Raw genomic sequence first — 56,218 nt, 5'->3', positions numbered from 1 at the left:
GCCAGCGATAACCGCGATATTGAGCGCTGAAAGCAGCGCGAATTTCGTGCCGTAATTGTGGACGTAATCCTCGATCAGCACCTGTAGGCCCAGCCGGGCATGCCAGAACAGGCTGACGACAAGCAGGATCATCGCTGTCGCCGAAATCGGCTGCGCCAGCCAGGAACTGACCGATGTATGGCTGTAATCTTCCATCAGGATGAAGCTGATGATCAGCCAGCTCATCAGGACAAGGTTGCTGATCGCCGTGAAGCGGTGGACGAGCCAGTGATGCGCGCCGTCATGCGATGGCCCCAGACCGCGGACGCGGCCGATCGAAGTACCGTTACCCATGCTCGCTCTCCTCAGCCCAGTATCACGAAGGCCCAGAGGGCGATGGTAAGAAAGATCGCGATGACCGGCGAGGCGATCGACCAGAACCGGTTGGTGTCGAGTTCGTATCCCGCACCGATATCCAGCACGAAGTGACGAAGCCCGCTCATCATATGCGTGAAGAACGCCCAGGACAGACCGAACAGCACGATCCAGCCGAACGGTGAGGTCATCGCATTGACGAACGTCTCATACGCGTCCGGCCCGCTCGCAATCGCGCCAAGCCACCAGACCAACACAAACAACCCGACCAGCGCCAAGCCGTCTCCGGTTGCGCGGTGCAGGATCGATACCAGCATGTGGGGTCCCCACCGCCATATCTGGAGGTGCGGCGAAAGCGGTCTTTGGTTCATGGCTATCCCGTTCGAACTGTATTTGCCCTACCCACTTAGCGGTCTTGCCAGATGAGGCAAGCGGTGAGCGCTCGACTCCTCTTGCAAAGTTTCGGATAGAGCGTTGCATGAGTTTCATTCTAGTCACCGGATCAAGCCGCGGGATCGGCGCAGCGGCCAAGGCCGAACTGGCCGCACGCGGTATCGAAGTCATCGGCCATCAGACGCGTGAGGGCGATGGCGGCAACATTGCGGCCGACTTTACCGATCCGGGCGCTGCGCAAACGTTGTGGGACGAAGCGCTGGACCGCTCGGACGGCGATATCGCTGCAGTCGTGAACAATGCGGGCCTGTTCGACGCAAACCCTGTCGAACGATCGGACATCGAATGGCTGGATGCCTGGGAGGACACGCTTCGCATCAATCTGACTGCCGCTGCGCAATTGAGCCGGTTTGCAGTGCGGCACTGGCAATCGCGCGATCCGGGACCCGATGGCGTGCGCGGTAGGCTGGTCCATGTTGCAAGCCGCGCGGCCTATCGCGGGGACAGCCCTGCGCATTGGCACTACGCCGCTGCAAAAGGCGGCATGATCGCCATGCACAAAACCATAGCGCGGGCCTATGCAGCTGGCGGCATATTGAGCTTCGCAATCACGCCGGGGTTTACCGACACATCCATGGCAGGCGATTACCTCGACAGCAGGGGCGGCGCAGGCCTTCTCGCCGACATACCGCTGGGCCGGGTCGCAACGCCGGAGGAAATCGGACGGATCATCACTTTTTGCGCATTGGACGCGCCGCCCAGCATGACCGGCGCCGTCATCGACGCCAATGGAGCCAGCTTTGTCCGGTAATTCGGGATGGAAGCTGACGGCTTTCGCTTCCAAGGCAGACGTGCAGGCGGCTCTGCTGGCGCATGACGACATCGAAGACTGGGATTTCGATCTGGTCGTTTCCGGACGCGAAGTGGCTGAGGATCGTCCGCTTGAGTGGGTTCTGGAAGGCTGGTTTCCAACCAAGCCCGGCACTGCGCAGAGGAAAGCGCTGAAGAGCCTGTTTGCGGGCAAGCCTCCCAAGATCGCGATAGACGAGTTACCGGATGAAGACTGGCTCACTCTCAGCCAGCAAGGCGCACCGCCGATCAGGGCGGGCCTGTTCCATGTTCACACGCCCGACTTTCCCCCTGACGATGGTGCGATCAACTTTGCGATCCCTGCCAGTCAGGCGTTCGGCACCGGCCAGCACGAAACGACCGCTGGTTGTCTTGACATGCTTGGCGCAATGAAGGCCAGCGGCGCGCATCACCGCGCTATTGCGGATATCGGGACGGGCACGGGCTTGCTCGGTTTTGCCGCGATGGCACTATGGCCCCGCGCCGAAGCGACAGCCTCGGACATCGATCCGGTGTGCGCAGGCGTGGTCGAGGACAATGCACAGCTCAACTCGGTCGCGCTGGGATCGGGACGCGGCGAGATGACGATGGTGATCGCAGAGGGAATGGACGATCCGCTGCTTCAGGCCCGCGGCCCCTACGACCTTTTGATCGCCAATATCCTTGCCGGGCCGCTGGTGGAACTGGCTCCGGATTTTGCAGCAGTAGTCGCACCAAAAGGCAACGTCCTGCTCGCCGGCCTCCTTGCAGGTGAACAGGAGCGCGCGGTCCGCCGAGCTTACCGTATGGCGGGCTTCAGGCTTGCTGCCCGCCTTCAGCGCGGAGACTGGGCGATACTCTGGTTCAGACGGCGACATGTCCGGTAGATCCCAGGCGCTGAAATGCGTTGCCTGGGCGGGAGCCGCGCTCTTGATTGCAGCGCCCCTGCTCTTTTTTTTGTCCGCGTGGATCGGCTCATCCATCCCGCGCAATTCCGGCTGGAGAGAGGCAGACCAGGGCATTGAAATCTTCATCGGCGAGAACGGCATTCACACCGAAATCGCAATGCCGGTGGTCACCGAGATCATCGACTGGCGCGGGCAATTTCCGATCGGCGATATCGCCGCGCCCGCGCGCGCCTATACCCATGTCGCGGTCAGTTGGGGTGAGCGCGCTTTCTTCCTGCAAACACCGACCTGGGCGGATTTGGACCTCGGTGTGGCCGCGACAGCGCTGGTTGGCGGCGAAGGCGTCCTCCACGTTGCCTGGTATGTCCGTCCAGCTCCCTCAGACGATTTTCGGCCCGTGCGCATCAGCCGCGAACAGTACGCCGCGCTCACACGCGAAATCACCGCGCAGCTCGTTCCTGAGGAAGGCCGCGCCGTCTACAGTGGATATAGCCAGCATGACGTATTCTACGATGCGCGCGGGACCTACCATCTCGGCAACACCTGCAACCAATGGACCAGCGAAAGGTTGGCATCCGCGGGGATCGCAACGGGTTGGTGGACGCCCTTGCCTGGCGGGGTGATGAAATGGGTGCCGCCAATCGGCGAGCACTAAGTGAGCGCAAGCTCAATCCGGCGACGTTCCAGAAACAACCGTTCGGCTCGCGGAGGGCCCAAGGCCAGCGCTTCGTCGAGCGCTCTTGCTGCCGCCGCTCGGTCGCCGATGCGTGCGAGCAGATGGGCGTGCGCGACATGTAGAGGACGCGCATGGCGAAGCCGCTCGACAGGCAGCGTTGCCAAGGTTTCGAGTGCGGGCTGCGGGCCCTCTACCTCGGCAAGGGCCAGCGCGCGATTGAGCGCAACCATCGGTCCCGGCCGCATCTCCATCAGCACATCGTACAGCGACAGGATCGCCCGCCAGTCCGTCTCGCCGCCGAAAGCCCGCCGCGCATGGGTCAGCTGGATCGCCGCCATCACCTGATAGGGGCCGCTTCGCTCGACGCAGGCGGCGCGGTCCATCCATGCTCGCGCCTGCTCGATCGCTTCGAAGTCCCAGCGTGAAGTGTCCTGCTTCGACAACGGGATCATCGCTCCTATGTCGTCGAGCCGCGCGGTCTCGCGCGAACGGGCGAGCATGACAAGAGAGGCAAGCGCCAGCGCTTCGGGTTCCTCCGGAAGGAGTTCGGCGATCATCGCGGCCAAGCGGCCGATTTCTGCGGACAGTTCCGGATCGATTTCGCCAGCAGCATCCTGGTAGGCGGCGGTATAGGCAAGCTCGATCGTGAGCAGCACCGCTTCGAGGCGCTCACCCCAGTGCCGCCGATCGGGCAATTCAAATGCGATTCCGGCCTCACGCACCTTGGTCTTGGCGCGGGTGATGCGCTGAAACATGGCCGGCTCGCTGGTCAGAAACACGTGCGCGATAGCGCTCACCGGCAAGCCGCAAACGACCTTCAGCGCGAGCGCTGTGCGCGCCTCGATCGCGATGGAGGGGTGGCAGCAGATGAAGATCAACCGCAACCGCTCATCGGGGATCGCTTCGGGGAGTTCGACGACATCGCTCATGTCCTGCCCTCCTTCATCAATCAGGGCCGCAGCTTCGCTCGCGCGGGCGCGCGCTGTCTCCTTGCGGATCGTGTCGATGGCCTTGCGCCGCGCAACGGTCATCAGCCATCCTTCGAGGCGATCCGGAGGCGTATCGAGCGCGAGGCAGACCTCCATTGCCTCGCCGAACGCATCCTCTGCCGCATCGAGATCGCGGAGCCGCGCGGCGAGGGCTGCAACCAGCCGTGGCCGCGCGGCCATGCATCGGCGCGCAAGGTCGGTGCCTTCGGTCACCCCTCCATCGGCCAGACCGGACGGACTTCCACCGCGCCCTTACCCGGGACCGGAATCTGCTTCGCCCATTCGAGCGCGTCATCGAGGCTTTCGACGTCGATGATGTAGAAGCCGCCGAGTTCCTCGTGCGTTTCGGCAAACGGGCCGTCGTGGAGCGCGTGACTGCCATTGTTCCACTTGATCGTGGTCGCAGTGCTGCCGGGCTTCAGGCGTTCGCCGCTGAAGGCGATGCCCCTTTCGCCCCATTTCTGCGCCAGCGCCATATGGCCCGCGAGCGTGGTCTCCATCCGCTTCGCGCCATCATCGCCTTCATAGATGCTCTCGTCCTCGTTGATCAGCAGCATATATTGCATGTCTCGTCTCCTTGGCTCTCCGCGCCAGAATGGCGAGGCTCCGACACTGAGACGAAGGAGGCAAGCCGGATTCGACAGCATGTCGCGAAAAATCTCGGAACGTGCGCTCCGCCCGCCCTTTAATGAGGCAAAGCCCCGCAATCGAAGGATACCCCCATGGCCAAGACCCTCCTCATCACCGGCGCATCTTCCGGCATCGGCGCCGCAACGGCGAAAGCCGCAGCGGAAGCAGGTTGGAACGTAGTCCTCTGCGCGCGCTCTGACGATAAGTTGAAAGCGCTTTCCGGCGAAATCGGCGAGGCTGCACTCGCGATCACCTGCGATGTAACCAAGCGCGATGAAATCGCCGATGCGCTCCAAGAAGCTGCCGAGCATTTCGGCGGGATCGATGCCGTCTATGCGAATGCCGGTACGGGCGTTGAAAAAGCCGGGATCGAAAATGGCGATCCCGATGAATGGCACGATATGATCCATGTGAACATATTGGCGGTGCTCTACGCCGCGCATGAGGCCATCCCGCATCTCAAGAAAACAAAGGGCCACTTCATTGTTACCGGATCGAAAGCCGGGCGGGACACGTTCAAGGGATCGGTCTATTCGGCGACCAAATGGTTCGTTCACGGCTTCGGCGAAAACCTGGCCGAGGAAATGCGCGAATGGGGCGGCCGCGCGACGATCATCGCGCCCGGTATGGTCGATACCGCTTTCTTCGACGAGCCAAAGCCCAGCAAGATCCAGCCCGAGGATGTCGCGAACGCGGTCGTATTCGCGCTTGGCCAGCCGAAGACTGCCGCCGTGCGCGAAATCTACATCATGCCGAACGACTAGGTTGCGCTGTCCCTCTGGGCGGGGGGCTTCACCGCGTGGAACGCTGCAACCGCGCGGGTTACGGCCTGCATCATCTCCATGCGCGCCGGGATCGGCTCGCGCGTTCTCCCGATAAGGACTGCGACGCCGTATTCCGATCCGTCGGGAGCAATAAGCAGGCCGACATCGTTGTATCCCGATTGTTCGCCATCGAAGACCTGGCCGGTTCCGGTCTTGTGCTCGATCCGCCATCCTGGGGGTAAACCGCCCTTCAGCCGCCGCGGCCCGCTACGCGTGCGTGAGAGGATTTCGCGCATGTACCAGGTGGAGTCAGCCGACATCAGCTCACCGCGCGCGAGCTGCGCCATGGCATGGGCAATTCCGAGCGCGCTTGCTCCATCGATCGGTTCGGCGAGGTATCCCTCGAATGCCTCGCGCCGGAGATTTGGCGCAACGCCATCGCGAGCGCGGTAGAACCGGTCTCCGTAGGAATAGGATTGATCCCACCGCAACCCTGCAATGGCGCTCTGTTTGGTACGCTCATCCGCACCGAACTGGATCATTCCCAGGCCTGCGCCATCGAGCCAGTTCTGGACTGCTTCGGCCCCGCCGATGCGCCTCAGCACACGATCGTTCGCGGTGTTGTCGCTGCTCGCAAGCGCGCGTTCGATCAGGTCGCCGTAATCGCTTGAGAAGCTGCCGCGCGACCGCACTACGTTTCTGATCGGTTGGTAGAACAGAGTCAGATCCGCGCGGCGGATCGACACGCTCTCCGACAGATCGAGATCGCCCGCATCGACCTGCGCCAGAGCCGCCATCGCCACCCAAAGCTTGCTCACGCTTTGTTGCGGCATCAGCCGGTCGCCGTTGAAATCGTAGGCGTTTCTGGCTTCGACATCGATCACGGCGATGCCGATCTCGCCCGAGATGGAGCTGCCGATCTCGGCGAGCTGCTGTTCGAATGCAAGTTCTGCGGGCGTCGGGACCCGGTCCGCCGGCGGCTCACCGATCGGAACCTTAACAGTCTGGGGCGCCGGCCCCGGACTCGCCGCGGCGAAGACGAGTGCAACGGCCAAAATCGGTATGAAGATCAACAAGAAACGCGAGAAAACGGCCATGCACCATCAATCCGTCGCAGCGTAAAGGTTTCCGAATATTCCTGAGACCCAGGCACTTTCTCGTGAACCGCCTATCCGGCCTTGCAAAGCGTGGCTTCGAGAAGGTTCAGCGCGTTGCGAGTAAACGCGTCCATGTTCGCGATACGATCATCGCTGTCGGTCTCGATCGTCGCCAGTTCTTCCGCGCCCGGACCGGCGACCGCTGCGACGCTGCGCCCCGATGCGACACCCATCGGATGTTTGCTCGACCCGGCAGACCCGCTCTCCGCTATACCCCACTGCGCGCCCATCCGATCGCGAATCGCGCGGGCCTGAAGCATGGCATATTCATCGGTTGCCGAGCGCATCCCCTCATAGGCATCGCGCGGCAGGTCGAACAGCACGTCGCGCGCCTTGAAAGAATATACGATCCCGCCACCGACATAGAATTGAAGCGCCCCCGGCACTGTCAGCAGACACGCGGCAATCAGGCCCCCCGTCGCGCCGTCCGCCACCGCGATCTTTTCACGTCGTGTTCGCAATATCTCGGCAATCCGCACCGCCTGCGGATGAAGTTCGCGCAGCAGGTCCATCACCCGGCCTCGGCCACGATTTTCGCCCAGCCTGCCTCGTCGATCGTTTCGATCCCCAGTTCCTGCGCTTTCTTGAGCTTCGACCCCGCACCCGGTCCTGCGACAAGCAGATCGGTTTTCGCGCTGACCGAGCCGGAGGCTTTGGCGCCGAGGCGTTCGGCCTGCGCCTTTGCTTCATCGCGGCTCATGGTTTCCAATTTGCCCGTGAAGACGACCGTCTTGCCCGCAACGGGCGAGTCCCGCGTTTCGACCTCGTAGCGCGGAGGGTCGATCTGGCCGAGAAGATCCTTCCACACCGCGACATTATGGGGTTCGTGGAAGAAATCGCCCAGAGCCTCCACCACGCTTGGGCCAATTCCGTCGATACTGGTGAGTTCGGCGGCGGCGTCTTCATCGCCGGCGCGCGCCCTTTCGGCAATGGAGCGAATGGCCGAAAGCTCGTGTACATTCTTCATCAGGTCGCGCGCGGTCACCTCGCCCACATGCCGGATGCCCAGACCAAACAGCAGCCGCGCGGCGTCAGGCCGCCGCTTGTTCTCCACAGCCGCCAACAGGTTGTCCACAGACTTGTCCTGCCATCCCTCGAGCGCGAGAACCTCGTCCCGGCGATCCTTCAAGCGATAGATATCGGCAGGGCTTTCAAGCCACCCCAGCGCGAAGAATTGTGCAATCGTTTTCGATCCGAAACCGTCGATATCGAGCGCCTTGCGGCTGACAAAATGTTCAAGTCTTTGAGTGCGTTGTGCCGGACATATGAGACCGCCTGTGCAGCGCACATCGACCTCGCCTTCCTCGGCCACGGCTTCGCTGCCGCATTCGGGACACTTGTCGGGAAACGCGAACGGATCGCGCTGCGCCTCCCGCGTCAGGTTATCCACAACCTGCGGGATTACGTCGCCCGCCCGCTGGATCACCACCCTGTCACCGGGCCTCACGCCCAGACGCTCGATCTCGTCGCGGTTGTGCAGCGTGACATTGGTTACAGTGACACCGCCCACCAGAACCGGCGCGAGCCTGCCCACGGGGGTAAGTTTACCGGTCCGGCCAACCTGGATATCGATCGCCTCCAGCGTGGTCTCGGCGCGTTCTGCGGGGAATTTGTGTGCGAGCGCCCAGCGCGGAGCCTTTGCAACGAAGCCGAGCCGCCGCTGGTAATCGAGCCGGTCGACCTTGTACACGACGCCGTCGATCTCATAATCCAGGTCAGGGCGCCGACGGCCGATTTCCTCGTAATGCGCAATCATCGCATCGACACTGTCGCTGACTGTTAGGAAGGGCGAGACCGGAAAGCCGCAGCGCTCAATCATGCGCATCATGTCGTGCTGGCTTTCGCAGGGAACCTCGGAGGCCGCGCCCCAGCCATAGGCCCAGAACTTGAGCGGACGTTTCGCCGTCACGCTCGCATCCTTCTGGCGCAGCGAGCCGGCCGCGGCGTTGCGCGGGTTGGCGAAGAGTTTACCGCCCGCCTCTTCTTGCGCGGCGTTCAGAGCCGTGAAATCCGCCTTCGACATGTAAACCTCGCCGCGCACTTCGAACACTTCGGGTACGCCCTCGGGCAGCTCCTGCGGAATATCAGCGATATGCGCGACATTGGGCGTGACGTCCTCACCGACCTGCCCGTCGCCGCGCGTTGCCGCGCGAACAAGCTTACCGTTTTCGTAGCGAAGCGAGCAGGACAGGCCGTCGATCTTGTCCTCGGCGGTGATCGCAACCGGCTCGCACTCATCGAGCGACAGGAACCGCCGAATCCGCGCAGCCCACTCCTCGACTTCCTCGCGGTTGAAGGCGTTGTCGAGGCTCATCATGCGAACCTCATGCGTCACCTTGCCGAGAGGAGAGGCGGCGATTTCGTGCCCGACCTTCTTCGACGGAGAGTCCTCGCGGATCAGATGCGGGAACAGCGCCTCAAGCTCGGCATTGCGCCGCACGAGCGCGTCGTATTCCTGGTCGGAAATCTCGGGATCGTCTTCGGCGTGATAGAGCCGGTCATGCTTCGCGATCGCCTTGGCCAGGCGCATAAGTTCATTCGCGGCTTCGGCTTCGGTGAGATTGTTCATGAGATCCACATGATGCCAAGTTCCGCCATCGTCCAACCCTCTGGCGTTAGCCGAAGTCGGTAGCCGTATCCCTCCGCACCCAGATTGCCATAGGTCGCCCCACCTTCGGCGTGGCATGCCTTGCCCCCGCAGGCGACATTGGCGTGGACGAAGATGGCTGCTTCACCCGTTTCGGTAAGAACCACTCCGGGCCCTTCCCAGTGGCATTCGCCTTCCGCGTAAATATCGGGAAACCGCCCTGATAGGGCTTCGACCAGGTCGGAATGCGCCTGTGTCATGCAGATCGGCCGCTGTTCGAATTGCTCCTGAGAGCGGAATTTTTGGACTACATGAATGAACAGCGCTTCCCGTGGACCATTTGCATTCTCGATCAGCACCTCATCGCCTGCAGGTGCATCTTGCGGGACCGCATCGACGCGGTCCATGAAGACCTCGGGAGGGGGCGGTGGTGGGATCGGCGGTAAGGGGGCGATGTCACGCTCCGGCGGCGTCTCGTCCGCATCTTCTTTCGGTGGCGGGAGCCCCCGTCCAGGCGCACTGGAAGCTTGCGCGCGAGGCGGATCGATGAGGTCTGGAACCGGCAGGGTTTCAGGCTCATTCGAACATGCGGTCAGCGCCGCCATTACAGCGATCGCTAATACGGCGCGCATCGAACCTCCTCCAGCAGCCGGTCGGCCTGTGCCCTTGCCTCGCTGGTAATCTCCATGCCCGACCTTCTTCGACGGAGAGCCCTCGCGGATCAGATGGGGGAACAGCGCCTCAGGCTCGGCATTGCGCCGTACGAGCGCGTCGTATCCCTGGTCGGAAATCTCGGGATCGTCTTCGGCGTGATAGAGCCGGTCATGCTTCGCAATCGCCTTCGCGAACCGCATAAGTTCGTTGGCGGCTTCGGCTTCAGACAAACTCTTCATTAAAAAGTGACCAATCCGGTCGGCACCTTCACTTTGATTTTTCCTGTTCCCGGCTCCGTGGCTATAGCGCCCTCACTCGCTAAGAGCGCGACTTGGTACGCAAATTCACGGCATTCTCCTGCCAATTTGGCGCAGGCTTCCGCCGCTAAATCTATATCGTTGCTCGTCGCTGCTTTTTGCCGTCGATAACAATACAATCTTGCTTCATTCTCAGCGCCAAAACCCCAAACTGCGTGGACGACCATATTGCGCAAATCACGTGCGTCCTCATGTGTATCGACAATTCTCTGAAACGCGACTTTGAGCTTTTCGTAATTGACAACTTCGGTCTCTAAGTCGCTCACAATCTGCCCAAATTGCTTGCGCTCATATTTGAGCCAGTTCTCATGGTCGGCGCCCGTCAATCGTTTCCAAGCTAGTGTGAGAGAGGTCTTAGCGTTTGCCTCATAAACCGTTGCGCTGCCGAGCTTAGCCAATTCTCGCTCAAGAAGTGGGACCTCGAAGGTTTCGTACGTCATCACACCCCCTCCAGCAGCCGGTCCGCCTGCGCTCTTGCCTCGCTGGTGATCTCCGCGCCCGAGAGCATTCGCGCAATCTCTTCCTGCCGCCCGGCATCGTCGAGCAGTGCCACACTCGTCTTCGTCACCGTTCCGCTGGAAGCCTTGGCGATCAGGTAGTGCATGTTGCCGCGCGCCGCGACCTGCGGGCTGTGCGTGACCGCCAGCAATTGCCCCTCGTCCGCCGCGAGCCGCGCGAGCCGCTCGCCAATCGCGCTCGCCACCGCGCCGCCTACGCCGCGGTCGATCTCGTCGAAGATAATCGTCGCCGCGCCGCCCTTTTCCGCCAGTGCGACCTTCAGCGCCAGAATGAAGCGCGAGAGTTCGCCTCCCGATGCGATCTTGGCGAGCGGCGCAAAGTCCGCGCCGGGATTGGTCGCGATCAGGAATTCGCAGGCATCCATTCCATGCGCGCCCCACCTGTCTTCGGGCAGCGTGCCAATCGAGGTCAGGAAGCGCGCCGCATCGAGTTTCAGCGGGGTAAGCTCTGCCGCCACTGCCTTGTCGAGCTTCCGCGCCGCCTTGATCCGCACCTCGTGCGCTTTCTCCGCGGTCTTCAGATAGGCGTCTCGCGCTTCTTTCGCGGCGGCTTCCAGCGCGTCCAATTCGGCCTCGCCTCCTTCGATCGCGTCCAGTTTACCGCGCATTTCGCGGATGAGATCGGGCAACTGATCGACGTCGCAGCGATGCTTGCGGGCCAAAGCGCGCAGTTCGAACAGCCGCGTTTCCGCCTGGTCCAGAGCCTGCGGATCGTGAACGAGCGACTGGGCGGCGGACTCAAGCTTGTCCTCCGCCTCTCCCGCCTCGATCACGGCGCGGTCCAGCGCACCAAGAGCATCGGTCAGCATGGGATGCTCCCCGGCGATCCGGTCAAGCTTGCGCGCGGCAACTCTCAGCGAGGCAAGCGGAGAATCCGAACCCTCCCAGACATGGCGTAATTCTTCGAGCTCGCCCGAAAGTTTCTCCGCTTTCTGCATGTCGGTGCGCGCGGCGGCGAGGCGTGCCTCCTCCCCCGCCTGTGGCTCGAGTGCGGTAAGCTCGGCAAGATGGGCGATCAGCAAGTCCTGATCCGCTTTCGCCTGCTCCACATCGGATCGCGCTTCGGATAGCTGCGCTTCGGCCTTGGCCCATTGCGCCCAGTTGCGGGCCAATCCGGAGAGATCCGTGCCTCCATAGCGATCCAGCAGCGCGCGGTGGCCGCGCGGATTGACGAGCCCGCGATCGTCATGCTGGCCGTGCAATTCCACCAGCGCCGGGCCAAGCTCTCGCAGCAGTGCCACGCTGGCGGGTTGATCGTTGATGAAGGCCTTCGACCCGCCATCGGCCTTGACCTGGCGGCGGATCAGCAGCGGCTCTCCGGGTTCGATCTCGATATCGGCGTCGTCCAGAGCCTCGGCAATTGCTGCCGGCAGGTTGGCGAATTCGAAACCGGCGGTCACGCTCGCCTTTGCTTCACCCGCCCGGACAAGCGCCGTTTCGGCCCGGTCGCCCAGCACCAGTCCAAGCGCGTCCAGCAGGATCGACTTGCCCGCTCCGGTCTCTCCCGTCAGCACACCCAGCCCGCGCCCGAAATCGAGATCGAGCGCTTCGATAAGCACGATATTTCGGATCGAAAGCCGGGTCAGCATTGCCCGCCAGCCTTAGCCCAAGTGTTGGGGCGCGTCACGCGGTGCGCGAGGCAATTCCCACAATCAGGTCAGTTCCCGGAGTCAGGACGGCTGGACGCCCGCGGCGTGATCTTCGACCAGCTCGAAAGCTTTCTCATACCACTCGGTGCCAGGATAGTTCGCGCCGAGCACGGCTGCGTACTTCACCGCCTCTTCACGCAGTCCGATCGCGAGGTTGCTCTCCGTCAGGCGGTACAGCGCCTCGGGCGTGTGGCTGGTCGTCTCGAAGTTCTCGACCACGTTGCGGAACCGGATTGCCGATGCGAGCCACAATCCCGAACGCTGGTAGAATCGCCCGATTTCCATCTCCTTGCCCGCAAGGTGATCGTCGACCAGGTCGAGCTTCAGCCGCGCATCTGCGGCATATTCAGTCTGGGGAAAGCGCCGGTTGACCTCGCGCAGCGCCGTTTTCGCCTGCTCGGTGATCTTCTGATCGCGGTTCACATCGCTGATCTGCTCGTAATAGCTCAATGCGATCAGGTAATACGCGTACGGCGCATCCTTGTTACCCGGGTGGATCGAGAGGAAACGCTGCGCGTTCTGGATCGATTTGTTGTAGTCGCGCGCAATGTAATAGCTGAAGGCGCTCATCAGCTGCGCCCGCCGCGCCCATGGCGAATAGGGGTGCTGCCGCTCCACCTCGTCGAACAGCGCCGCCGCCAGCAGCGTATTGCCCCCGTCGAGCCGCCGCTGCGCTTCGCCGTAAAGCGATTCGACGTCCCGCGCGACGTAGGCCACGTCTTCATTGGCGGAGCCCCCGCCGCAGGCGCTCAGAGTGACGATCGAGGCGCCCAGTATCCCGGCGCGCAGCAGCGAAGTGCGAAGTGTCGTTTTCATGAGGCCAGCCTATAGCCATGGCCTGCGTGAACGCCAAGTGAAGTTGCGGCGACTTGCCCACCAATTTCCTACTCGCGCGTTTTGTGGTTCATAATCCTCCATGACCCGCAAGACAGACCCCCGCACCCGCCGCCTTCCCGTACCCTCCGGCCAGATCCCCGATTTCACTGTCGTCCCGCGCCAGGGCAACCGGCACGACGGCTGGACGCCCGAGCGCCAGCGCGCCTTTATCGAAGCGCTGGCCGACACCGGCTCGATCCACGCCGCCTGCCGGACCGTCGATATGAGCCAGCGCGGCGCCTACCACCTGCGCCGCCAACCCGGCGCCGAAAGCTTCCGCGCAGCATGGGAGGCCGCGCTCGATCTCGGCGTGCAGCGGATCGAGGACGTCGCCATGGACCGCGCGCTCAACGGGGTGGAGGAGCCGCTCTATTCCTACGGCAAGCTGATCGGCACGCGCAGGCGTTACAATGACCGCCTGCTCATGTTCATGCTGAGAAACCGCGCGCCCGAACGCTTTGCTGAGGGCAAGGCCAAGGGGCTGAACGCGGTCGGCCGGATGGACGAGGACCGGCTGCGCAAGAAACTGTTCGCCGAATGGGAGGCCGAGCGCGAGGCCGCCCTCCCCTCGCCGGAGGAAATCCGCGCAGGGATCGACCGGAAAGTGGAAGGCCTGCGGATCGAGATCGAACACCGCCGCCAGCGCGAATGGGACGCGCTATCCGAAGAAACGCGCGAGGCATGGCAGCATTACGAGGCGCTAAAGACGCGCGACATGGAACGGCTCGCCGCCGAGGAGGATGCCCGGCGCAAGGCGCTCTCGGGCCCAAGGGAAACGATCAACGCCGTCCCGCCCCCGGAGAAGGTGGTGGAGCCGAAGGTGCGGAAGACTGTTTGGTCGCTCAAGGATGATACGTTGCGGTGAGTGAAGGCACCTAGCGCTGGAGATTGTGACTTAGGCCACAAACGAGATGACCTTGCGAGTGAGTCATTTCGCACCCGCAAGGAGACAAAAACTGTTTCACCCAACGTTATGTCTCTAAAAGCTCAGCTGTCAGTCGCTTGCTTGGAGGATCGCAAGGCATGATGGCAGGCCGCGATGTGAGCACAAATTCTCTTTGTAGAGCGCCATCAACGTTCTTTAAGAATTTCTAAGCCTAACAAATAGTTGCGATCTATTTACTTGCAGCTAGACTGCTTAAAACAGGGAGGCGCAGATATGGATCTCGAAAGTAAACTCACCGATTTATCGAAAACCGTTCGCGAACATCGAGAAGTCTTGCTGACGGAGGAAGCAGCTAAAAACGCGCTCGTAATGCCTTTCTTACAGGCACTTGGCTACAACGTCTTCAACCCAGCCGAGGTCGTTCCTGAGTTCACCGCGGACGTAGGGACAAAGAAAGGTGAGAAGGTTGATTACGCTATTTGCAACGATGGCAAAGTATCTATCCTGGTCGAGTGCAAGCCTGCAAAAGCCGAGTTGAGCGCGAACCACGCTTCACAACTGATGCGATACTTTCATGTAACAGAAGCGCGAATTGCTATCCTCACAAACGGCGTGATTTTCAAGTTCTACTCGGACACCGATCAAGCCAATAAGATGGACGAGCGCCCCTTCTTAACACTCGACATGGAAAACGTGAAGAAAGCAGACGTGAAGGCCTTACAAGACTTCACCAAAGACAATTTCAACATTGATCGGATTGTCGCGACAGCCGGCAATCTTAAGATGCAAAGCCATGTCGCCAAAGAATTAGAAAAAGAGTTTGCCGATCCGTCCGATGACTTCGTCAATATGATCGCAAAACGCGTCGTCGACGGTCGCGTGACCGCATCGGTTCGTGAGACATTCGAAGGCCTCATCGTCGCGTCGATCAATTCTCTCATTCGCGACAAGGTCAACGATAGACTCACTTCTGCATTGCAGGCGTCGAATCCCATTGAGGCTGACGACAGTGATTCATCAGCAGACGATGGCATAGAAACGACAGAGGTTGAGATCGAAGGTTTCAATATCATTCGCGCAATTGGCACGCGAGTAGTCGATCCAAGCCGTATCGCCATTCGCGATCAGAAATCCTATTGCGCGGTCCTTCTTGACGATAACAACCGCAAAACGATTGCTCGTCTCCACTTCAACAGTCGCACGGCTCGATATCTGGGTACGTTTCATGGCAAAGATGAAACTCGCCATTCGGTCGACGGGCCGCGTGATCTCTATGGATTCGAAAAGCAAATCACAGATCGCATCAAAGAACTTGAGATGTAACCGAAAATCATAGCATCAACGCGCAACCAAGGCGTTCAGGATATGCTTGCTAATAGCGCGACGGCCTGACCATTGGGTCTTTAATAAGTCTTTAGCGACGCTGGGGTCTTGCTTTCATGCGAAACGTAACGGTTCGCTCGTACCTCTGCCAATCCGCTCAAACGCCCAATTTCTGTTTATTCCCTACTCCACGCGTCGTCCTAAATGCACAGTCTAGGTGCTAAAAATGAAGCGTAAACAAACGGACCCTACTCAGGCTACCGTCCTTTGGAATCGCGTTCTTGTACCTCAAATCGTTAGACCACCGCGCTCAACAATAAGCTGCATGAGGAATTTGGTAATACTCCTCACATACCTCTAATCGCAATCAAAGGGGCGCAGAAATGATTACACGAATACTTGCCGATGAAGACGGGGCTACCGCAATTGAGTACGGACTCATTGCAGCGCTTATCTCGCTTGCAGCGATCATTGCTTTCACCAGCCTCGGCCTGAATCTCGAACAGGTTTTTCAGACTGTCGCAGACGGAATGGCAGGGTAGCGAAAGCCGCCACGCGCTGTTCTCGGGGCCGTGACCAAAGCAGACCGTGCTATGTTCCAAAGGCTCACGGAACCCATATTAGTGGCAAGTCATATCCATCAATACAGCGGTTCGTGATCTGTTTTTACATAACTTTGAATTATATATTAGCTTCATGCTAACATTTATTCGACGTATTGCGATGTCGAGTCGTGATTTATTTACGTCCAATCGATTCGATAAATTACAATTTTGCTATACACTCAGACTACCTGTTACGGACATCATTTCGTAACACATTTAGGGAGAGTATACATGAGAAAAGGATTGATAGGTCTATCCGCAGCAGTATTGGCTATATCGGCAGTAGGTACCAGTGCAATGCAGGGTTCGGGAATTGCGGAGCGACACACCTTTTATAGCGATGTGGGTGAGACAAACGTGACTGGCCAGTTCATCGTATTCTGTGACGGTTCTGTTACTAGCTGGGGATCTCCCGACATCTACAGTACCACAGAGAATTTTCGTTGCTGAGCGGGCAGTATCGGGGGGGGGATACCCCCCGATCAGAGCTTGTATGACGCGCCGCGATTATTGAACGTTTGAGGGTCAGCCTTCGGCCGGTCGAGGGAAGCTCGATTGGGAGATGGCTACTCCTCCCCCATCCGCAGCGCAGCAATAAACGCTTCCTGCGGAATGCTCACATTCCCGTACTCGCGCATTTTCGCTTTCCCCTTCTTCTGCTTTTCCAGCAGTTTTTTCTTCCGGGAAATATCGCCGCCATAGCATTTGGCGGTAACGTCCTTTCGCATCGCGGCGATGGTTTCGCGGGCGATGATCTTGCCGCCGATGGCGGCTTGCACGGGGATCTTGAACAGGTGGCGCGGGATCAGGTCTTTCAGCCGTTCGCACATGCCCCTGCCCCGCTCTTCCGCGACGCCCGCATGGACGATCAGCGACAGCGCATCGACCGGCTCTCCGTTGACGAGGATGTTCATCTTCACAAGATCGCCTTCGCGCAGACCGATCTGTTCGTAATCGAAGCTGGCATAGCCGCGTGAGATGCTTTTCAGACGGTCGTAGAAATCGAACACCACTTCGTTCAGCGGCAGCTCGTACGTCACCTGCGCGCGGCCGCCGACATAGGTAAGGTCGGTCTGGATACCGCGGCGGTCCTGACACAGTTTGAGGATCGATCCGAGATACTCGTCCGGCGTGTAGATCACCGCCTTGATCCACGGCTCCTCGATCATGTCGATGCGGTTGATGTCCGGCCAATCGGCGGGGTTGTGGATCAGGATCTCCTTCGCATCCTCGGTCTTCGACTTGCTGAGCTGCAAGCGGTAGACCACGCTGGGCGCGGTGGTGATCAGGTCGAGATCGTATTCGCGGCTGAGCCGTTCCTGGATGATCTCGAGGTGCAACAGGCCGAGGAAGCCTGCGCGAAAGCCGAAGCCGAGCGCGGCGGAGCTTTCCATCTCGTAGGAGAAGCTGGCATCGTTGAGCCGCAGTTTGCCGATGCTTTCGCGCAGTTTTTCGAAATCCGCCGCGTCGACCGGGAACAGGCCGCAGAACACCACCGGCTGCACTTCCTTGTATCCCGGCAGCGCTTCGCTCGCGCCGTTTTTGACCGTGGTGATGGTGTCGCCGACGCGGGCTTGTTCGACTTCCTTGATCTGCGCGGTGATGAAGCCGATCTCGCCGGGGCCGAGTTCCGGCAGGTCGGTGCGTTTCGGGGTGAAGCAGCCGACCCGGTCGACGAGGTGCTGCGTGCCGCCCTGCATGAACTTGATGTTCTGGCCCTTGCTCAGCACGCCTTCGATCACGCGGACGAGGATGACGACGCCGAGATACGGGTCGTACCAGCTATCGATAAGGCTGGCTTTCAGCGGTTTGTCGCGCTCCCCCTTGGGCGGGGGGATCTTGGCGACGACCGCTTCGAGCACGTCTTCGATGCCGATGCCGGTCTTCGCCGAGGTCATGACCGCTTCGGATGCGTCGAGGCCGATGACCTCCTCGATTTCCTCGCGCACGCGCTCGGGCTCGGCGGCGGGCAGGTCGACCTTGTTGATGACGGGGACGATTTCGTGGTCGTGCTCGATCGACTGGTAGACATTGGCGAGCGTCTGCGCCTCGACCCCTTGCGCGGCGTCCACCACCAGCAGCGCGCCTTCGCACGCGGCAAGGCTGCGGGAGACTTCGTAGGCGAAATCGACGTGGCCGGGGGTGTCCATGAGGTTGAGCTGGTAGGTCTCGCCATCCTTTGCGGTGTAGTTGAGGCGGACGGTCTGGGCCTTGATCGTGATGCCGCGCTCCTTCTCGATGTCCATGTTATCAAGGACTTGCTCGGACATCTCGCGCGCGGTGAGCCCGCCGGTGAACTGGATCAGCCGGTCGGCGAGCGTGGACTTGCCATGATCGATGTGAGCGATAATCGAGAAATTGCGAATTCGGGAAAGGTCAGTCATTGCAAAGCGCAAATAGCTACACGAAAGCCATCTGTCATTCGCGAAAATCGCAACACCGCGAAAGGCGTGCTTAGGCCAGTTCATGCTCCGCACTTGGAGCATAACCGAATTGCGGAATGCTTGCTCCCTGGCCCAGCAGTCCGCCTTCCATGGCTTTGTAGCTTCCTGGTGAGAGCGCCGACAATGTGGCGCCGGCCGCGGCTAGGGCATAAGGCGATACACGGTTGCGCGTACACAATCCGCCCGAGCCATCGTCAATGAGCGAATGTTCGAACTCGAGGCCCTGGGTGTCGGCGCTGGTGCGGGTCACGGTCGCAACTGCCAACTGGCCGCCGCCGAGATCGACGACGAATTGTGTGCCCTTTGGCACGTCGGCCAAGCCCTGAATCAGAGCGCCTGTTTTCGAAAGATTGCGCAACGTGACTTCATAGGAGTGATCATCGTGGATCACCTGTATCTTGCGATAAACCGTCCGGCGGCGGGCGCGCCGCGTCCGATCGCTACTCGGCTCAATCTTCCATCCTTCACCCAGCAATTCGCTCTCGGCTTCTTCGCGCGTCATCGGAGCCGCAAAGATCGGCCCCTGGACCCGGCGCACGCCGCAGTCGAGCAGCGAGGCGAGAAGCGCGTTGGTTTCGATACCATGCGCAACAGTATCCATTTCGAGCGCATCCGAAAGCGCGACGATCGCACGGATTAATCCGAGTTCGCGGCTGTCGTGCCGATCTGCCTCTGCGATCAGTTTCTCATCGATCTTGATCGAATCGAATGGCGCACGGCGCAGATAGGATAGCGAGGAATACCCGCTGCCGAACTCATCGAGGGTGAGCCGCACGCCCAGCTTAAAAAGCTGAGCAAGAGTGCTGTCCACGGCAGTTGTATCGCCGAAGAACACCGCCTCGTTGATTTCGAGGTCAAGGCGCCCAGCCGCCATATCGGCCACCTGCAACGCCTCCTTGACGCTGCTCACAAAATCGCTCGATCCGAACAACGGAACGGGGACATTGACGGAAACGCGAATTGACTCCGGCCAATATGCCGCGTGTTTACAAGCCTCTGAAATTGCCCATCGACCCACTTCGTTGACCTGGCTCGACCCGTCGAGGATCGAGGCGAACTCGATCTCATCGATTTCGCCGCGCTGATCGTGGTTCCAGCAGATATGCGCCTCTAGGGCCTCCACCCTTTGCGTGCTCGCATCGACGATCGGCTCATATTTCAGGAACAATTGATCCTGGTCGATGGCTTTACCGAGATCCGCCTCCAGACGCCTCCGGAAAATCGCCTCGTTTTCGAGATCGCCCGAGAAAAAGCGGTACTGCCCGCGCCCGCCATTCTTGGCAGCGTACAGCGCCAGATCAGCAGACCGCACGACCTCATCGCGCGTAACACCATCGTGCGGGGCAATGGCGATCCCGACCGAACAGCCGATCACGCAGCGCCCTTCTTCAAGAGAATAAGGTTGTTTGAGCATCGTGATGATCTTCATCGCGATTTCGCCAAGCACTCCGCGGTCGTCGACATCCGGGATCATGACTTGGAATTCATCTCCGCCAAGCCTGCCGATCTCGCAATCGCGTTCAATTGAACGCTTGAGGCGGACAGCAACTTGCTTGAGCAATTCGTCGCCCGCTGCATGGCCGAGGGTGTCGTTTACCTGTTTGAACTTATCGAGGTCCATCATCAGGATCGCACAGTTGCGCTTGGCAGCCCTGAACGCCGTCAGCGTTGTATCGATCAGATGTGCCATTCGGTGGCGGTTCGAAAGGCCGGTAAGCGAATCGTATTTGGCCAGACGTGCTGTTTCCGCTTCGCGGTGGTATTCTTCGGTGATGTCCGCGCCGGTTCCGCGAAAACCGATAAAGCGGCCCTTATCATCCCTCATAGGACGACCGGAAAGCCGCAGCACCGCTCCATCGGGGCGCTTTGCTGCATGAACCGCGATACCTGAGAACGCTTTATGAGCGCCGATCATCAGCGAGAGCGAGCGGGTCCGTCCCTGCCCGTCGATCGGCTCAAAAACGGTAGAAAGAGGCTGGTTAAGCATTTCTTCGAGCGGAAGCTCAAGCCTGTCTGCGATCGCAGAACTGAGGTAGGTGAGATTACCCTCGCCGTCGCACGCCCAGAACCATCCGAGACCCGACTGCTCGAGCTCGTCGAGCATTGCCAGCTTCTCGCTGTCGGACAAAGCGGATGCGGCCCTGCCACGGCGACCACCGAGCAGACCAGAGCTTTTCGAAGACAAGAAACCCTTGAGGGGCACCTGCGCAATTCCTCCAACACTTGAACAGCCCAAACCGATCTGGACCTGTCCGATACGTAAACCCGGTTGGTTATTTTTGTCCTAATATCCTGGATTAAGATCGGATTCGGTTTCGGACCTGCCCGCCCGTTGAAGGGATGTCGCCCGCGTGGCGCGTTCGTGGGAACCAGCGGGCAAACTTGAAAATTGTATACCTTGTGTGCATGTGAACACGTCAGGAAATAAGGCGCGGACAGCGCGCTTACGAAAAGGGGACATGATGGCAGAAGGCACGGTAAAGCTCGAAAACGAGGCAGCCCAGTCAACAAATGCGCTTGGGCCGCTCATCGGCGTCGCGCGAGAAGACTTCGTTGGTGCGGTCGCGCTGCTCCTTCGCGAAACCGCTTCGGACCCCAATCGTCTGTTCCGCCATGCCAAGTCCGTGACCGAAGACATGGTCAAGATAATGACCGGCAAAAGCGAGCTTGCCCCCGATCCGAAAGATAAGAGATTCCAGGATCCGGCCTGGCAGTTCAATCCTTTCTTCCGCGCAGGCGCGCAATACTATCTCGCCGTACAAAGAGGTATGCGCGGATGGCTGGAAGAGCTCGAGCTTGATGAATTGGAGCGCAACCGCGCCAATTTCATCGCCAACATCATTCTGGACGGCATTGCCCCTACCAACACCTTAGCAGGCAATCCGATCGCGCAAAAGCAGCTCATCAATTCGGGCGGCCTCTCGCTGATCAAGGGCTTGCAGAACGCCTATAGCGACCTTGTCCATAACAAAGGCATGGTGAGCCAAGTCGACAAGCGTCCCTTCAAGATTGGTGAGAACATCGCCACTTCCGAAGGTTCGGTGGTGTACCGCACCGAGATGTTCGAACTGGTGCAATACGCACCGACCACCGACGAAGTTTACGAAATCCCGCAACTGACGATCCCGCCGCAGATCAACAAAATGTACATCAATGATCTTTCGCCGGAAAAATCGATCATCAAATGGCAGGTCGATAACGGCCTGCAAACCTTCGTGATTTCGTGGCGTAATCCCTCGAAGGATCAGGGGCACTGGGACATGGCCGATTACATCGCTTCATGCGAGGAAGCGCTTGAGGCCGTGTCGCAGATCACCGGATCGAAGACCGTCAATGTGTCGGCAGGCTGCTCCGGCGGGCAGACCGCGTCGGTGCTCGCTTCCAAACTGGCAGCGAACGGCAACGATATTCTCGGGACGCTCACGCTCATGGTGTGCGTTCTTCACCCCAAACCAACCGATATCGAGGCTGGCTCGCTCGTCAGCGAGAACGGCATGCGTCTCGCCCGGCAGCGCGCTGCCAAGCAGGGTGTAATCAAGGCCGACGATCTGGCGCGGGGATTTGCGTGGCTCCGACCCAACGACCTGATCTGGAATTACGTAATCAACAATTACCTGCTCGGCATGGACCCGCCGGCGTTCGACGTGCTCTACTGGAACGCAGATGCCACCAATCTGTCCGCGAGCCTGATGGGCGATTTCCTGACACTGTTCGAAACGCTCGCCTTCACGAAGAAGGGCGAAGTCGAAATGGCCGATCACAAGATCGATCTGTCGAAAGTGACATCCGACATGTTCATCCTCGGCGGGGTGACCGACCATATCACGCCTTGGAAAGCCACTTACCGGTCCACCCAGCTATTTGGTTCGAAAGACGTGACCTACGTGCTCAGTCAATCGGGCCACATGCAGGCGATTCTGAACCCTCCCGGCAATCCGAAGGCGAAGTATTTCGTTCAGAAGAAAAAGGGTAAATTGCCGGCAACAGCCGATGAGTGGCTGCAAGGAACAGAAGAGACGAAGGGCAGTTGGTGGCCGTTCTGGATGGAGTGGATTCAGGAGCGCTCCGGCGACAAGAAGGCCGCGCCCAAGAAGCTTGGAAGTACCAAGCACAAACCACTGGACCCGGCGCCCGGACTCTACGTAGTGGAAGAAGTCTGATACCAGCCTTTCGTAACGCGCACGCTGGTTTGCGCGAACAGGCTTATGGGAGGCAGCACCGTGAGGGATCCACGATGCTGCCTCCCACCCGCAATCCTGCGGGATGAAAGGATAGAGTTTTCGTGTCTGATGCGATGAAAAATGCCGACGTTTCGATGAAGGAAGTCGGCGGACGGACGTTACGGGTTGCTACATGGCGGCTCGACGAGCCCTCCGATCAGCCCCCGATCCTGTTCTTCAATGGTATCGGCGCCAATATCGAGGCAGTTGCGCCGTTTGCCGCGACGTTGTCTGAGCGTGGATTCATCATGTTTGATATGCCGGGTGTGGGCGAATCGCCCGATCCGGTGGTGCCCTACAACCCGTTCACCATCAGCTGGACGGCGTCGCAATTGCTCAACAACCTCGGTATCGATGAAGTCGATGTAATGGGTATCAGTTGGGGCGGCGGCATCGCTCAACACTTTGCCATGCAGCATCCCGGCCGCACGCGGCGACTGGTCCTGATTGCGACAAGCGCGGGTATGCTCATGATCCCGGGCAGCCCGAAAGCTTTGTCGAAAATGGCCAATCCGCGCCGTTACGTCGATGCCGATTACATGATCAAGAATTTCGAGACCCTGTACGGAGAGGGGCTTGGCAAGACGAGCGGCAAGAAAGGGCACATGGCGTTGCTGAAACCGCCCTCGCCGCGAGGCTACATGTATCAGCTACTCTGCATGCTGGGATGGACGAGTGCTCCCGCCCTACCCTTCCTGCTGCGTAAGAAGACGCTGATCATGATGGGGGACGACGATGCAATCGTGCCGCTTGCGAACGGAAAGTTCCTTTCATGGCTCATCCCGAATAGCGAAATGGTCGTGATGAAGGGCGGCGGACATCTGTTCCTGCTCAGCCACAAGGATGAAAGCGTGGAGGCCATCCGCGATTTCCTTGATGCAGTGCCGGCCGAAATCGAACTTGAGGAAGCCGCCGCGGCCTAAGAGTCGGGCAGCCACTCGCTTAGCGCCTGATTGATCTCGTCGGGGATATCCTGCTGCACCCAGTGCGATGCGTGGGGATAGCGGCGCACGGTCAGGTCGCTCACATATTTGTTCATCCCGTCGAGAACGTGGATATCGATGGCGACGTCCTGCTCGCCCCACAGCACCAGCGTCGGCACATCGACCTTCCCCGCACCCGTATCGCGCGCATCAGGTCGGCGGATCAGTGCGCGATAATAATTGAACATTGCGGTAAGTGCGCCTGGCTGCGCCGCCGCCTCACGGTAGGGCCTGACTTCTTCTGGGATGAAGAGCTCCTTGTTGACCGCAGAATCGCGGAAGACCCGCCCGATCGGTGCGGCCCCTCCCCGCCCCAGCAGCCATTCGGGTATCCATGGAAGCTGGAAGAAGAAGATGTACCAGCTCTTCTTCAATTGCCGCCAACGCTTGAGCTCACGCCGCGCGCAATTGGGGTGCGGGACGTTGAGGATGACGAGCCGCGTCAGTGGGCGCACCTTCATGATCGCAAAGTACCATGCAATGATCGCGCCCCAGTCATGCGCTATCAACGTGACCTCTTTTGCACTGCTTGCGTCGATGAGCGCGGCGACGTCCTTGGCCAGAGTGCGCAATCGGTACGCCTCGGTCCCTTCGGGCCTGTCGGTCGCGCCATAGCCGCGCAGGTTCGGCACCCACACGCGGTATCCCTTCCGAGCCAGAACAGGCATTTGGTGCCGCCACGAATAATGCAGCTCGGGAAAGCCATGGAGGCACAGTGCCAGATGATCGCCTTCACCCGCTTCGGCGACTTCGAATGTCAGCCCGTTCGCCTCGATCCAGCGAATAGCGATGCCGCTGTCTTCGGGCGGTTTCCAGCTTGGTTTTCTCGCCATGACACATGGCTAACACCGGTGCGCGCATCGGGCCAGTGCCAGGTTCCGCTCTTTCTGGACAAGCCCGTTTCATTGTGAGACCTTCTGCAACTGAGAGAGGAGACAAATCATGCCAGCATTCGACCTCATCATCAGGGGCGGAACCATCGTCGACGGAACCGGGGCGGAGCGCTTCACCGGAGACGTCGCAATCAGGGATGGCCTCATCGCACAGGTCGGCACCGTGACCGGCGATGCGGAGCGTGAAATCGACGCGAGCGGCAAGATCGTTGCTCCCGGCTTTGTCGACATCCACACTCATTACGATGGTCAGGCGACCTGGGATCAGGAGATGGCTCCGTCGAGCTGGCACGGCGTCACAACGGTCGTCATGGGCAATTGCGGTGTCGGCTTTGCGCCTGCCAAGCCCGACCGCCACGAATGGCTCATCAGTCTGATGGAAGGGGTCGAGGACATTCCCGGCACCGCCCTGGCCGAAGGGATCACCTGGGACTGGGAGACCTTCCCCGAATATCTCGACGCGCTCGAAAAGCCGCCGCGCACTGTCGATGTCGGTACGCACGTCCCGCATGGCGCGGTGCGCGCTTACGTATTGGGTGACCGTGAGCAACCCGGTGCAGTCCCGACCGAGGACGATATTGCTGCCATGTCCGACATTGTGGAAGAAGGCGTCCGTGCCGGTGCGCTCGGATTTTCGACGTCGCGTACCGTCTTGCACAAATCGGTCGACGGTGAGCTAGTACCCGGCACGACCGCAACGCCCGAGGAACTCGTAGCGATCGGAAAAGCGATGGGCCGCGCGAAGGATGCTGGCGGGTATGCGGTGTTCGAAATGGCGAGCGACCTGCAGCGAGACTGGAACGAATTCGAATGGATGGGGAAATTGAGCCGCGAGGCAGGCATTCCCGTGACCTTCGCGGCGCTCGAATCCATCGCCAAGGAAATGCCGCTGTCCGAACAGATCGAGACGATGCGCGCCGAAAACGACAACGGCGCGAATATCGTGGCTCAGATCGCCCTGCGCGGGAACGGGATCATCATGGCCTGGCAGGGCACGGTGAACCCATTCGCTTTCCGGCCGAGCTGGCAGGCGATCAAGGATTTGCCGTGGGAGGAGCAAAAGGCGAAGCTGCTCGATCCAGTGTTCAAGAAACAGCTCCTTTCCGAGGCCAACGATTACACCGAAGCACCCATGGATATTATCGGGGTGGTCATGGTCATCACTCAAGGCTGGGCGATGCAATATGAGATGGACCCCGATTTCGATTACGAGCCCGACGAAACCGCCAGTGTGAATGCACGGGCGCAGCAGGCAGGCGTGGACCCGCAGGAATATGCGTATGACATGCTCTGCCGCGACGAGGCGACTGGGTTTATCTACCTTCCGATCCTGAACTACGCGGAGGGAAATCTCGACTTTCTCCACCCGCTTCAGCACGCCGACGATACGGTCAATTCGTTATCTGACGGGGGCGCGCATTGCGGCACGATCTGCGACGCGGCCTCGCCCACATTCATGCTCGAACACTGGGTGAAAAACCGCAAGCGCGGCGACCGCATCACCCTCGAAAACGCGATCAAGCGCCAATGCCGCGATACCGCTGTGCTCTATGGTCTCGAAGATCGCGGCGTGATTGCACCGGGCTATCTTGCGGACATCAATGTGATTGACCTCGACGCGCTAAAGCTGGGCCGGCCTTGGCTTGCTTTCGACCTTCCGGCCGGCGGCAAGCGGCTGCTGCAAAAAGCCGACGGCTATGTCTGCACGATCAAGAACGGCACAGTGACATTCCTGGATGGCAAATGGACCGGCGCGACCCCCGGCGGCCTGATCCGAGGACCGCAGCGGGCAGAACTGGCCGAGGCTGCTGAATGACGGGTTTCAGCCCCGTGAAGGGGGAATGGGCTGTTATCACCGGCGCAGGGCGCGGCATCGGCCGCTGGCTTGCGCAGCACTTCAGCGCGAAGGGCATGCGTATCTGCGCGCTCGATATCGACGCTTATGAAGCCGAGGAAACCGCACGCCTTTGCCGAGAAGGCTCGCGGGCACATGGCTGCGATGTGTCCGATGCCAGTGAAACAGCGCGGGTCGCCGAAAAGCTTATTGCACAGGGCGTCGAGCCCTCGCTGCTCTGGATCAATGCCGGCGTCGGCAGCGCGGATACGGTGACTAACGTTAAAGCGCGCACCTTGGACTGGTTGATGGGCGTCAACGTGATGGGCCCGGTCCACACCGCGCAGGCCTGGCTTCCTGCGCTGAAAGCGCGAGGCGGCGCGCGGCATGTCGGCATAACTGCGAGTTCGGCATCGGTCGTTCCCGTCTCCGGTCCCTTCACGCTTTACGCTACTACCAAACAAATGACGGCTGCGATCGGCGAAGCTTTGACGGCGGAGCTGGCCGGGGATGGCATCGGGGTGACGATCCTCTGTCCTGGAATACTCAACACGCAGATCTGGAACGCGGCGCAGGCGCGGCCCGAACGGTTTGGAGGCGCCCGTTCAGCACCGGACGAACTTGGAGACCATTGGCGTGCCCAGCCCGGTCCGGAAGTGCTGGAGCGGGGTCTTGACCAGACCCTCGCCAAAGGCGGCGGTTGGTGCATCGTCCCGACAGAGGAAAGCACAGGAAGCGCAATGGAAACGCGCCACCGCGCCCAGTTGGATGGCTTTTTCGATTACGTTGTCAAAGAAAGCGATGTGGCCCGCTAAGGCTCGATTACGACACCTTTCGAAGGGTCGACATCCCCGCCGACCATTTGAAGAAAAGTGTTCCGCGCCGCGTCGAGCCCACTTCTCTTGTCGACCGCTACCGAACCTTCGGTGGCTGCCAGGAATCCGTGCCAGGATTTCGCGACAAGTTTGCCTCCCTCGGCGGGACCATGCTCCTTGAAAAACGCAACCGCGTGATCAGGGGCAAAGAACAGGGTCGGTTTCGGACCCGGCAATCCGCGGTCTTCAGTCATCCCTCCACCCCGCTCCTCGATGTGTGTAACCCCGACTAGGCACGAATATTTCAGCGTGTCGGCGTAGTGCTCATGCAGCTTGCCAAGAAGGCCGGAATTGCCCGCAAAATCGACAATCACCGAATCTGATATGGGCATCATCCCCACCTCATCGTAAGTGTATACCTTGTCGTAAAGTCCTGTATTTTCGACAAATTCAATGTTGCCGGCCGATGTGAGGCCGACACGCTTGATACTGGGTGAATTTTGCTTGGCCACACTGGCAAGCCCCATCGCGGTTTTCGACGATGCGCTCGTCACGATCAATTGCGTCGCATCGAACCAGTCCTCATTGCGCATAAAGTATTCGATCAGGAAGCCGGTCTTGAACAGGGGTCCGAAAATCATGCGCTCCGCCTCGCGCGCGGGATCGTGTTCCGGATCATCTGCAAGGCGCGAATACTGATTGTAGATCGGGCTCATCGGCTGCCGGTAATCGGTCGTATCCATGAAGCTGCCCGCCGAAGTGTTGCCCGGGCGAACATCGAGGTGGCTTGCCATCGGCAGATAGCCATAAACCCGCTCACCCACGGAGATGTCGCCATGGTTGCTTTCGATGACCTTGGCGTGGCCCCACATCGGTACGATCCCGAGGCCGTCTGGCGCGGGGAAAAAATTCCAGTATCCGAAGCCATCGCCCACGACCGCGTAGGTGACATTGTTCGCGGTTACCGAGAAGCTCTCGATCTCCAACCGGACTGCGCCGTCTGGAAGCGCGGGCAATTCAACGTGTACAATGTCCGCCTGGGTAAGTTCGTCCTTGCGAACGTGAACTTGCTGGATCGTCATGTCTTCGGGCCTCCTCTTTGACGGGCATCCCTAACCGATCACGGCTCGCTTTCCCAGCGTGTCGCAGCGATTGAAGCGCGCTTTTCGCAATTGTTCAGCCAACCGAGCATGTGATCACATTGCGCAATGCCCATCTCGCCCTGCGGAGTAAGCTGCAAACCGCGAAAAACCGGATAAAGAAAAACATCAGCGAGCGAAAAGTCCAATCTCGTCCATGCACCATCCTTCGCCAGTTCCGCTTCGACATAACCCAGCGCGAGGCTGATCTGCGGAAGTGCCCGGTCGATGGTTTCGCGTTCGAGCGGGTGACCTGCGACGCGGTGCATGATCCAAGGCATGACGAGGCCGCGTTCAAACAGAGGAAAGAGATAGTTGTTTGCGATCGCGATCCACTTGTCGGCGACGACGCGCTCTGCCGGATCGGGGGATTGAAGTGCGCTGCTATTGTGCATGCTGTCGATGTATTGCGTGATTGCGACCGTCTCGATCAGTTCGAGACCGTCGATTTCCACGACAGGTACTTTGCCGAAAGGATGCCGGTTCTGCGGGGATCGCGCGGCCGTCGCGATAGTTTCGTGGGCCAGGACCGATTCTTCGCAGACGATCTGCACGATGCGCGTGTAAGTCGAAATTACTGTCCCGAAGATGCGAACCTGACTGCTCATTCGAATGAACGGTTAATCACGTAATGCACCGCGTGCGTGTCCCAATCGGACAACAGCTTAAGGGCAGCCTCTGGCAAGTTCGCCCGGGTCAGGTCTTTACCAACAAACCCTTCAATGGCGTCCTCGCTGCAAAAGCGCAGAACGGTGGTGAAGATCGTGCCCCCATCCGGTGCATCGCGCTCCCACAATTCATAGCCGAAATAACCATCGATACCCCGCGCAGCGATACCGGGCATGATCGTTTCGGTCAGCAAGGTCCGATAGGCAGCTGCCTGCGCGCCCTCCGCGCGGCCGTTCCAGACCCGGGCAATCACACCCGCATCGGCATCAGGACATAGAGCGCGGGCGACTTCTCGTCCTTCCGGATCAGGGTCGGCGCACCCGCATCCGCGAGGTGCAGTTCAACCGTGTCGCTTTCGATCTGGTCGAGGATATCCTTGAGATAGTTCGCGTTGAAGCCGATCTCGAATCCCTCCGATGAATAATCGGCCATCAACTCTTCCGTTGCCGTGCCGTTATCGGGCGAAGTCACCGACAGCGTCACCTTGTCTTTCTCGAGGCCCATTTTGACCGCACGGGTTTTCTCGGTAGCGATTGTGGCAACGCGGTCGACACCTTGGAAAAACAGCTTTGGATCGACCTTCAGCAACTTGTCGTTGCCGGTCGGAATGACCCGGCTGTAATCGGGGAATGTCCCATCGATCAGCTTGCTGGTCAGCACGACGCCGCCTTCACCGCCGAGAGTGAAGCGGATCTTGCTTGCAGACAGGTCGATCTGAACATTGCCGTCGAGCGCCTCTTCGAGAAGCTTGCGCAGTTCCGCCACGGCTTTACGCGGAATGATAACGTCCGGCATTCCATCCGCACCGTCCGGGCGCGATAGCGTGAACCGGGCAAGCCGGTGACCATCGGTCGCCGCCGCTTTGAGCACTGGCTCGTCGTCATCGGTGACGTGCAGGAAGATGCCATTGAGGTAATAGCGGGTTTCTTCGGTCGAGATGGCGAAACGCGTGCGGTCGATCATCTCGGCCAGCGTACGTGCAGGCAGTTCGAACGAAGTCGGAAGGTCGCCTTCGACAATCACCGGAAAGTCGTCACGCGGCAGCGTCGGCAGCTTGAACCGGCTGCGCCCCGCCTTCACCTCCATCCGGTTATCCGCCGTTTCGAGACTGACCTGGCTGCCTTCAGGCAGTTTTCGGGCAATGTCGAACAGCAGGTGGGCGGACACAGTAATCGCGCCCGGATTTTCGACCGAGGCTGCGCTCATAGTTTCTACGACCTGCAGGTCGAGATCGGTGGCCATCACTTTGACGCTCCCGCCATCGCTCGCGTCGATCAGGACGTTGGACAGGATGGGGATCGTGTTGCGCCGCTCGACAACCGACTGGACGTGAGAGAGGCACCGCAGAAGCGTCGCGCGTTCGATGGTAGCTTTCATCGCTTGGACCTTACCCTAGACTGAGGGCGGAAGCGGGTTGGAATCACCGCCCACGCCGGAATTGCCCGAAAACCTTAGCGCGGTGGTCTATGCGGGCAAGCCGTGAGGGCGCCTGTGGCGGATTCCTTTGGGGATAAGGGGCGAACGATCGATCAGGCGATCAGCTGAGCATCGCCATCCCGCCATTCACGTGCAGCGTCTGCCCGGTGACATAGCCCGCTTCGCGGCTGGCGAGATAGGCGCAAGCGGCCCCGACATCATCGCCCTCGCCCATCTTGCCCGCAGGAATCCGCGCATTGATCGTATCGGTCTGCTTCTCGTCAAGCTGGGCAGTCATCGCTGTACGGATGAAACCGGGAGCCACGCAATTCGCCGTTATTCCCCGTGATGCAACCTCCTGGGCGAAGCTTTTTGTCATACCGGTCAGCCCCGCTTTCGCAGCTGTGTAGTTCATTTGTCCGGGATTGCCCGTCGCCCCTACGACGCTGGTGATATTGATGATGCGCCCGAACCGCGCCTTCATCATCGGGCGCGCGCTTGCCCGCATCAGCCGGAATGCCGCCTCCAGATTGATGCGGATTACATCGTCCCACTCATCATCTTTCATCCGCATCGCAAGGTTGTCCCTTGTGATGCCGGCATTGTTCACGAGGATGTCGATCCCTCCGAGCGTATCGAGCGTTGCGGGGATAAGCTCTTCGACTTGTTCGCTATTCGACAGGTCGCAGGTGATCTCGACATGCTCACCGCCGTGATCTTCGTGCAATTGTTCGCGAAAGACACGCAGTTTCTGGCCGTTGGAACCCGAGAGCGCGAGCCGAGCGCCCTGTTTAGCCAGAGCGATGGCAATTGCGGAACCAATGCCTCCGCTCGCGCCGGTCACCAAAGCGTTCATTCCCTTGAGTGAGAACATTATCCGTTTTCCTTTGCGAATGTTTCGAGGTCTTCCATGGTGATGAGACTGGCAGTCTGCGCTTCCTTGTCGATCCGTCCAATCATCGGGCCAAGCACTTTGCCGCCCAATTCAACAAATGCCCCTATACCGTCATCGCGCATGGCGAGCACGCTTTCGCGCCAGCGGACGCGGTCCGTGACCTGCTCGATCAGGAGCGCGCGCTCTTCATCTGGATCGGTGACTTTCGCAGCGGTCACATTGGCGAAAAGGGGCAACAATAGTGCGCCGGGAGAGGTTTCAGAAAGAGCCTCAGCCATCCGGTCGGCAGCTGGTCTCATCAGCGAGCAGTGAAACGGAGCTGAGACCGGGAGCAAGATGCCGCGCTTGATCCCGTGATCCTTTACCAGACCGACGGCGCGCTCAACGGCTCCCTTATGGCCGGAAATCACAACCTGCGTAGGGTCGTTGTCATTCGCGATCTCGCAGACTTCGCCATTCGCAGCCGCTTCGGCAAGAGCAGAGGCCTTGTCGATGTCCGCGCCGAGCAACGCTGCCATTGCCCCTTCTCCGACAGGCACGGCATCCTGCATCGCCTTCCCGCGCAGTTTCAGCAGTCGCGCAGTCGTAGTCAGGTCGAACGCGCCGACAGCGCACAAGGCCGTGTATTCGCCAAGCGAGTGCCCGGCCACGCAGGATCCGGTCTCGGCCAGATTTACGCCGAAATCCGTTTCCAGCACTTTCAGCGTGGCGATTGCATTCGCCATGATTGCAGGCTGTGCGTTTTCGGTAAGGGTCAGCTGGTCTTCCGGCCCTCCGCGCATGATCGCCGAGAGATTCTGCGAAAGCGCCTCGTCCACTTCTTCGAAAACTTCGCGGGCTGCAGTGCTCGCTTCGGCAAGGTCGCCGCCCATGCCGACCTTTTGGCTGCCCTGACCCGGAAAAACGAATGCACGCATGAATAACCTCCTGTAGCGCCGCGACTAGGCAGCGCGCGAAGGACTCGCAAGTCCGAAGGGCACGACCTTGTTGGCAGACGTGTGGCCAATCTCCGCGCGGCCAAGATAGGGCACCCCTGCCCGTTCGCACCAATAGCGCGCGATTTCTTCCTCGGTCTGGCCGAATTCCACGTAGTTTTCAGGAACATCGGTCACTGCACCTAGGCGCAGGCCGGCGATTCTCGGCAAGATTCCTGCAAGATGGAAAAACAGCCGGTCGACCGAATAGAGATGCTCACTCACCTCTTCGACCATAACGACGTGCCCGCCGAGGTCGGGCATGAGCGGCGTGTTCGATATCATCGCAAGGGTAATCAGGTTGAACGCGACCGCGGGTGTCTTACCATCGAGCGAGGGTTCGAGCCCGCTATTGTCACCGTTCAGCCATTGCAGCACCCGCCTGACGGCTTTCCGGCCATTTTCAGATCGCGCGCTCACCGGCATCGAACCGTGTGCGCATTGACCGATCCCGTGCCGATAAAGCGCGGCAAGAAGGTACCCGCAATCGGAAAATCCGACATAGGTCTTCGATCGAGCCGCTTCGTTCATGCGCGCCACCGCAGCTTCTGCAATGCGGTTCGAGCCATAGCCACCCTTTGCAAACCACACCGCATCGAATGCAGGGTCGTTTGCGCATTCGAGCAATCCCGTTAGCCGCACGAGATCGTCTCCGGCAAAGTGCCCTTGCCGCGCGAAACACTGTTCGTGGAAGCTGACGCTCGTCCCCGGAAACTCAGCTGCCACGAGCTCCTCGAGAGCGCGAGCGTGATCACGTGTTATCGGCGTTGCGGGCGCACAAATGGCGATATTCGTCATCGGGCGACCCTATGTCGCTTGTCAGCATTCACGCAAGCCAATAACCTGATTCGCATGGACGATGACAGTATCAGGCCGGACCTTGAAGGTCGGCCCTTTTTCTTTTGCGGGATAGGCGGCTCTGGCATGCTTCCACTCGCACAGATTGCGCGTGGAACGGGGCACGCCGTCTCGGGCTCCGATCGCAGCCGGGATCAGGGACGCACGCCGGGGAAGTTCATTTGGCTCTCTGAAAACGGGTTCGAGCTGTTTCCGCAGGATGGGAGCGGCATCATATCACCGCGCCAGATCCTGATTGCATCGGCTGCGGTGGAAGATACCGTTCCCGAGGTCGCGAAGGCGCAGGCTCTCGGCTGCGAGCGGATGAGCCGCGCACAATTGCTCTCGGCCCTGTTCAACCAAGCCGGACTATCATTTGCAATCGGCGGAACGTCGGGCAAATCGACTGTCACCGGAATGACAGCCTGGATCCTGCATCAGGCCGGGCTCGATCCAACCGTGATGAACGGCGCGGTAATGAAGAACTTCGCAGATGCGGACAATCCCTTCGCCAGTGCGCGCGTAGGCAATCCCGGCGCATTCGTGAGCGAAGTCGACGAAAGCGACGGTTCCATCGCGCTTTATCGCCCGACAGTGGCGGTGCTGCTCAATGTGAGCCTCGATCACAAGAGCATCGAAGAACTCGAGGTGCTGTTCGGTGACTACCTCGCAAGAGCCGAACGTGCCGTGGTCAATTTCGACGACGACCGCGCGCGCGGTCTCGCCAGTCGCGCAAAGCACTTGGTAAGCTTCGGGATCGAGGCAAGAGATGCGGATTTCACCGTGGCCGATGGCTCCATCGAATACCGGACGTTTGCCGTGACCGCCGAGATCGTCGACAATTCCGGCGGCGATACTGCGGTGCTGACGCTCCCGATGCCGGGCACCCATAATCTTTCGAATGCACTCGCAGCAATCGCCGCGGCAGGCGCGGCGGGCGTGCCGGTCAAGCAGGCAGTCGATGCGCTTTCGAGGTTCAAGGGTCTGGCTCGCCGTTTCGATGTGGTCGGCACGACACGCAGCGATATCACGGTAATTGACGATTTCGGCCACAACCCTGAGAAATGCGCCGCAACATTGCGCACGCTCAAATCGGGTCCGGGGCGGGTTATCGCGTTTTTTCAACCGCACGGATATGGGCCGCTGCGCCAGATGGGCGATGAATTGGCGGAGACTTTCGCGCGCGAGCTCGAACCGGACGACATCATCATCATGTGCGATCCGGTCTATTTCGGCGGCACGGTGGATCGCAGTCAGGGCAGCGAGCGCATAATCAAGCTGATCCGCGACGCCGGTGGAACGGCAGAACATATTGCATCACGGGAAGATTGCGGGAAGCGGATCAGCGAATTGGCCAAGGCCGGTGACCGCATCGTCATAATGGGCGCGCGCGACGACACCTTGAGCGAGTTTGCACGCTCGGTCCTGGCTGGCGTGCAATGAGCCTGTTTGCGCGCGCGAAACAGCACGCCTGGCGCATGGCCGTGGCCACGATGATGGCCATCCTGTTCGTGCTCGCCATCGATATGATCTACGGTCATTCGACAGTCGCATTCGCCATAGCGATTGTGGCCCTAATCTGGCTCAACATGCCGATGCTACGATTCAACTGCCCCCGGTGCGGGTACAACATTTTCTTCCGCGGGATGATCGTGATTCCCTGGCCGAGACGCGAATGCGGCAAATGCGGTTTGCAACTGGATGCGCCGGAGCAGTCTTGAGGACCGCCTGGAACTACCCAAAAACGTGGGTGGAGTGCCATCGCCGGGCCCGCTAGTCCATGACAATGGATGCCCGAGATTTTTCAATGGATACGCTCCTGCGCGCGTGCGCGGCTCGTCATGCGGGTCGTGAGGCGGCCATCGATGGCAAGCAGCGCCTGACTTACGCCGAGCTCGACCAACGGGTTGAACGGCTTGCGCGGTGGCTTTTGGCCAGGGGGATCGCTCCGGGTGACCGAGTGGCAATCCTGCTCACCGACGGCGCTCCGTACCTCACCGTGCTGCTCGCCTGTGGCCGGATCGGTGCCATCGCAGTGCTGCTTAATTGGCGGCTTGCACCGGGCGAAATCGCGTGGATTGCGAGCAATTCCGAACCCGCGATGACCTTTGTAAACCCGCGCTTCGCCGCACTGCTGGACGAGGCCGACGCAGGCGAAGTCATTGAGGTCGACGAGGATCACAACGCCGACGGCGCTTTCGAGATCATTGCGGGGCGCGAGCAGGCCGACGTGACCCGACCGGATCTCTCGACTGAGCGGCCGCTCTACATGATGTACACGAGCGGCACGACTGGCAAACCGAAGGGATGCCTTCAATCGGGCAGCACAGTTGCATCCTCGGCAATGGGTTTTTGTGTCCGGCGAGAGTTCACGCGGGAAGAGCGCCTCCTTTCGATCAATCCGATGTTTCACGTCGTCGGGATGCAGCAGATCGCAGCGATGCTTGCCTGCGGTGGCACCAGCGTATTTGCCGGACGCGACGACGACAGCGCCGCAGTCCTCGATCTGATCCACCGTGAAGCCTGCACGACAACCAGCGCCTTTCCGCAGATATCTTTCCAATGGTTCGCGATGGACGCTGTCCGCGACGGTATGATGCCGCTCACCAACTATACAGGCGGAGCCGGAATGGGTCGTCCGCAGATATATGAAACGTTCGAAACTGCCTGGGATTGCCGCGTCGTTGGTGGATATGGCCAGACCGAAGTTTGCGGGTTCGCCACATTCATCGATTATCCCGACATGCTTGAACATCCGCGGTCCATCGGCTGGCCGATGCCGCATGTCGAAATGACTATTCTGGATCCCGAGGGAAACGAACTCCGCCCGGGAGAGGAAGGCGAGATTTGCCTGCGCGGGCCATCGGTCATGCTGGGTTATTGGCGCAACGCGGAAGCGAGCGAAGCGGCGCTGGGTCATGGCTGGCTGCGCACCGGCGACCTCGGCACGATGGACGAGCGCGGACTTGGATACTTGCTCGGCCGGGCCAAAGAGCTGATCAAGACGGGCGGCGAGAATGTCTATCCCGCCGAGGTCGATGCCGTTTTCGCAAACATGCCTGAAGTTGCCGATGCCGGATGCGCCGGAGTGCCCGACAAGCAATGGGGCGAAGCTGTGAAAGCCTTCGTTGTACTGCAACCCGATGCCGAGCTTTCGCGCGCGGAAATCACCGCGCGTTTCAAAGATCAAATCGCCGGATACAAACGCCCGCGCTATATCGAATTCGTCGACCAGCTGCCGCGCGATCCGCTGGGCAAGCTGCTTCGCCGCGAACTCTCGCAGCGTCCCGTCACCCCCGACCAATCGGCCTAGTTCACGTCCAGAGCCTTGCGGCCCGCTTCTTCCCGGGCAAACGCGCGCTGATATCCTTCCCTCGCCGTCATCCGCTCGCGGTATACCTTGAGCAAATGAGGCACGCGCTCATCAAGGCCGACATTCTGCGCGAGGATAAGCGCATAGGCGATGCATATGTCGGCGACTGTGAAGCGGTCGGCGCACAGATAATCACGCTCGGCCAACCTCTGTTCGATCTTCACAAGGCGCTTTTCGAACCACTTGGCATAGGCCTCGCCAGCCTCCGCCCAGCCCTTCTCCTTCTCGAAGATAGCAAAGCGCATATACACCGTCTGCGGGAAGGTGATCGTCGCGTCGGCGTGATAGGTAAAATCGCAATACTCAGCGTAGTCGCGTTCGCCGGGTGCAATCGCGAGATCGGTAAAGCCGTCCTTCGTCGCAAGGTAATGCGCGATGGCGCAGCTTTCGGTGAGGCGCGAATCCCCGTCAATCAGCAGCGGCACCGTACCGAGCGGATTGATCTCCATATAATCGGGCTCGAGATAGCGCGGCGGAAACGGAAGAACCTTGAGATCGACATCGACGCCGGCTTCTTCGGCAGCCCATGTTGCACGAAGTCCTCGCGACCGCGCGCAGGTGTAGAGGGTGGGCTTATCCGCCATCAATGCGCGCCCTCATAACCGATGACCTTGTGCAAAACGAAAGCGATGACCGCACCGAGCGCCAAACCAATGATGGCCGAGATCGCCGCATAGGTCACCCATCCAAGAACGCCCGATAGCGCGCCGGTTGCAGCCTTGACCGCGTATTCTGCGCCATGGGCAATGTCGTAGAACAAATCGAACCCGACCTCGTGGGTGCCATGGACGATGATCCCGCCACCGACCCAAAGCATCGCGATGGTGCCGATGAAAGACAGCCCCAACAGCAATTTCGGGACGAAAGCGACCAGACCCTCCCCAAATCTGCGCTGCGCGGCTGAATGGGACTTCGACAGTGCGAGGCCAATATCGTCGAGCTTAACAATTATGGCGACCGCACCGTAGACGATGACCGTTACTGCAATCGCGACCAACGCAAGCGCAAGCCCTCGCTCCCACCAAGTCGGAAGGTCGAGTTCGTTCAACACGATAGCCATGATTTCTGCCGAGAGGATCAGGTCGGTGCGGATTGCCCCGGAGACCCGCTGCTTTTCGAACTCTACCGGATCCTCGATCGCATCTTCGACCGTCTTGCCATGTTTGGAAGCCCCGAGCTTCTCCATGACCTTTTCAGCGCCTTCGTAACTCAGAAAAGCCCCGCCAAGCATCAGGATCCAGATGATCAACCAAGGCAAGAATTCAGACAAGAGGATTGCACCTGGAAGCAGGATCACGAGCTTATTGAAAAAGCTTCCCTTGGTAATCGCCCAGATGATCGGCAGTTCGCGCGCTGGTGAGAGCCCGGTGACGTAGCTCGGGGTGACGGCCGCATCGTCAATCACGACACCGGCGGTTTTCGAACCCGCACGGCCCGCTGCCGCGGCGATGTCATCGATCGAGGCCGAGGCCGCCCTCGCAATCACTGTGACGTCGTCCAGTAGCGCTACCAATCCTGAAGGCAAGACAATTCCCCTGATTTCGTACCCTTGTGCAACGGCGGCTTGCCAAGCTCGTTCCGAGACCACAAGCCTTGCATTAAGGCGGAAACCCGCTATGTGCGCGCATCCGCTTGTTTCAATGCGGATAGAAGAAAGCCGGAGGGGCCCCGCGATCCGCGCGGACAAGCCAGCGATCGGCAGCAATTGAAAGGAACGCGAGATGGCTCATTACGAGCATATCTTTCTCGCGCGTCAGGACCTCTCGCAGGCCCAGGTAGACGCGTTGGCGGCCACGGCGACCGAAATCGTCGAAGCGAACGAAGGCAAGGTCACCAAGACCGAAACATGGGGCCTCAAGACCCTCGCCTACAAAATCGACCGCAATCGCAAGGCCCACTTTGTGATGCTCAACATCGATGCCCCTGGCACCGTTGTCGAGGAACTCGAGCGCCAGACCCGTATCAACGAAGATGTCATCCGCTACATGACCATCCGTGTCGAAGAACACGAAGATGGCCCCAGCGTTATGATGCGCAAGAACGAGCGCGATCGTAAGCGCCGTTCCGACCGGGAGGACCGTGACTGATGGCACGCCCATTTTTCCGCCGCCGCAAGTCTTGCCCATTTTCGGGTAAGGACGCCCCCAAGATCGATTACAAAGACGTGCGCCTGCTTCAGGGCTTTATGTCAGAGCGTGGCAAGATCGTGCCTTCGCGCATCACCGCCGTTTCCGCCAAGAAACAGCGCGAACTCGCCAAGGCGATCAAGCGTGCACGCCACATCGGCCTGCTTCCGTACATCGTCAAGTAAGAGGAGAATACATCATGGATATCATTCTTCTCCAGCGTATCGAGAAGCTCGGCACCATCGGCGACGTGGTCACCGTAAAGGATGGCTATGCCCGCAACTTCCTTCTCCCGCAGAAGAAAGCCCTGCGTGCCAATGACGCCAACAAAAAGGTGTTCGAGGCAAATCGCGAACGTCTCGAAAAAGAGAACGCGGAACGTCGCGGCGAAGCCGAAAAGCTTGGCGAGAAGGTCGAAGGCGCAGAGGTCATCCTCATTCGCGCTGCATCGAATGCCGGCCAGCTTTATGGTTCGGTCAATGTCCGCGACATGGTCGCTGGCCTGACCGAGCAAGGCCACGACATCGACAAGAAGCAGGTCATTATGGGTGCACCGATCAAGACTATCGGCATGCACGATGTGACTGTCGCCCTGCACCCCGAGGTGCACGTGACCGTAAAAGCAAACGTTGCGCGTTCGGATGACGAAGCCGAGCTTCAGACCCAGGGCGTCGATGTTCTCGCCCAGCTGTTCGAAGAAGAGCAGAAGGAAATCGAGGAACAGGCCGAGGCGAACCGCACCGATCCGAACCTCGAGCCGGGTGAAATACCTGCCGAACTGCTCGAAGAAGGCGTTGCGACACCGGAAGACACGACCGAGACCGAAGCTCTCATCGAAGCAACCGATCACAAGACCGACGACGACGCGTAAGCGACCTCGTTATCAGACACGAAGGGCGCGGCGTCGAAAGATGGCCGCGCCCTTTTTGTAACAGGTCCGCGCGTGACACCATGCGGGTGCCTTTGAAACATCCGAACTGAACCGCTAGGCAGAATATATGAGACCAATCGCCACCATCCTCGAAGAATTGCAGCAAAACTACAGCGAGGCCGTCAACACGCTTCGCGAAGACGTAATCGCATTTGGCCGGGATGGCGCCGTGCCGCCGCGGCGCAAGCGCGAGGACGGCAGCTACGCCTATCCGCAGCTGACTTTGCATTATTCAGGCAATGGTGATCCGCTGGACCGCAGTCGCGCTTTCGGACGGCTTGAGATTGCTGGCACTTATACGACCACCGTCACACGGCCCGATCTGTTCAACGACTATCTGGCAGAGCAGCTAGAGCTGATTTCAAACGAATACGATATAGAGGTTGAAGTCGGCCGTTCGCGGCAGGAGATCCCGTTTCCCTACGTCCTCGACGGGGAAGCCGGCGCAGCGATGTCGGGAATTGCGCCACAGGATATCGCGCAGCATTTCCCCTCGACAGACCTTTCACTGATCGGGGACGAGTTGGCGGACGGCATCGAGTTCGACGAAAACGAGGCCATGCCGCTGTCGCTGTTCGACGGCTTGCGGACCGATTACTCGCTCGCCCGCCTCGCGCACTATACCGGAACGCGGGTCGAGGATTTTCAGGACTTCATCCTGTTCACCAACTATCACCGCTATGTCGATGAATTCGTGAACTGGGGTGCCCAGCAGATTTGCGGCAACAGCGACGAGCAAGGCTACACTGCGCTTACCGGAGCAGCGGGTCTCAATATCAACGAATGCACAGACAATGCTCAGGGGCTGCTCAATGACACCGCGTGGCGGCGACATCAGATGCCCGCCTACCACCTGAAACGTGCGGACAAGCGCGGGATCACGCTGGTCAACATCGGCGTCGGCCCATCCAATGCGAAGACGATTTGCGATCACCTCGCGGTTCTGAGGCCGCACGCGTGGATGATGATCGGGCATTGCGGCGGGGTTCGTTCAAGCCAGAAGATCGGAGATTTCGTGCTCGCACACGCTTACTTGCGTGATGATCATGTGCTCGATGCGGTGCTCCCGCCTGAGATTCCCATCCCCCCGATTGCCGAAGTGCAGCTCGCGCTCGCGGGCGCGGCCGAAGAGGTCTCTGGCGCGCAGGGTGCGAATATCAAGCAGCGGATGCGCACAGGGACGGTCGTCACAACGGATGACCGCAATTGGGAGCTTCACTATTCAAGCTCGGCCAAGAGGTTCTCCCAGAGCCGCGCCATCGCAGTGGAAATGGAAAGCGCCACAATAGCCGCCCAGGGATATCGGTTCCGCGTTCCCTACGGCACTTTGCTCTGCGTCTCGGATAAGCCTCTGCACGGCGAGATCAAGCTACCCGGACAGGCAAACAAGTTTTACGAAGAAGCGATCGCGGCTCACCTGCAAATTGGTCTCGAGGCGTGCAAGCGACTGCGCGATGAGGGCGACCGATTGCATTCGCGCAAACTGCGCGCGTTCAATGAGCCGCCATTCAGGTAGATCAAGCGACCGCTGTCGCCTCGATCTCGATCATAACGTCGGGATGATAAAGGCGCGCCACGCCCAAAAGCGTGGCGGCGATCTGAGCGCCTGCCTCACCGTGGATCGTCATTGTTTCCTCGGACGCTTCCATAAAGGCATCGACATCCGTCGTGTAGAAATTGAGCCGCACGATATTGGCTGCGCTCATTCCGGCGGATTCAAGCGCATCGACGAGGTTCGCCCATGCGGTCTTGTACTGCGCCGCGATATCGCCCGGATGCATCGGAGCACCGTCAGCATCGCTCGCAGTCTGCCCTGACATGTAGAGCGTGCGCGTTGCGCCCTCCACTTCGACACCATGATTAAGGCCGAAGCCCTGCAGCCACGGCGTCGGATTGTGTGTCCTTATCTTCATCAGCGTATCTCCCGTCGATGACGCGATCATTGATCAGCGCCCCTTGGCCGTTATCCCTTGCCTTTCGTCTTGGTGTTGCCCGACTTGGCATGCGAAACGATGTAATCAATGATCATTCCGGCAATGTCTTTCTCGGTCGCCTTCTCAATCCCTTCAAGGCCAGGCGATGAATTCACCTCCATGATCACAGGTCCGTGATTGCTGCGCAGCATGTCCACACCGCACACGTTAAGACCCATGTGCTTGGCTGCGCGGACAGCGGTCGAGCGTTCCTCGGGAGTGATCTTGATAAGCTGCGCGCTGCCGCCGCGGTGGAGGTTGCTTCGGAAATCGTCCGCTGCGCCGGTGCGCTTCATCGCAGCGACGACCTTGCCGCCGACTACGAGCGCCCGGATATCGGTGCCGCCAGCTTCCTTGATGAATTCCTGCACAAGAATGTTCACATTCGCACCGCGGAAAGCCTCGATTACCGACTTGGCGCTCGACATTGTTTCGGCCAGAACGACGCCGATGCCCTGCGTCCCTTCCAGCAATTTGATGACCACCGGGGGACCATTGACCGCCTTGATGATCTCCTCGGCCTGTTTCGGATCGTTGGCGTAAGCGGTCAGTGGAAGACCAATGCCGTGCTTTGCAAGGATCTGCATAGAGCGCAACTTGTCGCGGCTGCGGCCGATCGCAACGCTTTCATTCAGCGGCCACACCCCCTGCATTTCGAACTGGCGCAGGACCGCCAAACCGTAATTCGTGATCGATGCGCCGATGCGAGGAATGACCGCCTCGTAACCGGCGAGAGTATCGCCGTTATACGTGATCGTCGGGCGGTGGCTGGCAATGTTTACCGTGCACCGCGTGGTATTCAGGATATCGAGGGTATGGCCGCGTGTTTCCGCAGCCTCTTTCAATCGCTTATGCGAATAGAGGTTCGGATTGCGTGCGAGCATCGCGATTTTCATGAGCGGCATTTCTCCTGGATCAGGGCTTGTGACCCTCAACTGTGGTCATCTTGAGGGTCTGCAGCCATGAATAGCCACTATCGACAAGAAAGCGACGACGAAGCGACGAACGCCCTACGAGCATGGGGAATTTCATGTCCGAACGGTCGGCCAAGCTGATTTCCGCACGAAAGCGGACATTGCCGATGACCATCGGCGTCTTGATGACATAACGCCGCTGCGTCTTCCCATTGGAGCTGGTTATGCCGCGAATATCGACGTGCACCGCCTCGCAAATATGTTCTTCACCGCCCCAATCGACTGCAAACCGGACGAAGGGTTCGCCGCCACGTTCGATCTCTTCGATCACCCGGCCATGAAGTGAGGATGTGCGAGCCCCGCTGTCGATCTTCGCAGGTATACCGGTCAGGCAGAGCTCAGGCAGATCGACCAGCTCACGCCAACCGACGACTAGCGGACCCTCGAGTTTCCTTTCGCCTGTCAATGAAGGATCGCCATGCCATCACCGCCTTCACCCGTGGGCAGGCGCCGGAGCACTTCTCCGGTGCTGTAATCCACCTCCGCTACCGTGTTGCTTGCCGTTTCGGCTACGTAGATTCGCTCGCCATCGTCCGACCATAGGATCGTGACCTGAAACCGGTCCTGAGCTTCTTCGGCGCTCGACACCGCGATCGTCCGAACAACCTTTGCCAAAGCGAGGTCGATGACCGTCAACCCTCCGTCGGCGAGATCGGACGTGACGGCGACATCGCCCTGCGGCCGGATCGCCAGTCGGAGCGGGAATGCGCCGGTGTCCAGCGTGTGACGAACCTCCATCGTTGCCGGATCGAGCTCGAATGCCTGGTTCGATCCGCGGGCCGAAACCCACAGCGCTTCGCCATCGGGCGACAACGCGATGCCTTCCGGCTCTTCGCCCACGGTGACGGAAAGCGGCGCCGATTGCGCCTTCAGATCGATCCGCGTGACTGTGCGAGAGCCGAGATCGGTCGTCCACGCCGTGGTCGCATCGGGAGAAACCACAAGCATGTGGCTTCCCTCCTTGCCAGTGGCGTATTCAAAGGTTTCTGTTTCTCCCAGCGGGTCATGGATCCAGACGATCGATTTGCGGCCCTCGGCAGTCGCATAGATATCGCCGGTCGAATGCCATACGATCCCATGCGGCCGGGCATTGTCGCCGAGCTCGATGCTGGCTACGCGCGAAAGATCCGCGGATGTAAAAATGTCCACCGTGGTGCCGCCATAACAGGCGAGCGCCACATGATCCCCATCGGGCGACGTCGCCAACTCATGCGGGTTGGTGCAGCTGTCCAACCGCAGCACTTCCTCGCCCGACGCTAGGTCGATCTTGGACAGAGTATTGCCGCGCTTGTTCGCGACAAACAGGGTCGCGCCGGAACGTGCACCCGTATCCCAACCGGCTTCGGGCGTGCCTTCCAGCACATCGGCAGTGCCGAGCGGAGCGCTTTTGAAGAAATCCTCGACCTCAGCCGAACAGCCTCCCAAGGATAGGGCGGCCAACCCACACATGAAATTCCTATTCGGCATCAGATCCATCGCTTTCGCTGCTTTCATTGGTCGTAGATACCGGGTCATCGCGAGGTACGTCACTTTCGAAAGCCAAATCACGGTAATCGCGCGCAATGCCGCTGAACCGTTGAATAGCATTCAAGAACACCGTCGCAGGTATACCCTCGCGCCGAGTCAGAATCGCCCATTGCATGACGGGATCGCCGTCCGCTGCGAGAAAAACAGAAACATATTGGTTCTTTTTATTAGCTGCCGCCACAGCCTCGTTCGACATCGGCGTTTCGCGATCCCACCAGGTCGAAAGTACGAGAGTTTCGCAAAAGTCTGGAACAGCGGGCGCACAGTCAGCGAAACGAACCTGACTAACCCCGACCCCTGTGTCTACCTCAATAAATGTCGTGTCATCATCTCCTTCACGTTCGAACAGTTTTACATCGTAGCCAGCCGACTTGAGGGCACTCATGACGCCCTCAACATCTCCGGCGGAAACCATCGGGACGTCGTCACTCTGAGCGTGCGCTGACGACCCGAGCAAGACCGAAACGCAGCAAGCCGCCGCAAAGCCTGCAGCAATTCTCACCAGCCTTCCTCCTGCCCCTCGTTCTGCTCATCCAGCCACTCTTTGAGTGGTGCGAAATAATCGACCATGGCCTGTCCGCTCATCTGGCGTTCTCCGGTAAACGCTTCGAGCGCGTCGGGCCATGGCTTCGATGCGCCGAGTTCGAGCATCGCATTGAGGTTCTTGCCGACTTCTTCGTTACCATAGAACGAGCAGCGGTGCAGTGGCCCTTCCCATCCGGCCTGATCGCAGGCCGCCTTGAAGAACTGGAACTGCAGAAGCCGCGCGAGGAAGTACCGCGTGTAGGACACGTTGCCAGGCACATGATATTTGGCGCCGGGATCGAATGCGCTTGCGGGCCGCTCAACCGGAGGCACGATTCCCTGATATTGCGTCCGAAGCTCGGTCCATGCAGTGTTATAATCCTGCGGCGCGACCGATCCGTCGAATACGCTCCAGCGATACCGGTCAACAAGCAGGCCGAATGGAAGAAACGCAACCTTGTCCATCGCCTGACGCAGCAAAAGCCCGATGTCCTTGTCCGCGCTCGGCACCTGATCTGGCTGAAGCATGCCGATCTGCACCAGATATTCAGGTGTGATTGAAAGAGCGATCATATCGCCAATCGCTTCGTGGAAACCGTCATTAGCACCGTTGAGATGCAGGTAATCCTGCATGTTGTAGGCGCGTTGGTAATAATTGTGCCCAAGCTCATGATGAATGACGATGAAATCATCCGCATTTTCCTTGATGCACATCTTGATCCGCAAATCGTCGACATTGTCGAGGTTCCACGCGCTCGCATGGCATACCACTTCGCGGTCGCGGGGTTTGGTGAATTGGCTCCGCTCCCAGAATGTATCCGGCAGCGGTTCGAATCCGAGCGATGAAAAAAAGCCTTCACCGACACGCGTCATTTCTACTGCGTCGAGGTCTTTCTGGTCGATCAATTCGGTGAGATCGTAACCGATATCACCTGCACCTTCCGGCGCGACAAGCGGGTATATATTGCCCCATTCCTGGGCCCACATGTTGCCGAGTAGGTCGGCGCGGATCGGGCCAGTCGCAGGCTGAATTTCGTCGCCGTGCTTTTCATTGAGCTTGCGCCGGACATAAGTGTGCAGCGCGACATAGAGCGGCTTCACTTCCTGCCACATGCGCTCCGTATCGGCGGCGAATTCTTCTGGGGTCATATCGTAGCCGGATCGCCACATAGTGCCGACATTGTCGAAGCCAAGCTCCGCCGCGCCTTCATTGGCGATGGCGATCATGCGCGCGTAATCCTCGCGCATTGGCGCACCTACATTGTCGTGCCAGCTGGCCCACATTTCGGCAAGCTCAGCCGGAGTCCGATCCAAATTGCCCATTTCCGCTTCGATGTCCGATCCGTTAATCGGCTCGCCGCCCAACGTACCTTTGCCCTGACCATATTGCGCCGCGAGATCGGTGGCAATGTTCGACAATTCTTCGGCAGCGCCATCGCGCGAAGGCGCTGGCATCGCGATACCGTTACGCAGCATGTCGAGTTTACGCGACACTTCTGCATCCAGTCCCTCAACCCTGGCATATTTCGCCGCATCGTTGGCGTAGCCAACCTGTTTTAGCGTGCTTTGCGCGCCATACAGTGCCGCCAATGTGTTGGAATCGTAGTTGATGTTGGTCGCGTTGAGCCACGAGACATGCGCAAACGTCTTGGCGAAATCACTCAGGTCCGCTTCGACCGCAGCGATGAATTGGGCCGCACCTTCCGGCGTCAAGGGGAATTCGGTTACGGCGACATCCTGCGCGGCAATTCCATCGGTGTGTTCATCGGCGAATGCGGGAGCAGAGGCGAGCGAAATGGCGAGCGCGGCGAACGACGTCTTGAACGCGGAAGAAGCGAATTTCATGGGTTTGCGATCCTGTGAAAAATGTGGGTTCTGCGACGATGATCTGATTGAACCTGCGCGCGACCTGAATCAAGCGTCGCTCTTCTTTTTCATGCAGACGATCATGCCGATCAGGACTCCGATGAATGTCGCGATCCACGCGGCGATCTTTATAGGCTGTGCAGTCGCCGCCGCTGCTGCCATCCAGTCGGAGCCTTGCGCGCGGATCATCTGAACGACTTGCAAAATGGTCTCGATATAGTCGGTCACGCAAAATACCGCCGCAGCACTTATGACCGCAAGGCCGATGGTCTTCATTGCTGCGCTTCCGAACGCGATGAAGCTCCGACCAGCACGCCAGCAGCCGAAGCTGTAGACGCCGATAAAAATCAGATCGACCAGCATGGAGATCGTCATGATCGTGGTCAGCTCGGAATCGCGCCAGCTGGCCTGTATGATGTCGACCTGCCGCGCAGTACCGGCCGCCTGATGATCGACTATCCCGTAAGGCGCATCGCCCCGCAGGAGCGCGCTTGCCGCGACCAAGCCAACGAAAATGGCGAGCCCGATCAGCCAATACTTAAGATCGGGCGCCTTACGTGTCATGTCTGGCTTAGAAACTCGACGATAGCATCGCCTAACTCGGGTTTCGTCGCACTATCAAGATGTCCGCCGGGAATCTCCAGATACAGTGCATTGGGCAAAAGCCGCGCCAGATCTTCTGCCGACCCATTGTCGTCATCCTTCTCACCGCAAACGACCAATGAAGGTTGATCTATGTCACTTAACATCGCCGCATCGAGGTCCTCGAATGCGTCTAGCAAGAGCCGCGCCGCTACCCGGTCGACACCCTGCGACTTCAGGAATTGCCTCGAGAGATAGGCAGGATCACCGCGTTCGATCGTATCGAATTCGTCGATCACCCGCTTGAAGAACGCGGAGCGGCGCTGCCAATCCGCAAGGCCGGCAACGCCCATGCCGCACGCGATCAGCCTCCGTGGGCGCAGAACGCCGGTCGCACAACCGTGGATCGCTGTACGCGCACCGAGTGAAAAACCGACAAGATCATATCCGCCATCTTCGAGCTCCGCGTGTTCGATCAGAGCTGCAGCGTCGCGCACCAGGACTCTCGCCGGATAAGCGGCGGGGTCGGTCGGCGACGCGCTTTCACCGTGAACGCGAAAATCGAGCATGATGGCCGTGAAGCCCGCCTCAGCGAGTTTTTCGGCATGGCCCCATTTGATCCAGTTCATCGCGGCGCTGGAGAAGAGGCCATGTAGCAGCACGACTGGCCTACCCTCGCCCAGCCTGTGGACAGCAAGCTCAGTCCCGTCGAACGAAGCAAAATCTTGGCTAATCATTATCAAGCGATCCCCACCAGATTGACCCATTCTTCAGCGGTCTCCGGGTTCGTCTCCATGGTTTTGGCGTCATCGGGAAGTGCGATCCACGGCTGCTTGCTCCGGACCCAGATATGCGCTGCGGGTACAATCTCATGACTGTTGTACAGCGTGCCGCAGCGCAGTGACCCGAAACCCTCGCGCACGTTATTTACAGCGTAGATCCGGGCCTTGCACTTTTGGCATCCGAATACTTTCGCCTCGGCCCCGCTAGGTTGGTGGTATTCGGCGATGTCCAAGTCTCCCTCGATGGTGAGATCATCGATGCGAAACAGCATATGCAGACTGAAAGCGGAACCTGTGCGGGTTTGGCAATCCGTGCAGTGGCACGCATACGGTTTGAGACGGAAACCATCGGCGAGCGTGTACCGGACCACGCCGCAAAGGCATTCGCCTGACAGCCCGCCCCTCACCGCTTTTGCAGGCCCTTTTGCTCCATGCGCCACTTGGCCATCTCAATCCGGTCTTGGCCGAAAAATGGTTCCCCCTCAAAAACCAGTGTGGGCACGCCCCAATGGCCCGCTGCTTCGAGAGCGTCCTGATTGGCGGCAATCTCGGCATCAAGAGTACCAGCATCGCTTGCGACAACGGTTTCAAGTTCTTCGAGATCCAAACCGGCACGGTTCGCCGCGCGTGCAAGATGGTCGCCTTCATTCCACCCGTCGACTTCGCCCGAGAAGATAATACGCGATACTTCGTCGGCAAAGGCCAGCCCCTTGCCCTGCCGACTCGCCGCTTGTCCCAATCTGCACACGCGGCGAATGAGGGGCTGGTCGTCGGCGATTTGACGCGTCGTCAAGTCTTGCACCACGGGGTCGGGCCGAGGCCAACGGAACGGAATACCGAGCATCTGCGCCGACCGGAATGAATCCATGAGGATATATCTTGGCGCCGCCGGGTTGCCGCTAAACAAGATGTCGGGATCGCGGATGGCAATCGGCCAAACGGTCCGCAGCGCGACGTCGATGTCAAACTCTTCGCTCAGCGCGCGGAAGCGCCCAATGGCAAGGTAGGAATAGGGCGATCGAAAGCTGAAGAAGAGGTCCGCGTTCAAGGTCATCCCGTCAGCTTAGCGCGACTGACCCGCGAATGCCTACCTGAAAAAGCACTGCGTTCCTGCGTAGAGAGCAGATACGGCACCGTCCTCGAAGAAGCCGCCGATCCTGTCGCCGATGGCAAACTCCTCCCCCAGAGTGCTCCCCTCGATCATGGCGAAACCGGGTTCCGCCTCGATCGAATCCCTGGCCGCGCCGATCCTAAGATCGCCGGTGACGCCGATATTGGTGCTTTCTTCTTCCCACAGCCACCCGACCAGTGAGCCGTCCTTGTAGTTGACTATCAAACCGCCTGGAAACCGACTGGAAACCATCGGTCCCACGCCGCAATCGGGCATATCGCTAGAGTCCCCGGCCTGACCGAAGGTTCGCGCGAGCGCTCCTTCCACCTCGTTCTGCCCGGCGGCGAAATAAAACGCTTCTGGACCGGCGATAAGACCATCGGCATTAAGGGCGACTTCGTTGCTTTCGACCACCGGATTGCTGGCCCGCAATTCAGCCTGTTCCGCCGGGCTTGGCACTGTCCCGCTGTCGCAGGCCGCCAGCGCGAATGCTGCCAATGTAAGGAGAATTGTGCGCATCGCGATCAGCCTTTCTTCAGGTGACGCCGTCCAAGCAATTCAGCGATCTGCACCGCATTGAGCGCAGCGCCTTTGCGCAGATTGTCGGACACGCACCACAGCGTGATGCCGTTTTCGACCGTGGGATCGTCGCGCACGCGGCTAATATAAGTGGCGCTGTCACCCGCGCTCTCGACCGGAGTAACGTAGCCCTCGTCCTCGCGCTTATCGACAAGCATGATGCCAGGCGCCTCGCGCAGGATGTCTTGCGCCTGTTCTGCAGAAAGCTCCTTTTCGAACTCGATGTTCACCGCTTCGGAATGGCCCACAAACACTGGTACGCGCACGCATGTCGCGTTGAGCTTAATCTTGGGGTCGAGGATCTTCTTGGTCTCGACCATCATCTTCCACTCCTCCTTCGTCGATCCATCGTCGAGGAAGACATCGATATGCGGGATGACGTTGAAAGCGATTTGTTTCGTGAACTTCGTCGGTTCGACCGGATCGCCCACGAAAATCGCGCGACTTTGTTCGAACAACTCGTCCATTCCGGCCTTGCCTGCGCCAGAAACGGATTGGTAGGTCGATACGATCACCCGCTTGATAGTGGCAGCCTTGTGAAGCGGAGCGAGTGCCACCACCAGCTGCGCGGTCGAGCAATTCGGATTGGCGATGATGTTACGCTCTTTGTAACCGTCGATTGCATCGGGGTTCACTTCGGGCACGATCAGCGGCACGTCCGGTTCCATTCGATAGAGCGACGAATTGTCGATCACCACGCATCCTGCCGCCGCCGCCTTTGGCGCGTATTCCTTCGCCGGGCCTGAGCCTGCCGCAAACAAGGCAATGTCCCAGCCTGTCCAATCGAAATGCTCGATATTCCTGCATTTCAACATCTTGCCGGTGTCGCCGTATTCGACCTCGCTGCCCTGCGAACGGCTGGAAGCGACAGCAGCCACTTCATCGACGGGAAACTCCCGCTCGGCGAGGATCTGCATCATTTCGCGCCCGACATTTCCGGTCGCGCCGACAACGGCTACGCGGTAACCCAATTCCCATACTCCACTTCAAAGCTGTTTGCGTGCCTCGCTGACGGCACTACCGTCGCTTGGCAAGGTATAAGGTGGTTAAATGGATACCCAGAGCTGGCGTGCAAGGGCGCGCTATTTCGAGTTTAGAGGTGACAGGATCGCCTATTGGACGGGCGGAGACCCCGATGCGCGGCCCTTATTGCTCGTTCACGGCTTTCCGACCTGTACATGGGATTGGGTTCAAGTTTGGGAAACGCTCGGTACACGGCATCACCTGATCGGATGTGACATGCTGGGCTTTGGTCTGTCGGAAAAGCCGCGGGTCGGATACTCGATCCACCGCCAGGCGGATGTACAGGAAGCGCTGCTGGATCACCTTCGCGTCGCTCAATTCGACGCGCTGGTACACGATTACGGAGTGTCGGTCGGGCAGGAGTTGCTGGCGCGGCAACAGGATGGTTCTGGTGTGACGGGTCTCGGACGGATGGTCTTCCTCAACGGCGGTATCTTTCCGGATCAGCATAGGCCTCGGCCCATCCAGAAGCTGGGTGTATCGCCCCTGGGATTTCTCGTAGGGCTGCTGATGAGCCGTAAAGGTTTCGGCAAAGGCTTTTCCGAGGTTTTCGGACCGGACACGCAGCCGACTGAGCGCGAACTGGATGAGTTCTGGGAGTTTATCAGCCACAAAAAAGGCAATCGGATCACGCACAAGCTGCTTCACTACATCGCCGACCGCGTAAAGCATAAGCAGCGCTGGGAACGCGCACTCGTAAGAGCGCAAGACCGCATCGGCCTTATCAACGGGGCGCTCGATCCCGTTTCCGGCCGGCACGCATACGAACGATGGCGCGAAGTGGTGCCAGGTGCAAAACACCACCTGATTGAAACTGTCGGTCACTACCCCCAGGTCGAAGCGCCTCATGAGGCCGCGGCCGTGATCTTGGGGTGGCTGGCGGAGTAATTACTCCGGCGGCGTGACCCCATGTGCCTTGAGGAACCGAAATATCGTGTTCCAGAGGTGCGGTGATATGTTCTCACCCGCCACGCGGTGCGTGTAGCCGGGATAAAGCATCATCTCGAATGGGACATTGCCTTCTTGCAACACACTGATCAGCTCTGACGAGTTTTCGAACACGACGTTGTCGTCTGCCATGCCGTGAATCAGCAACAACGGATCGCTGATCATATTTGCGTCGGGGATAGCGCTCGCCGCTTCATACGCTTCAGGCACTTCGCGCGGGTTGCCCATATACCGCTCGGTATAGTGCGTGTCGTATAGCTCCCACTTGGTTACCGGCGCGCCTGAAATGCCCGCGGCATACAGCCCTGGATCGGCCTGCAACTGTTTCAGCGTCATGTAGCCGCCGTATGACCAGCCGTAGAGCGCGATCTTGTCCGGATCGACGAAGTCGAGCGTCTTCAGATACTCCGCGCCGACCTTCTGATCGCGCACCTCAACGCCGCCCATCGCGCGGTAGAGCGGCTGTTCGAAGTCGACCCCGCGATTGGCCGTGCCGCGATTGTCGAGCGCGAAGTAGATGTAGCCCTTGTCGACGATGGCCTGCGCAAGCGCGCCCTGCCAGCCCTTGTCGACGATCTGAGGACCGGGGCCGGAATAGTGGTAGTAGAAGACCGGATAACGCTTGCCCGGCTCCATCTCCGGCTTGAGCATCATCCAGTGCAGCTCTGTACCGTCCTTGGCGCCCACCGTGCCATATTCGGGCGTGACGTGGCTCGCGAGGAACGGGGCATAGGGATGGTCGGTGTCGAGCGCGTTTTCCTCGATCCACGTCAGTCGCGCGCCGGACGTATCCGCCAGGTAACTTTGCGAAGACTGGTCTGTCTTGGACCGCGTCACGTAAAGCGTGCGCCCCTTGGCATCCATGCTCGCTGAATTCACGAAATCGCTGTCGGTCAGCAATTGCGGCTGGCCTGATCCATCAAGCGTGGCACGGTAGATCTGCTGGGTAAGAACGTCTGCTGTTGCTTGATAGAAAAACTCGCCCGTTTCCTCATTCACACCAACTAGAGACGTCGTCGGCGATGCACCGCCGGTAAGGCGAAGCCAGTCCTCGCCGTCAAAGCGGTAGAAATGCCCGTAGCCGTCGCGCTCCGACCACCACAGTAAACTACCGTCCGCCAGGAAGCGGTAATTGTCCGACAGGTTGATCCAGTAATCATCGCGCGCCGCGTTTTCGGTGAACCATATCTCGCTTTCGCCAGTGGCGGGGTCCACCTTCAACATGTCGAGCACGGTCTGCGCGCGGTTCTGCCGCTGGACATAGAGGTAATCGTCCGGCCCCCAGTTGACACGGGCGAGGTAGATATCGGTTTCGCCACCGAGATCCACCTTCACGCGATTGCCGCCATCCGGATCCATCACGAACAGTTCGACAAACGCGTTGTCACTGCCTGCAACGGGATAACGCTGATCGAAAACCTTCGTCCCTGTGGCGCCAATAGCCGCACGGGTGACGATGCCGACCGGGCTTTCATCGGTTCGCTGGACAGCGATCCGCTGGTCGTTCTGACCCCACCAATATCCCGTGAGGCGGCTCATTTCCTCCTGAGCAACGAATTCCGCTTCGCCCCAGCGGATTGTTTCGCCTTCCTTCGGCGTTATCGGAGCGGGCTCTTTGCCGACTTCTCCGACCCATAATTGGCGGTCGCGCACGAACGATACGTAGCCAGCCTTAGGCGACAGTTTCGGATTGAGCTCGGTCGCCTCCGTATCAGTCAGTTGTCGCGGTACACTGCCGGTTTGTGCGTGACCGGTCTCGTCGATGAATTCCGCATGGAGTTCGACGAAGTAAAGATCGCCATCAAGTGGCACCAAGACCCCCGAACCATCGCTTGCCCACTGATAGGAAATGATCCCTTTCAGATTGCCGACCCGCGCACGCTCGCGCTGCATTTTTTCATCTTCGGAAAGCTCGCGGCCACTTCCCAGCGCCTCACTGTCGATCAGCATCGACCATTCTCCGGTCGACACATCAAAGCCCCACAGATCGTACCTTTCGCGCTCATCCTCTCGGTTGCGCAGCAACGTGAGATAGCGCCCGTCAGGAGAGAGCTTTGCCTGCCGCGGTGCTGGTCCGTCGAGGGACGGCGAGGCGAAAACGCGCTCTAGCGAGAGGTCCCCTGGTCGGTTCACCGTGTGGTCGTCCGCGGTTGCCGAAGCGGCGAGAATGGCGGCTGTAGCGGCGAGAATGGATAGACGCATGTCAAGGAAAGCCCCTCAATTCGAATGAATTGCTCGCTTCACTTGCAAGAGCGCCAGCCAATGGCAAGAGGCCCAATGAAAAAGGGCGGCCCGCACAGGACCGCCCTTCCGAATTCGCTGTTGCGAGAGGCTTATGCCTTGGGTGCGTTGTCCCGGCGTTCGGCGATACGCGCACGCTTACCGGTGCGACCACGCAGATAGTACAGCTTCGCGCGGCGCACGACGCCGCGGCGCACCACGGTGATGCTGTCAACGATCGGCGCATAAAGCGGGAAGACACGCTCTACACCTTCGCCAAAACTCATTTTTCGGACGGTGAAGTTGGAGCCCATGCCGCGGTTTGAACGCGCGATTACGACGCCTTCGAAGTTCTGCACACGTTCGCGGTTGCCTTCCGTCACCTTCACGCCGACACGAACGGTGTCGCCCGCGCGGAATTCGGGAATCTCTTTTTCGACCTTGCCGATTTCTTCGGCTTCGATTTGCTGGATCAGGTTCACTGGTCCGTTTCCTTGTTCTTTCGCCGCGCGCCAGAGGCAGACTGGTCCCGAACGCCCTCATGACGTTCCCAAAGGTCCGGCCTGCGTAACCGAGTGATCTCTTCCGACTTGGCTTTACGCCATGCCGCAACCTTCGCATGATCCCCCGATCGCAGCACTTTGGGGATCGTGCGCCCTTCCCATTCCTGAGGTCGGGTATATTGCGGGTATTCTAAGAGGCCGTCTTCGAACGACTCTTCATGCCCGCTACAAGCCGCGCCCATTACGCCGGGAAGCAGCCGAATGCAAGCATCGAGTATGGCGAGCGCGGCGGGTTCTCCGCCCGAAAGGACGATGTCTGCAAGGCTAACCTGCTCAATCTCGGGCCGGGCTTCGAACAGGCGCTCGTCGAAGCCCTCGAACCGGCCGCAGATTAGGGTAACGCCGGGGCCGCAGGCGATCTCGCGAATGCGCTCCTGCGTGATCGGTTTGCCGCGCGGGGTCATGGCGAGGATTGGCGCATCCGGTTGTCGCTCAATGACGTGATCGACCGCCGCGCCGAGGATGTCGGCCTTAAGCACCATCCCCGCCCCGCCGCCGGCTGGCGTGTCATCAACGGTGCGGTGCTTATCGGTGGCGAAGTCGCGAGGGTTGACGGTCGCGAAGGACCAGTCGCCGCGCTCGAGCGCCTTGCCTGCGAGCGACGTGCCGAGCGGCCCGGGGAACATTTCTGGGTAGAGGGTGAGGATGGTGGCGGCGAAGGTCATTTGCGCGGAAATTTCTTGCGACCATAAAAAACATGCGCTGCGAAAAAGAAGCTGGCGATGGCGACCGCCAGCAAAATCGGCCATCCATAAATTAGGAATACCATTGGTCCCATATAGTATTCCGCGACCGGCGGTTCCTGTAGCAAAGCCAAGTCAATCTTCTGCCAAATCCAGAAATATCCGATCACCGCAAGAGTGGGAGAAAGACCGGCCACAGTCACCTTCAGCGGGTCAGGTATCCGATCAAACCGAACGCTCAACACCCGTCCAAGAGCAAATGCGACCGCATGCGCTATAATGATGGGCACAAGCACAACCGGAAGCCAGAATGATGTTATGTCTTCCAATTCACCCCATCCTTCGCCCGCGTATCGACACTAAGCTCAAACACATCGGGCCGCGAATAGTGGCCGTCTGTGTCGAGGCTCGCCAGCCCCTGCCCGATTTCTGAGAGGTCCAGCTCGGCGTGGAGGATTTCCTCGCCCTCGCCGGCCTGCGCCAGTACCCGCGCATCTGGTGCGATAATCATGGAGCCGCCGCGGTTGAGCGTGTCGCCCTCGATAGCTTCGAACAGCGCTTTCACGTCGGCATTCCCGCCGACCCGCTCCAGCCCCTCGAACATGTCGCCACGCCATTGCACCAGCCCCGCCGCCAGCACGAAGCAGCGCCCCTCCATCGCGTAATGACGTGAAGCGATGCCATATTCCTCCCGCACGGTCGGCCAGGCCGCCACATGGACGCTCTCGCCCAGATTGTGCATCGCCGCGCGCGCCAAGGGCATCCAGTGTTCCCAGCAGATCAGGTTTCCGGCCCGACCCCATTCGGCCTGATGCACGCCCAGCGTCGAACCGTCGCCGCGCATCCAGATCAGGCGCTCGCCATGGGTTGGCACCAGCTTGCGGTGATCGAGAGGCGCTTCTCCGGGCCGGAAAAGAAGTTGGTTGTTATAAAGGCTCTGCCGCACCCGCTCATGCGCACCGAGCGATATCAGCGCGCCGCTTTCGTCGCACAATTCCTGCAAGGGCAGCAGCCGCTCGTCACCCGGGACAATCGCATTTTCGAGCATGATCTGGTGGCACGCCTTGGTCCCCGGATGGTCCCACAAAGCCGCACCCGGTGCCTCGTCGAGCCACAGCGGATAGCCTCCGAGGAAGGTTTCGCCAAACGCGACGAGCTTCGCCCCAGCCTCAATCGCTTCACGCGCAAGGCGCGTTGCT

General features: G+C 59.6%; 59 protein-coding genes and 1 pseudogene (2 of these 60 running past the window's edge). 20 read left to right on the top strand and 40 right to left on the bottom strand.

Annotation, left to right across the window (positions count from 1 at the left end; genetic code table 11):
• Both sdhD and sdhC read right to left on the bottom strand, forming a co-directional pair.
• On the bottom strand, positions 1-333 hold the 5' portion of the coding sequence (gene sdhD / locus KCG45_RS11955) for a succinate dehydrogenase, hydrophobic membrane anchor protein (RefSeq protein ID WP_218317428.1). Its footprint begins 54 nt before the window's first position; the window shows 333 of its 387 coding nt (coding positions 1-333); the start codon lies at positions 331-333; the stop codon falls past the left edge of the window.
• 11 nt (positions 334-344) lie between these two features.
• A complete protein-coding gene (gene sdhC / locus KCG45_RS11950) occupies positions 345-725 on the bottom strand; it encodes a succinate dehydrogenase, cytochrome b556 subunit (RefSeq protein ID WP_218317427.1) in 381 nt (126 codons plus the stop codon).
• A 107-nt stretch (positions 726-832) separates the two neighbouring features.
• On the opposite strand from sdhC, the gene KCG45_RS11945 reads away from it, so the two are divergent.
• From KCG45_RS11945 to KCG45_RS11935, 3 genes are read left to right on the top strand one after another with little or no spacing between them, the layout of a single operon-like run.
• The gene (locus tag KCG45_RS11945) at positions 833-1,558 is read left to right on the top strand and encodes an SDR family NAD(P)-dependent oxidoreductase (RefSeq protein WP_218317426.1); all 726 of its coding nucleotides are present in this window, start codon (positions 833-835) and stop codon (positions 1,556-1,558) included.
• A complete protein-coding gene (locus KCG45_RS11940; protein ID WP_255548150.1) occupies positions 1,548-2,462 on the top strand; it encodes a 50S ribosomal protein L11 methyltransferase in 915 nt (304 codons plus the stop codon). The genes KCG45_RS11945 and KCG45_RS11940 overlap by 11 nt, the downstream gene beginning before the upstream one ends.
• A complete protein-coding gene (locus KCG45_RS11935; RefSeq protein ID WP_218317424.1) occupies positions 2,452-3,138 on the top strand; it encodes a TIGR02117 family protein in 687 nt (228 codons plus the stop codon). The genes KCG45_RS11940 and KCG45_RS11935 overlap by 11 nt, the downstream gene beginning before the upstream one ends.
• Here the strand turns inward: KCG45_RS11935 and KCG45_RS11930 are convergent.
• Positions 3,135-4,361, bottom strand: coding sequence for an RNA polymerase sigma factor (locus KCG45_RS11930; RefSeq protein ID WP_369410784.1), 1,227 nt, complete (start codon positions 4,359-4,361; stop codon positions 3,135-3,137). The genes KCG45_RS11935 and KCG45_RS11930 overlap by 4 nt on opposite strands.
• Positions 4,358-4,714, bottom strand: coding sequence for a YciI family protein (locus KCG45_RS11925; protein WP_218317423.1), 357 nt, complete (start codon positions 4,712-4,714; stop codon positions 4,358-4,360). Before KCG45_RS11925 ends, KCG45_RS11930 begins: the two co-directional genes overlap by 4 nt.
• 156 nt (positions 4,715-4,870) lie before the next feature.
• On the opposite strand from KCG45_RS11925, the gene KCG45_RS11920 reads away from it, so the two are divergent.
• Positions 4,871-5,542, top strand: a complete 672-nt coding sequence (locus KCG45_RS11920; RefSeq protein WP_218317422.1) for an SDR family oxidoreductase — start codon at positions 4,871-4,873, stop codon at positions 5,540-5,542.
• Here the strand turns inward: KCG45_RS11920 and KCG45_RS11915 are convergent.
• The 7 genes and pseudogenes from KCG45_RS11915 to KCG45_RS11885 form a co-directional block, all read right to left on the bottom strand.
• Positions 5,539-6,639 carry a serine hydrolase gene (locus KCG45_RS11915; RefSeq protein WP_218317421.1) on the bottom strand — a complete coding sequence of 367 codons (1,101 nt, stop codon included), beginning with the start codon at positions 6,637-6,639 and terminating at the stop codon, positions 5,539-5,541. The genes KCG45_RS11920 and KCG45_RS11915 overlap by 4 nt on opposite strands.
• Positions 6,640-6,710: 71 nt before the next feature.
• On the bottom strand, positions 6,711-7,211 hold the full coding sequence (locus KCG45_RS11910; protein ID WP_218317420.1) for a CinA family protein: 501 nt from the start codon (positions 7,209-7,211) through the stop codon (positions 6,711-6,713).
• Entirely contained in the window at positions 7,211-9,268 is a 2,058-nt protein-coding gene (gene ligA / locus KCG45_RS11905; RefSeq protein WP_218317419.1) for an NAD-dependent DNA ligase LigA, read from the bottom strand. The genes KCG45_RS11910 and ligA overlap by 1 nt, the downstream gene beginning before the upstream one ends.
• Before the next feature lie 704 nt (positions 9,269-9,972).
• Positions 9,973-10,179 (bottom strand): annotated as a pseudogene (locus tag KCG45_RS15660) (DNA ligase LigA-related protein); the annotation flags it as partial.
• Positions 10,179-10,697, bottom strand: coding sequence for a hypothetical protein (locus KCG45_RS11895; protein ID WP_218317417.1), 519 nt, complete (start codon positions 10,695-10,697; stop codon positions 10,179-10,181). The pseudogene KCG45_RS15660 and the gene KCG45_RS11895, both read right to left, overlap by 1 nt.
• The gene (recN, locus tag KCG45_RS11890; RefSeq protein ID WP_218317416.1) at positions 10,697-12,364 is read right to left on the bottom strand and encodes a DNA repair protein RecN; all 1,668 of its coding nucleotides are present in this window, start codon (positions 12,362-12,364) and stop codon (positions 10,697-10,699) included. Before recN ends, KCG45_RS11895 begins: the two co-directional genes overlap by 1 nt.
• Positions 12,365-12,445: 81 nt before the next feature.
• Positions 12,446-13,240, bottom strand: a complete 795-nt coding sequence (locus tag KCG45_RS11885) for an outer membrane protein assembly factor BamD (RefSeq protein WP_218317415.1) — start codon at positions 13,238-13,240, stop codon at positions 12,446-12,448.
• A gap of 100 nt (positions 13,241-13,340) precedes the next feature.
• On the opposite strand from KCG45_RS11885, the gene KCG45_RS11880 reads away from it, so the two are divergent.
• The 4 genes from KCG45_RS11880 (at position 13,341) to KCG45_RS15675 (ending at position 16,564) form a co-directional block, all read left to right on the top strand.
• The gene (locus KCG45_RS11880) at positions 13,341-14,165 is read left to right on the top strand and encodes a coiled-coil domain-containing protein (RefSeq protein WP_218317414.1); all 825 of its coding nucleotides are present in this window, start codon (positions 13,341-13,343) and stop codon (positions 14,163-14,165) included.
• 294 nt (positions 14,166-14,459) lie between these two features.
• The gene (locus KCG45_RS11875) at positions 14,460-15,509 is read left to right on the top strand and encodes a type I restriction endonuclease (protein ID WP_218317413.1); all 1,050 of its coding nucleotides are present in this window, start codon (positions 14,460-14,462) and stop codon (positions 15,507-15,509) included.
• A gap of 383 nt (positions 15,510-15,892) precedes the next feature.
• Entirely contained in the window at positions 15,893-16,051 is a 159-nt protein-coding gene (locus KCG45_RS11870) for a Flp family type IVb pilin (RefSeq protein WP_218317412.1), read from the top strand.
• Between the two features lie 294 nt (positions 16,052-16,345).
• Entirely contained in the window at positions 16,346-16,564 is a 219-nt protein-coding gene (locus KCG45_RS15675; RefSeq protein WP_500794218.1) for a DUF6289 family protein, read from the top strand.
• A 116-nt stretch (positions 16,565-16,680) separates the two neighbouring features.
• Here KCG45_RS15675 and lepA read toward each other — a convergent pair whose 3' ends face one another.
• Positions 16,681-18,498, bottom strand: coding sequence for a translation elongation factor 4 (gene lepA / locus KCG45_RS11865; RefSeq protein ID WP_218317411.1), 1,818 nt, complete (start codon positions 18,496-18,498; stop codon positions 16,681-16,683).
• Between the two features lie 70 nt (positions 18,499-18,568).
• A complete protein-coding gene (locus KCG45_RS11860; protein WP_369410782.1) occupies positions 18,569-20,761 on the bottom strand; it encodes a putative bifunctional diguanylate cyclase/phosphodiesterase in 2,193 nt (730 codons plus the stop codon).
• Between the two features lie 256 nt (positions 20,762-21,017).
• On the opposite strand from KCG45_RS11860, the gene KCG45_RS11855 reads away from it, so the two are divergent.
• Complete coding sequence (locus tag KCG45_RS11855; RefSeq protein ID WP_255548149.1) at positions 21,018-22,718, top strand: alpha/beta fold hydrolase; 1,701 nt, start codon at positions 21,018-21,020, stop codon at positions 22,716-22,718.
• A 122-nt stretch (positions 22,719-22,840) separates the two neighbouring features.
• Positions 22,841-23,701, top strand: coding sequence for an alpha/beta fold hydrolase (locus KCG45_RS11850; RefSeq protein WP_369410781.1), 861 nt, complete (start codon positions 22,841-22,843; stop codon positions 23,699-23,701).
• Here KCG45_RS11850 and KCG45_RS11845 read toward each other — a convergent pair.
• Positions 23,698-24,594: an alpha/beta fold hydrolase gene (locus KCG45_RS11845; RefSeq protein WP_218317410.1), complete on the bottom strand. Its 897-nt coding sequence runs from the start codon at positions 24,592-24,594 to the stop codon at positions 23,698-23,700. The genes KCG45_RS11850 and KCG45_RS11845 overlap by 4 nt on opposite strands.
• Before the next feature lie 109 nt (positions 24,595-24,703).
• Here KCG45_RS11845 and KCG45_RS11840 point away from each other — a divergent pair, with 109 nt between their 5' ends.
• Together KCG45_RS11840 and KCG45_RS11835 are read left to right on the top strand one after the other, a co-directional pair.
• A complete protein-coding gene (locus tag KCG45_RS11840; RefSeq protein ID WP_218317409.1) occupies positions 24,704-26,470 on the top strand; it encodes an N-acyl-D-amino-acid deacylase family protein in 1,767 nt (588 codons plus the stop codon).
• Positions 26,467-27,303, top strand: a complete 837-nt coding sequence (locus KCG45_RS11835; protein ID WP_218317408.1) for an SDR family NAD(P)-dependent oxidoreductase — start codon at positions 26,467-26,469, stop codon at positions 27,301-27,303. The genes KCG45_RS11840 and KCG45_RS11835 overlap by 4 nt, the downstream gene beginning before the upstream one ends.
• Here the strand turns inward: KCG45_RS11835 and KCG45_RS11830 are convergent.
• The 7 genes from KCG45_RS11830 to KCG45_RS11800 form a co-directional block, all read right to left on the bottom strand.
• On the bottom strand, positions 27,300-28,385 hold the full coding sequence (locus tag KCG45_RS11830) for a DUF2855 family protein (protein WP_218317407.1): 1,086 nt from the start codon (positions 28,383-28,385) through the stop codon (positions 27,300-27,302). The genes KCG45_RS11835 and KCG45_RS11830 overlap by 4 nt on opposite strands.
• A 38-nt stretch (positions 28,386-28,423) precedes the next feature.
• On the bottom strand, positions 28,424-29,050 hold the full coding sequence (locus KCG45_RS11825) for a glutathione S-transferase family protein (RefSeq protein ID WP_218317406.1): 627 nt from the start codon (positions 29,048-29,050) through the stop codon (positions 28,424-28,426).
• A complete protein-coding gene (locus tag KCG45_RS11820; protein WP_218317405.1) occupies positions 29,047-29,364 on the bottom strand; it encodes a hypothetical protein in 318 nt (105 codons plus the stop codon). Before KCG45_RS11820 ends, KCG45_RS11825 begins: the two co-directional genes overlap by 4 nt.
• The gene (dnaN, locus tag KCG45_RS11815; protein WP_218317404.1) at positions 29,361-30,488 is read right to left on the bottom strand and encodes a DNA polymerase III subunit beta; all 1,128 of its coding nucleotides are present in this window, start codon (positions 30,486-30,488) and stop codon (positions 29,361-29,363) included. Before dnaN ends, KCG45_RS11820 begins: the two co-directional genes overlap by 4 nt.
• 160 nt (positions 30,489-30,648) lie before the next feature.
• Positions 30,649-31,401: a 3-oxoacyl-[acyl-carrier-protein] reductase gene (gene fabG / locus KCG45_RS11810; RefSeq protein ID WP_218317403.1), complete on the bottom strand. Its 753-nt coding sequence runs from the start codon at positions 31,399-31,401 to the stop codon at positions 30,649-30,651.
• Entirely contained in the window at positions 31,401-32,339 is a 939-nt protein-coding gene (fabD, locus tag KCG45_RS11805) for an ACP S-malonyltransferase (protein WP_218317402.1), read from the bottom strand. The genes fabG and fabD overlap by 1 nt, the downstream gene beginning before the upstream one ends.
• A 24-nt stretch (positions 32,340-32,363) precedes the next feature.
• Positions 32,364-33,194, bottom strand: coding sequence for an LD-carboxypeptidase (locus KCG45_RS11800; protein WP_218317401.1), 831 nt, complete (start codon positions 33,192-33,194; stop codon positions 32,364-32,366).
• Positions 33,195-33,248: 54 nt separating this feature from the next.
• On the opposite strand from KCG45_RS11800, the gene KCG45_RS11795 reads away from it, so the two are divergent.
• The 3 genes from KCG45_RS11795 to KCG45_RS11785 all read left to right on the top strand — a co-directional run bounded on the left by KCG45_RS11795 (position 33,249) and on the right by KCG45_RS11785 (position 36,546).
• A complete protein-coding gene (locus KCG45_RS11795; protein ID WP_218317400.1) occupies positions 33,249-34,676 on the top strand; it encodes a glutamate ligase domain-containing protein in 1,428 nt (475 codons plus the stop codon).
• Complete coding sequence (locus KCG45_RS11790; protein WP_218317399.1) at positions 34,673-34,954, top strand: hypothetical protein; 282 nt, start codon at positions 34,673-34,675, stop codon at positions 34,952-34,954. Before KCG45_RS11795 ends, KCG45_RS11790 begins: the two co-directional genes overlap by 4 nt.
• An 86-nt stretch (positions 34,955-35,040) precedes the next feature.
• On the top strand, positions 35,041-36,546 hold the full coding sequence (locus tag KCG45_RS11785) for a class I adenylate-forming enzyme family protein (RefSeq protein ID WP_218317398.1): 1,506 nt from the start codon (positions 35,041-35,043) through the stop codon (positions 36,544-36,546).
• Here the strand turns inward: KCG45_RS11785 and KCG45_RS11780 are convergent.
• Positions 36,543-37,190 carry a glutathione S-transferase family protein gene (locus tag KCG45_RS11780; RefSeq protein WP_218317397.1) on the bottom strand — a complete coding sequence of 216 codons (648 nt, stop codon included), beginning with the start codon at positions 37,188-37,190 and terminating at the stop codon, positions 36,543-36,545. The genes KCG45_RS11785 and KCG45_RS11780 overlap by 4 nt on opposite strands.
• Positions 37,190-38,131, bottom strand: coding sequence for a DUF808 domain-containing protein (locus KCG45_RS11775; protein WP_218317396.1), 942 nt, complete (start codon positions 38,129-38,131; stop codon positions 37,190-37,192). The genes KCG45_RS11780 and KCG45_RS11775 overlap by 1 nt, the downstream gene beginning before the upstream one ends.
• A gap of 196 nt (positions 38,132-38,327) precedes the next feature.
• Here KCG45_RS11775 and rpsF point away from each other — a divergent pair, with 196 nt between their 5' ends.
• The 4 genes from rpsF to KCG45_RS11755 all read left to right on the top strand — a co-directional run bounded on the left by rpsF (position 38,328) and on the right by KCG45_RS11755 (position 41,179).
• Positions 38,328-38,693, top strand: a complete 366-nt coding sequence (gene rpsF / locus KCG45_RS11770) for a 30S ribosomal protein S6 (RefSeq protein ID WP_218317395.1) — start codon at positions 38,328-38,330, stop codon at positions 38,691-38,693.
• A complete protein-coding gene (gene rpsR, locus KCG45_RS11765; protein WP_007164455.1) occupies positions 38,693-38,917 on the top strand; it encodes a 30S ribosomal protein S18 in 225 nt (74 codons plus the stop codon). The genes rpsF and rpsR overlap by 1 nt, the downstream gene beginning before the upstream one ends.
• Positions 38,918-38,931: 14 nt before the next feature.
• Positions 38,932-39,603: a 50S ribosomal protein L9 gene (gene rplI / locus KCG45_RS11760; RefSeq protein WP_218317394.1), complete on the top strand. Its 672-nt coding sequence runs from the start codon at positions 38,932-38,934 to the stop codon at positions 39,601-39,603.
• A gap of 127 nt (positions 39,604-39,730) precedes the next feature.
• Positions 39,731-41,179 (top strand): AMP nucleosidase, encoded by a 1,449-nt coding sequence (locus tag KCG45_RS11755; RefSeq protein ID WP_218317393.1) that lies wholly within the window; start codon positions 39,731-39,733, stop codon positions 41,177-41,179.
• A gap of 1 nt (position 41,180) precedes the next feature.
• On the opposite strand, the gene KCG45_RS11750 is transcribed toward KCG45_RS11755, so the two are convergent.
• The 12 genes from KCG45_RS11750 to KCG45_RS11695 all read right to left on the bottom strand — a co-directional run bounded on the left by KCG45_RS11750 (position 41,181) and on the right by KCG45_RS11695 (position 50,553).
• Entirely contained in the window at positions 41,181-41,576 is a 396-nt protein-coding gene (locus KCG45_RS11750) for a RidA family protein (RefSeq protein WP_218317392.1), read from the bottom strand.
• 50 nt (positions 41,577-41,626) lie between these two features.
• A complete protein-coding gene (gene rimK, locus KCG45_RS11745) occupies positions 41,627-42,532 on the bottom strand; it encodes a 30S ribosomal protein S6--L-glutamate ligase (protein WP_218317391.1) in 906 nt (301 codons plus the stop codon).
• A 19-nt stretch (positions 42,533-42,551) separates the two neighbouring features.
• The gene (locus tag KCG45_RS11740; RefSeq protein ID WP_218317390.1) at positions 42,552-43,016 is read right to left on the bottom strand and encodes an ATP-dependent zinc protease family protein; all 465 of its coding nucleotides are present in this window, start codon (positions 43,014-43,016) and stop codon (positions 42,552-42,554) included.
• Complete coding sequence (locus KCG45_RS11735; RefSeq protein WP_255548148.1) at positions 43,013-44,050, bottom strand: Vgb family protein; 1,038 nt, start codon at positions 44,048-44,050, stop codon at positions 43,013-43,015. Before KCG45_RS11735 ends, KCG45_RS11740 begins: the two co-directional genes overlap by 4 nt.
• A gap of 16 nt (positions 44,051-44,066) precedes the next feature.
• Positions 44,067-44,522 (bottom strand): YbjN domain-containing protein, encoded by a 456-nt coding sequence (locus tag KCG45_RS11730; RefSeq protein WP_218317389.1) that lies wholly within the window; start codon positions 44,520-44,522, stop codon positions 44,067-44,069.
• A gap of 113 nt (positions 44,523-44,635) precedes the next feature.
• On the bottom strand, positions 44,636-46,507 hold the full coding sequence (locus KCG45_RS11725; protein ID WP_218317388.1) for a M2 family metallopeptidase: 1,872 nt from the start codon (positions 46,505-46,507) through the stop codon (positions 44,636-44,638).
• 69 nt (positions 46,508-46,576) lie between these two features.
• Positions 46,577-47,092, bottom strand: coding sequence for a hypothetical protein (locus KCG45_RS11720; protein ID WP_218317387.1), 516 nt, complete (start codon positions 47,090-47,092; stop codon positions 46,577-46,579).
• The gene (locus tag KCG45_RS11715) at positions 47,089-47,847 is read right to left on the bottom strand and encodes an alpha/beta fold hydrolase (protein ID WP_218317386.1); all 759 of its coding nucleotides are present in this window, start codon (positions 47,845-47,847) and stop codon (positions 47,089-47,091) included. The genes KCG45_RS11720 and KCG45_RS11715 overlap by 4 nt, the downstream gene beginning before the upstream one ends.
• 2 nt (positions 47,848-47,849) lie before the next feature.
• The gene (locus KCG45_RS11710; protein ID WP_218317385.1) at positions 47,850-48,332 is read right to left on the bottom strand and encodes a GFA family protein; all 483 of its coding nucleotides are present in this window, start codon (positions 48,330-48,332) and stop codon (positions 47,850-47,852) included.
• The gene (locus KCG45_RS11705) at positions 48,296-48,946 is read right to left on the bottom strand and encodes a 2-hydroxychromene-2-carboxylate isomerase (RefSeq protein WP_218317384.1); all 651 of its coding nucleotides are present in this window, start codon (positions 48,944-48,946) and stop codon (positions 48,296-48,298) included. The genes KCG45_RS11710 and KCG45_RS11705 overlap by 37 nt, the downstream gene beginning before the upstream one ends.
• A gap of 33 nt (positions 48,947-48,979) precedes the next feature.
• On the bottom strand, positions 48,980-49,522 hold the full coding sequence (locus KCG45_RS11700; protein ID WP_218317383.1) for an aspartate-semialdehyde dehydrogenase: 543 nt from the start codon (positions 49,520-49,522) through the stop codon (positions 48,980-48,982).
• A 5-nt stretch (positions 49,523-49,527) separates the two neighbouring features.
• The gene (locus tag KCG45_RS11695) at positions 49,528-50,553 is read right to left on the bottom strand and encodes an aspartate-semialdehyde dehydrogenase (protein ID WP_218317382.1); all 1,026 of its coding nucleotides are present in this window, start codon (positions 50,551-50,553) and stop codon (positions 49,528-49,530) included.
• A gap of 79 nt (positions 50,554-50,632) precedes the next feature.
• Here KCG45_RS11695 and KCG45_RS11690 point away from each other — a divergent pair, with 79 nt between their 5' ends.
• A complete protein-coding gene (locus tag KCG45_RS11690) occupies positions 50,633-51,493 on the top strand; it encodes an alpha/beta fold hydrolase (protein WP_218317381.1) in 861 nt (286 codons plus the stop codon).
• On the opposite strand, the gene KCG45_RS11685 is transcribed toward KCG45_RS11690, so the two are convergent.
• From KCG45_RS11685 to KCG45_RS11665, 5 genes are all read right to left on the bottom strand, one after another.
• A complete protein-coding gene (locus tag KCG45_RS11685) occupies positions 51,494-53,755 on the bottom strand; it encodes a S9 family peptidase (RefSeq protein ID WP_218317380.1) in 2,262 nt (753 codons plus the stop codon).
• A 131-nt stretch (positions 53,756-53,886) separates the two neighbouring features.
• Positions 53,887-54,255 (bottom strand): 50S ribosomal protein L19, encoded by a 369-nt coding sequence (gene rplS / locus KCG45_RS11680; RefSeq protein WP_369410780.1) that lies wholly within the window; start codon positions 54,253-54,255, stop codon positions 53,887-53,889.
• Positions 54,252-55,001, bottom strand: coding sequence for a tRNA (guanosine(37)-N1)-methyltransferase TrmD (gene trmD, locus KCG45_RS11675; protein ID WP_218317379.1), 750 nt, complete (start codon positions 54,999-55,001; stop codon positions 54,252-54,254). Before trmD ends, rplS begins: the two co-directional genes overlap by 4 nt.
• A complete protein-coding gene (locus tag KCG45_RS11670; RefSeq protein ID WP_218317378.1) occupies positions 54,998-55,348 on the bottom strand; it encodes a hypothetical protein in 351 nt (116 codons plus the stop codon). The genes trmD and KCG45_RS11670 overlap by 4 nt, the downstream gene beginning before the upstream one ends.
• On the bottom strand, positions 55,336-56,218 hold the 3' portion of the coding sequence (locus KCG45_RS11665) for a carbon-nitrogen hydrolase family protein (RefSeq protein ID WP_218317377.1). Its footprint extends 83 nt past the window's final position; 883 of the gene's 966 nt are visible here — the last part of the coding sequence; its start codon lies off the right edge, out of view — the gene reads right to left on this strand; the stop codon is at positions 55,336-55,338. The genes KCG45_RS11670 and KCG45_RS11665 overlap by 13 nt, the downstream gene beginning before the upstream one ends.

The organism is Erythrobacter ani (assembly GCF_019204025.1).
Taxonomy (GTDB): Bacteria; Pseudomonadota; Alphaproteobacteria; order Sphingomonadales; family Sphingomonadaceae; genus Erythrobacter; species Erythrobacter ani.
This window is presented reverse-complemented; position numbering and strand designations above follow the sequence as displayed.

Coding starts and splice junctions, on each gene's coding strand:
- KCG45_RS11845 (WP_218317410.1), bottom strand. CDS start 24,594: ATGGCGAGAAAACCAAGCTGGAAACCGCCCGAAGACAGCGGCATCGCT.
- sdhC (WP_218317427.1), bottom strand. CDS start 725: ATGAACCAAAGACCGCTTTCGCCGCACCTCCAGATATGGCGGTGGGGA.
- rimK (WP_218317391.1), bottom strand. CDS start 42,532: ATGAAAATCGCGATGCTCGCACGCAATCCGAACCTCTATTCGCATAAG.
- KCG45_RS11880 (WP_218317414.1), top strand. CDS start 13,341: ATGACCCGCAAGACAGACCCCCGCACCCGCCGCCTTCCCGTACCCTCC.
- ligA (WP_218317419.1), bottom strand. CDS start 9,268: ATGAACAATCTCACCGAAGCCGAAGCCGCGAATGAACTTATGCGCCTG.
- KCG45_RS11690 (WP_218317381.1), top strand. CDS start 50,633: ATGGATACCCAGAGCTGGCGTGCAAGGGCGCGCTATTTCGAGTTTAGA.
- KCG45_RS11895 (WP_218317417.1), bottom strand. CDS start 10,697: ATGACGTACGAAACCTTCGAGGTCCCACTTCTTGAGCGAGAATTGGCT.
- KCG45_RS11720 (WP_218317387.1), bottom strand. CDS start 47,092: ATGACACGTAAGGCGCCCGATCTTAAGTATTGGCTGATCGGGCTCGCC.
- KCG45_RS11925 (WP_218317423.1), bottom strand. CDS start 4,714: ATGCAATATATGCTGCTGATCAACGAGGACGAGAGCATCTATGAAGGC.
- KCG45_RS11795 (WP_218317400.1), top strand. CDS start 33,249: ATGGACGATGACAGTATCAGGCCGGACCTTGAAGGTCGGCCCTTTTTC.
- lepA (WP_218317411.1), bottom strand. CDS start 18,498: ATGACTGACCTTTCCCGAATTCGCAATTTCTCGATTATCGCTCACATC.
- KCG45_RS11715 (WP_218317386.1), bottom strand. CDS start 47,847: ATGATTAGCCAAGATTTTGCTTCGTTCGACGGGACTGAGCTTGCTGTC.
- rpsF (WP_218317395.1), top strand. CDS start 38,328: ATGGCTCATTACGAGCATATCTTTCTCGCGCGTCAGGACCTCTCGCAG.
- KCG45_RS11875 (WP_218317413.1), top strand. CDS start 14,460: ATGGATCTCGAAAGTAAACTCACCGATTTATCGAAAACCGTTCGCGAA.
- KCG45_RS11855 (WP_255548149.1), top strand. CDS start 21,018: ATGATGGCAGAAGGCACGGTAAAGCTCGAAAACGAGGCAGCCCAGTCA.
- KCG45_RS11780 (WP_218317397.1), bottom strand. CDS start 37,190: ATGGCGGATAAGCCCACCCTCTACACCTGCGCGCGGTCGCGAGGACTT.
- recN (WP_218317416.1), bottom strand. CDS start 12,364: ATGCTGACCCGGCTTTCGATCCGAAATATCGTGCTTATCGAAGCGCTC.
- KCG45_RS11800 (WP_218317401.1), bottom strand. CDS start 33,194: ATGACGAATATCGCCATTTGTGCGCCCGCAACGCCGATAACACGTGAT.
- KCG45_RS11730 (WP_218317389.1), bottom strand. CDS start 44,522: ATGAGTGCCCTCAAGTCGGCTGGCTACGATGTAAAACTGTTCGAACGT.
- KCG45_RS11700 (WP_218317383.1), bottom strand. CDS start 49,522: ATGCGCACAATTCTCCTTACATTGGCAGCATTCGCGCTGGCGGCCTGC.
- KCG45_RS11835 (WP_218317408.1), top strand. CDS start 26,467: ATGACGGGTTTCAGCCCCGTGAAGGGGGAATGGGCTGTTATCACCGGC.
- KCG45_RS11870 (WP_218317412.1), top strand. CDS start 15,893: ATGATTACACGAATACTTGCCGATGAAGACGGGGCTACCGCAATTGAG.
- trmD (WP_218317379.1), bottom strand. CDS start 55,001: ATGACCTTCGCCGCCACCATCCTCACCCTCTACCCAGAAATGTTCCCC.
- KCG45_RS11945 (WP_218317426.1), top strand. CDS start 833: ATGAGTTTCATTCTAGTCACCGGATCAAGCCGCGGGATCGGCGCAGCG.
- KCG45_RS11915 (WP_218317421.1), bottom strand. CDS start 6,639: ATGGCCGTTTTCTCGCGTTTCTTGTTGATCTTCATACCGATTTTGGCC.
- KCG45_RS11935 (WP_218317424.1), top strand. CDS start 2,452: ATGTCCGGTAGATCCCAGGCGCTGAAATGCGTTGCCTGGGCGGGAGCC.
- KCG45_RS11920 (WP_218317422.1), top strand. CDS start 4,871: ATGGCCAAGACCCTCCTCATCACCGGCGCATCTTCCGGCATCGGCGCC.
- KCG45_RS11885 (WP_218317415.1), bottom strand. CDS start 13,240: ATGAAAACGACACTTCGCACTTCGCTGCTGCGCGCCGGGATACTGGGC.
- KCG45_RS11825 (WP_218317406.1), bottom strand. CDS start 29,050: ATGAGCAGTCAGGTTCGCATCTTCGGGACAGTAATTTCGACTTACACG.
- rpsR (WP_007164455.1), top strand. CDS start 38,693: ATGGCACGCCCATTTTTCCGCCGCCGCAAGTCTTGCCCATTTTCGGGT.
- KCG45_RS11830 (WP_218317407.1), bottom strand. CDS start 28,385: ATGACGATCCAGCAAGTTCACGTTCGCAAGGACGAACTTACCCAGGCG.
- dnaN (WP_218317404.1), bottom strand. CDS start 30,488: ATGAAAGCTACCATCGAACGCGCGACGCTTCTGCGGTGCCTCTCTCAC.
- KCG45_RS11910 (WP_218317420.1), bottom strand. CDS start 7,211: ATGGACCTGCTGCGCGAACTTCATCCGCAGGCGGTGCGGATTGCCGAG.
- fabD (WP_218317402.1), bottom strand. CDS start 32,339: ATGCGTGCATTCGTTTTTCCGGGTCAGGGCAGCCAAAAGGTCGGCATG.
- KCG45_RS11785 (WP_218317398.1), top strand. CDS start 35,041: ATGGATACGCTCCTGCGCGCGTGCGCGGCTCGTCATGCGGGTCGTGAG.
- KCG45_RS11755 (WP_218317393.1), top strand. CDS start 39,731: ATGAGACCAATCGCCACCATCCTCGAAGAATTGCAGCAAAACTACAGC.
- KCG45_RS11685 (WP_218317380.1), bottom strand. CDS start 53,755: ATGCGTCTATCCATTCTCGCCGCTACAGCCGCCATTCTCGCCGCTTCG.
- KCG45_RS11705 (WP_218317384.1), bottom strand. CDS start 48,946: ATGACCTTGAACGCGGACCTCTTCTTCAGCTTTCGATCGCCCTATTCC.
- KCG45_RS11840 (WP_218317409.1), top strand. CDS start 24,704: ATGCCAGCATTCGACCTCATCATCAGGGGCGGAACCATCGTCGACGGA.
- KCG45_RS11750 (WP_218317392.1), bottom strand. CDS start 41,576: ATGAAGATAAGGACACACAATCCGACGCCGTGGCTGCAGGGCTTCGGC.
- KCG45_RS15675 (WP_500794218.1), top strand. CDS start 16,346: ATGAGAAAAGGATTGATAGGTCTATCCGCAGCAGTATTGGCTATATCG.
- fabG (WP_218317403.1), bottom strand. CDS start 31,401: ATGTTCTCACTCAAGGGAATGAACGCTTTGGTGACCGGCGCGAGCGGA.
- rplI (WP_218317394.1), top strand. CDS start 38,932: ATGGATATCATTCTTCTCCAGCGTATCGAGAAGCTCGGCACCATCGGC.
- KCG45_RS11725 (WP_218317388.1), bottom strand. CDS start 46,507: ATGAAATTCGCTTCTTCCGCGTTCAAGACGTCGTTCGCCGCGCTCGCC.
- KCG45_RS11790 (WP_218317399.1), top strand. CDS start 34,673: ATGAGCCTGTTTGCGCGCGCGAAACAGCACGCCTGGCGCATGGCCGTG.